Source organism: Pseudomonas sp. NPDC090592 (assembly GCF_044769185.1).
In the GTDB taxonomy this organism is placed as follows: Bacteria; Pseudomonadota; Gammaproteobacteria; order Pseudomonadales; family Pseudomonadaceae; genus Aquipseudomonas.
In genome coordinates this window covers 1-42,623 of the sequence record NZ_JBIVXJ010000045.1, presented here as the reverse complement: position 1 = coordinate 42,623, position 42,623 = coordinate 1, and the positions used below count along the sequence as shown (strand labels likewise).

Annotated in this window: 37 protein-coding genes; 24 read left to right on the top strand and 13 right to left on the bottom strand. The window is 62.8% G+C overall.

The annotated features are described in order from the left end of the window. The first annotated feature begins 362 nt into the window (after window positions 1–362). The 3 genes from ACIQUI_RS26960 to ACIQUI_RS26950 are packed head-to-tail and all read left to right on the top strand — an operon-like array spanning window position 363 to window position 3,925. Window positions 363–1,022, top strand: coding sequence for a paraquat-inducible protein A (locus ACIQUI_RS26960; RefSeq protein WP_403203865.1), 660 nt, complete (start codon window positions 363–365; stop codon window positions 1,020–1,022). Continuing rightward, window positions 1,009–1,632, top strand: a complete 624-nt coding sequence (locus ACIQUI_RS26955) for a paraquat-inducible protein A (protein ID WP_403203867.1) — start codon at window positions 1,009–1,011, stop codon at window positions 1,630–1,632. The genes ACIQUI_RS26960 and ACIQUI_RS26955 overlap by 14 nt, the downstream gene beginning before the upstream one ends. Then, the gene (locus ACIQUI_RS26950; RefSeq protein ID WP_403203863.1) at window positions 1,625–3,925 is read left to right on the top strand and encodes an MlaD family protein; all 2,301 of its coding nucleotides are present in this window, start codon (window positions 1,625–1,627) and stop codon (window positions 3,923–3,925) included. The genes ACIQUI_RS26955 and ACIQUI_RS26950 overlap by 8 nt, the downstream gene beginning before the upstream one ends. Before the next feature lie 248 nt (window positions 3,926–4,173). Here ACIQUI_RS26950 and rpsT read toward each other — a convergent pair whose 3' ends face one another. Next, entirely contained in the window at window positions 4,174–4,452 is a 279-nt protein-coding gene (gene rpsT / locus ACIQUI_RS26945; protein WP_003247625.1) for a 30S ribosomal protein S20, read from the bottom strand. 250 nt (window positions 4,453–4,702) lie between these two features. Here rpsT and murJ point away from each other — a divergent pair, with 250 nt between their 5' ends. The 6 genes from murJ (at window position 4,703) to ispH (ending at window position 12,038) form a co-directional block, all read left to right on the top strand. After that, on the top strand, window positions 4,703–6,241 hold the full coding sequence (gene murJ, locus ACIQUI_RS26940) for a murein biosynthesis integral membrane protein MurJ (RefSeq protein ID WP_403203861.1): 1,539 nt from the start codon (window positions 4,703–4,705) through the stop codon (window positions 6,239–6,241). A gap of 118 nt (window positions 6,242–6,359) precedes the next feature. Next, window positions 6,360–7,310, top strand: a complete 951-nt coding sequence (gene ribF, locus ACIQUI_RS26935; protein WP_391132413.1) for a bifunctional riboflavin kinase/FAD synthetase — start codon at window positions 6,360–6,362, stop codon at window positions 7,308–7,310. Next, complete coding sequence (gene ileS / locus ACIQUI_RS26930) at window positions 7,307–10,138, top strand: isoleucine--tRNA ligase (RefSeq protein WP_403203859.1); 2,832 nt, start codon at window positions 7,307–7,309, stop codon at window positions 10,136–10,138. The genes ribF and ileS overlap by 4 nt, the downstream gene beginning before the upstream one ends. Further along, on the top strand, window positions 10,131–10,646 hold the full coding sequence (gene lspA / locus ACIQUI_RS26925; protein ID WP_119368747.1) for a signal peptidase II: 516 nt from the start codon (window positions 10,131–10,133) through the stop codon (window positions 10,644–10,646). The genes ileS and lspA overlap by 8 nt, the downstream gene beginning before the upstream one ends. After that, entirely contained in the window at window positions 10,639–11,076 is a 438-nt protein-coding gene (gene fkpB / locus ACIQUI_RS26920; RefSeq protein ID WP_012270371.1) for an FKBP-type peptidyl-prolyl cis-trans isomerase, read from the top strand. The genes lspA and fkpB overlap by 8 nt, the downstream gene beginning before the upstream one ends. 14 nt (window positions 11,077–11,090) lie before the next feature. Further along, complete coding sequence (gene ispH, locus ACIQUI_RS26915) at window positions 11,091–12,038, top strand: 4-hydroxy-3-methylbut-2-enyl diphosphate reductase (RefSeq protein WP_403203856.1); 948 nt, start codon at window positions 11,091–11,093, stop codon at window positions 12,036–12,038. A gap of 128 nt (window positions 12,039–12,166) precedes the next feature. Here the strand turns inward: ispH and ACIQUI_RS26910 are convergent, their stop codons facing one another. Next, window positions 12,167–12,655, bottom strand: coding sequence for a GspH/FimT family pseudopilin (locus ACIQUI_RS26910; protein ID WP_403203854.1), 489 nt, complete (start codon window positions 12,653–12,655; stop codon window positions 12,167–12,169). Between the two features lie 109 nt (window positions 12,656–12,764). On the opposite strand from ACIQUI_RS26910, the gene ACIQUI_RS26905 reads away from it, so the two are divergent. Genes ACIQUI_RS26905 through thiO form a run of 5 tightly spaced genes read left to right on the top strand, consistent with a single transcriptional unit; the run spans window position 12,765 to window position 15,589 of the window. Then, window positions 12,765–12,947 (top strand): prepilin-type N-terminal cleavage/methylation domain-containing protein, encoded by a 183-nt coding sequence (locus tag ACIQUI_RS26905; RefSeq protein WP_403203852.1) that lies wholly within the window; start codon window positions 12,765–12,767, stop codon window positions 12,945–12,947. After that, window positions 12,944–13,585, top strand: a complete 642-nt coding sequence (locus ACIQUI_RS26900) for a PilW family protein (RefSeq protein WP_403203850.1) — start codon at window positions 12,944–12,946, stop codon at window positions 13,583–13,585. The genes ACIQUI_RS26905 and ACIQUI_RS26900 overlap by 4 nt, the downstream gene beginning before the upstream one ends. Then, window positions 13,582–14,046: a hypothetical protein gene (locus ACIQUI_RS26895; RefSeq protein WP_403203848.1), complete on the top strand. Its 465-nt coding sequence runs from the start codon at window positions 13,582–13,584 to the stop codon at window positions 14,044–14,046. Before ACIQUI_RS26900 ends, ACIQUI_RS26895 begins: the two co-directional genes overlap by 4 nt. A 1-nt stretch (window position 14,047) precedes the next feature. Further along, window positions 14,048–14,437 carry a type IV pilin protein gene (locus ACIQUI_RS26890; protein ID WP_403203846.1) on the top strand — a complete coding sequence of 130 codons (390 nt, stop codon included), beginning with the start codon at window positions 14,048–14,050 and terminating at the stop codon, window positions 14,435–14,437. Between the two features lie 54 nt (window positions 14,438–14,491). Further along, entirely contained in the window at window positions 14,492–15,589 is a 1,098-nt protein-coding gene (gene thiO / locus ACIQUI_RS26885; protein ID WP_403203844.1) for a glycine oxidase ThiO, read from the top strand. Window positions 15,590–15,707: 118 nt separating this feature from the next. Here thiO and ACIQUI_RS26880 read toward each other — a convergent pair whose 3' ends face one another. The 11 genes from ACIQUI_RS26880 to ACIQUI_RS26830 all read right to left on the bottom strand — a co-directional run bounded on the left by ACIQUI_RS26880 (window position 15,708) and on the right by ACIQUI_RS26830 (window position 29,538). Further along, on the bottom strand, window positions 15,708–17,111 hold the full coding sequence (locus ACIQUI_RS26880; RefSeq protein WP_403203842.1) for an amidase: 1,404 nt from the start codon (window positions 17,109–17,111) through the stop codon (window positions 15,708–15,710). A gap of 1 nt (window position 17,112) precedes the next feature. Further along, the gene (locus tag ACIQUI_RS26875) at window positions 17,113–18,390 is read right to left on the bottom strand and encodes a Zn-dependent hydrolase (protein ID WP_403203840.1); all 1,278 of its coding nucleotides are present in this window, start codon (window positions 18,388–18,390) and stop codon (window positions 17,113–17,115) included. Between the two features lie 153 nt (window positions 18,391–18,543). Beyond that, window positions 18,544–19,239 carry an ABC transporter ATP-binding protein gene (locus ACIQUI_RS26870; protein ID WP_403203838.1) on the bottom strand — a complete coding sequence of 232 codons (696 nt, stop codon included), beginning with the start codon at window positions 19,237–19,239 and terminating at the stop codon, window positions 18,544–18,546. Further along, on the bottom strand, window positions 19,239–19,991 hold the full coding sequence (locus tag ACIQUI_RS26865; protein WP_403203836.1) for an ABC transporter ATP-binding protein: 753 nt from the start codon (window positions 19,989–19,991) through the stop codon (window positions 19,239–19,241). The genes ACIQUI_RS26870 and ACIQUI_RS26865 overlap by 1 nt, the downstream gene beginning before the upstream one ends. Further along, window positions 19,991–21,010 carry a branched-chain amino acid ABC transporter permease gene (locus tag ACIQUI_RS26860; protein WP_403203834.1) on the bottom strand — a complete coding sequence of 340 codons (1,020 nt, stop codon included), beginning with the start codon at window positions 21,008–21,010 and terminating at the stop codon, window positions 19,991–19,993. Before ACIQUI_RS26860 ends, ACIQUI_RS26865 begins: the two co-directional genes overlap by 1 nt. Before the next feature lies 1 nt (window position 21,011). Continuing rightward, complete coding sequence (locus ACIQUI_RS26855; protein ID WP_016713397.1) at window positions 21,012–21,872, bottom strand: branched-chain amino acid ABC transporter permease; 861 nt, start codon at window positions 21,870–21,872, stop codon at window positions 21,012–21,014. Window positions 21,873–21,937: 65 nt separating this feature from the next. Continuing rightward, window positions 21,938–23,140, bottom strand: coding sequence for an ABC transporter substrate-binding protein (locus tag ACIQUI_RS26850; RefSeq protein WP_403203831.1), 1,203 nt, complete (start codon window positions 23,138–23,140; stop codon window positions 21,938–21,940). A gap of 90 nt (window positions 23,141–23,230) precedes the next feature. Further along, window positions 23,231–23,995, bottom strand: a complete 765-nt coding sequence (locus tag ACIQUI_RS26845; protein WP_403203829.1) for a FadR/GntR family transcriptional regulator — start codon at window positions 23,993–23,995, stop codon at window positions 23,231–23,233. Between the two features lie 302 nt (window positions 23,996–24,297). Continuing rightward, on the bottom strand, window positions 24,298–24,528 hold the full coding sequence (locus tag ACIQUI_RS26840) for a PP0621 family protein (protein ID WP_300026203.1): 231 nt from the start codon (window positions 24,526–24,528) through the stop codon (window positions 24,298–24,300). A gap of 775 nt (window positions 24,529–25,303) precedes the next feature. After that, complete coding sequence (locus tag ACIQUI_RS26835; protein ID WP_403203827.1) at window positions 25,304–28,600, bottom strand: PAS domain S-box protein; 3,297 nt, start codon at window positions 28,598–28,600, stop codon at window positions 25,304–25,306. 62 nt (window positions 28,601–28,662) lie between these two features. After that, window positions 28,663–29,538 carry a LysR family transcriptional regulator gene (locus tag ACIQUI_RS26830; protein ID WP_403203825.1) on the bottom strand — a complete coding sequence of 292 codons (876 nt, stop codon included), beginning with the start codon at window positions 29,536–29,538 and terminating at the stop codon, window positions 28,663–28,665. A 130-nt stretch (window positions 29,539–29,668) separates the two neighbouring features. On the opposite strand from ACIQUI_RS26830, the gene leuC reads away from it, so the two are divergent. From leuC to ACIQUI_RS26780, 10 genes are all read left to right on the top strand, one after another. After that, the gene (gene leuC / locus ACIQUI_RS26825) at window positions 29,669–31,102 is read left to right on the top strand and encodes a 3-isopropylmalate dehydratase large subunit (protein WP_403203822.1); all 1,434 of its coding nucleotides are present in this window, start codon (window positions 29,669–29,671) and stop codon (window positions 31,100–31,102) included. Continuing rightward, window positions 31,099–31,743: a 3-isopropylmalate dehydratase small subunit gene (leuD, locus tag ACIQUI_RS26820; protein WP_391137519.1), complete on the top strand. Its 645-nt coding sequence runs from the start codon at window positions 31,099–31,101 to the stop codon at window positions 31,741–31,743. Before leuC ends, leuD begins: the two co-directional genes overlap by 4 nt. A 129-nt stretch (window positions 31,744–31,872) precedes the next feature. Then, complete coding sequence (locus tag ACIQUI_RS26815) at window positions 31,873–32,637, top strand: class I SAM-dependent methyltransferase (RefSeq protein ID WP_403203820.1); 765 nt, start codon at window positions 31,873–31,875, stop codon at window positions 32,635–32,637. Window positions 32,638–32,691: 54 nt separating this feature from the next. Continuing rightward, window positions 32,692–33,774, top strand: a complete 1,083-nt coding sequence (gene leuB, locus ACIQUI_RS26810) for a 3-isopropylmalate dehydrogenase (RefSeq protein ID WP_391137513.1) — start codon at window positions 32,692–32,694, stop codon at window positions 33,772–33,774. Between the two features lie 63 nt (window positions 33,775–33,837). After that, window positions 33,838–34,950 (top strand): aspartate-semialdehyde dehydrogenase, encoded by a 1,113-nt coding sequence (gene asd, locus ACIQUI_RS26805; protein ID WP_403203818.1) that lies wholly within the window; start codon window positions 33,838–33,840, stop codon window positions 34,948–34,950. Window positions 34,951–35,282: 332 nt separating this feature from the next. Beyond that, window positions 35,283–35,774 (top strand): RNA polymerase sigma factor, encoded by a 492-nt coding sequence (locus tag ACIQUI_RS26800; protein WP_012271193.1) that lies wholly within the window; start codon window positions 35,283–35,285, stop codon window positions 35,772–35,774. Window positions 35,775–35,840: 66 nt separating this feature from the next. Then, entirely contained in the window at window positions 35,841–36,839 is a 999-nt protein-coding gene (locus ACIQUI_RS26795; RefSeq protein ID WP_403203815.1) for a FecR family protein, read from the top strand. A 109-nt stretch (window positions 36,840–36,948) separates the two neighbouring features. Next, a complete protein-coding gene (locus ACIQUI_RS26790; RefSeq protein WP_403203813.1) occupies window positions 36,949–40,083 on the top strand; it encodes a TonB-dependent receptor domain-containing protein in 3,135 nt (1,044 codons plus the stop codon). A gap of 87 nt (window positions 40,084–40,170) precedes the next feature. Then, a complete protein-coding gene (locus ACIQUI_RS26785; protein ID WP_403203811.1) occupies window positions 40,171–40,929 on the top strand; it encodes a Slam-dependent surface lipoprotein in 759 nt (252 codons plus the stop codon). Between the two features lie 91 nt (window positions 40,930–41,020). After that, window positions 41,021–42,493: a surface lipoprotein assembly modifier gene (locus ACIQUI_RS26780; RefSeq protein WP_403203809.1), complete on the top strand. Its 1,473-nt coding sequence runs from the start codon at window positions 41,021–41,023 to the stop codon at window positions 42,491–42,493. The last annotated feature ends 130 nt before the right edge of the window (window positions 42,494–42,623 follow it).

Sequence of the window (42,623 nt, the reverse complement as noted above, 5' to 3'; positions counted from 1 at the left end):
GTGGGGTTTCCCCATGTGAGAGTAGGTCATCGTCAAGATTCATTTCGCAAAACCCCTATCTGCGCATGCAGGTAGGGGTTTTGTCTTTGTGCTCCCCAAAATCCCCTGCCTTATGCGATCCCCTGTAGGAGCGGCCTTGCGTCGCGATCGGGCGCGCAGCGGCCGCCAAACCTGCATCCCCGACCTTCCAGATAAACCGCGTCGCCTGGATTGCGGCCGCTGCGCGCCCGATCGCGACACAAGGCCGCTCCTACAGGGATCGCGCGCCAGGACAGACATCGCGTGAGCCTGGAAGGCGATGTCCTCCCACAATTCGAGCCATAACACTAGAATAGGCCCACGCACCTATTCAGAAGCGCCCTATGTCCAATCCTGTCGAACCTGAATCACTGGCCCAGTTGCCACTGGACGAGCTTGTCGCTTGCCACGAATGTGACCTGCTGCTGCGCAAGCCTGTGCTTCAGCATGATGAAAAGGCCCAATGCCCGCGCTGTGGCTACGAGCTTTATGCCCACCGGCACAATGTGGTCAACCGCAGCCTGGCCCTGGTACTGACCGCCTTGTTACTGTTTGTGCCGGCCAACTTCCTGCCTATCATGCAGCTGCACCTGCTTGGCCAGAGCTCTGACGACACTGTCTGGAGTGGCGTGCTGGGCCTGTACAACTCGGAAATGCGCGGCGTGGCCGTGGTGGTGTTCTTGTGCAGCATGGCCATCCCCCTGGCAAAACTGCTCTGCCAGCTGGTGGTACTGTTGAGTATCCGCATGAACGTGGGGCGCAGTTTTGGCCTGCTGTTCTATCGCATCTATCACCACCTGCGTGACTGGGGCATGCTCGAGGTCTACTTCATGGGCGTGCTGGTTGCTATCGTCAAGCTGGTGGACCTGGCAGAGCTCACCGTAGGGCTCGGGCTGTTCTGCTTTATCAGCTTGTTATTGGTTCAGGTATGGCTTGAGGTGGTGATGTCACCGCACCAGATCTGGAGTGCGCTTTCCGGGGAGGACCTGCATGCGGGCGATTGATGCAGGCATTCTTGTCTGCAATGAATGTCATGAACTGAACCGGCAAGTGCCAGGCAGCACTTCGCAAACCTGCACACGCTGCGGCGCCATTGTGCATGCTCGCCGGCCGAACAGTATCGTGCGTACCTGGGCGCTGTTGATTACGGCGTCGATCCTGTACATCCCGGCCAATATCTTGCCGATCATGACCGTGAGCACCTTGGGCCAAGGCAGCCCTGACACGATCATGTCCGGGGTAATCACCCTGCTTAAACACGGCATGGTGCCCATTGCTGCCGTGGTGTTCATTGCCAGCATCCTGGTGCCCACGTTCAAGCTGGTGGGAATTGGCTTGCTGTTGTACTCCGTTCAGCGGCACCAGCCGCTTTCGGCGCGGCAACGGATATTGATGTACCGCTTCATCGAATTCATTGGGCGCTGGTCCATGCTGGACATCTTTGTCATCGCCATCCTGGTGGCGGTGGTGAATTTCGGCCGAATAGCCAGTGTCGAAGCCAATCTTGGCGCTGTAGCCTTTGCAACTGTGGTGATCCTGACGATGCTTGCCGCTTTAACTTTCGATCCCCGACTGATTTGGGATAACACGGAGTCGGATGACGACCATGAGTGACCTGCCAACGGCTAAAACCCGCCCCGCCTCGAACTGGTCGGCAATCTGGATCCTGCCTTTGATCGCGCTGATGATCGGTGGCTGGCTTGCATGGCAAGCCTACCGTGATGCCGGTGTGGAGATCGAGGTCCGCTTCGAGTCGGGCGAGGGTATCGTCGCGAACAAGACCGAGGTCATCTACAAAGGCATGCCGGTCGGCAAGGTGAAAAGCTTGGTGCTCGACGCCAAGGGCGACAACCAGGGCGTGATCGCCACGATCGAGATGAACAAGGCTGCAGAGCCGCACCTGACCAAGGGCACACGCTTCTGGCTGGTGAAGCCGAGTGTGAGCCTTGCAGGTATTTCCGGCCTGGAAACACTGGTGTCGGGTAACTACATCGCCGTCAGCCCGGGGGAGGGCGAGCGCACCAAGCGCTTTACCGCCTTGAAGGTGGCGCCACCGCTCTCGGATAGCGAGCCAGGCCTGCACCTTACCCTCAAGGCCGACAGGCTGGGCTCGCTCAACCGTGACAGCCCGGTGTTCTACAAGCAGATCCAGGTTGGCCGGGTAAAAAGCTACCGGTTGTCCGAGGACCAGAGCACTGTAGAGGTCAAGGTGTTCATCGAGCCGGCCTACGCCAGCCTGGTGCGTAAACATACGCGTTTCTGGAATGCCAGCGGCGTCAGCATCGATGCTTCGCTATCAGGCGTGAAAGTGCGTAGCGAGTCGCTGTCGAGCATCGTTGCCGGTGGTATCGCCTTTGCTACGCCGGAGTACCGCAAAGACAGCCCGCCCACCGACCCGAGCCTGCCGTTCCGCCTGTACGAAGACTTCGATGCAGCCCAGGCGGGTATCCGGGTCAAAGTGAAGCTGAGCGATTACGAAGGCCTGCAGGCGGGTCGCACGCCGGTCATGTACAAGGGCATCCAGGTGGGTTCGCTGAAAACCCTGAAGATGGAAGACAACCTGTCCAGCGCATCCGCCGAGCTGACACTGGACCCTCTGACCGAGGACTACCTGGTCGAAGGTACGCAGTTCTGGGTGGTCAAGCCATCGATTTCCCTGGCGGGCATCACCGGCCTGGAAGCGCTGGTCAAAGGTAACTACATCGCTATCCGCCCGGGCGAGAAGGGCGCGCGGCCTGAGCGTGAGTTCGAGGCGCGGGCCAAGGCACCGCCGCTCGACCTCAAGGCGCCGGGGCTGCACATGGTGTTGTTCGCCGATACCCTGGGTTCGCTGGAAATCGGCAGCCCGGTGATGTATCGCCAGGTAAAGGTAGGCAGCGTGCAGAGCTACCAGTTTGCCCGCAACAGCAACCGGATCCTGATTGGCGTGCACATCGAGAAGGAGTACGAAAAGCTGGTCAACGGCTCGTCGCGCTTCTGGAACGTCAGTGGTATTACCCTGACCGGCGGCTTGTCGGGGATCAAGATCAAGAGTGAGTCACTGCAAACGCTGATGGCGGGTGGTATCGCCTTCGATACACCCCGCCCCGACGTAGCGCTCAAGCGCCACATTCCGCGCTTCCGTCTGCATGACAGCCAGGAAGCGGTAAACCGCGCGGGTACGTTGATCACCATCCGTGTCGACCGTGCAGATGGGCTGAAGCCGGGCACTGCAATCCGCTTCCGTGGCCTGGATGTGGGCAGTATCGAAAGCGTCGACCTGACTGACGACCTGCAAGCAGTGCTGCTGCGGGCGCGCATTACCGAGGCAGCGGACCGTATCGCCCGTGCCGGTACCCAGTTCTGGGTAGTCAAACCAGCCCTGGGCCTGGTGCGTACCGAGAACCTCGACACCCTGATTGGCGGGCAGTACCTGGAAGTGCAGCCGGCAGCCAAGGACCGTGGTCCGCAGCGTGATTTCATCGCTTTGGCTGATGCGCCGCAGGTGGCGGGGCCGGAGGTGGGCTTGCCATTGACGCTCAGTGCCCCGCGCCGTGGGTCGATCAAGCCGGGTGTGCCGGTGACTTATCGTGAAGTTGCGGTCGGCAAGGTGACGGGCTTCGAGCTGGGCCAGAGTGCTGACCGCGTGCTGATCCATATCCTCATCGAGCCGCGCTATGCCGCCCTGGTGCGCAGTGGCAGCCGCTTCTGGAACAGCAGTGGCTTCGGCTTTGACTGGGGGCTGTTCAAGGGGGCTACGGTGCGCACTGAGTCGGTGGAGACCCTGATCGATGGCGGCATTGCCTTTGCAACGCCGGACGGGGAGCAAATGGGTAACCCGGCACGGCCGCAGCAGACCTTCGCCTTGTTCGACAAGGCCGAGGATGAATGGCTGCAGTGGGCGCCGAAGATCCAGATCGCGAAGTAATGTAAAAGTAGGGCCGCCAAGCGCGGCCCTGTTTTGTTTGTGGGAGCGGCCTTGCGTCGCGAAAGGGGCGCGTAGCGGCCCCTCGGTCTCAGCGCATGAACTGAGATTGAAGGGGCTGCTCCGCAGCCCTTTCGCGACGCAAGGCCGCTCCCACAGAGATCGAGTCCCACATGGGGCCGTGCCCGCATGCACAAATCGCAGACAACAAAAAGCCGACCCTAGGGTCGGCTTTTCGACTTGCACGTCGCTTAGGCAGCTGCAGCTTCTTTCAGCGCCTTGATGTGGCCATTCAGACGGCCTTTGTGACGAGCAGCCTTGTTCTTGTGGATGATACCCTTGTCGGCCATACGGTCGATTACAGGTACAGCCAGAACGTAAGCGGCTTGCGCTTTTTCGGCGTCTTTTGCGTCGATGGCTTTAACTACATTCTTGATGTAGGTACGGACCATGGAACGCAGGCTGGCGTTGTGGCTGCGACGCTTCTCAGCCTGTTTTGCACGTTTCTTGGCGGAAGGTGTGTTGGCCACCGTCGAGCTCCTCGAAAGACTTTAGGTAAATAGCAAACAAAATAGGCCGCGAATCATGCCGATCAGTAGACCGGTTGTCAAGGCCACCTGCAAGGTTCCGCCGAGCGGTGCGCCAACAAGAGGGAAAGATTCCTTTCTGCTGCGCGACCTGTACACTCGGGAATTTTTGGCTCCCCTGCGAAGGCGCGGGAGTATCGCACATTCGGACGCTGTCTGGCAGCGTCCTCTGTCATTGGCGTGAATCTTTTCGATGAACCTGCTCAAATCCCTGGCTGCAGTAAGCTCGATCACCATGATTTCACGGGTGCTGGGCTTCGTTCGTGACACCATCCTGGCCCGCATCTTTGGTGCCGGCGTTGCCACCGACGCCTTCTTTATCGCGTTCAAGCTGCCCAACCTGCTGCGACGCATCTTTGCCGAAGGCGCGTTCTCCCAGGCGTTCGTGCCGATTCTGGCCGAATACAAGACCCAGCAGGGCGAAGAAGCGACGCGCACCTTCATCGCCTATGTCAGCGGCCTGCTGACCCTGGTCCTGGCCCTGGTGACCGCCATTGGCATCCTGGCGGCGCCGTGGGTGGTGTGGGCGACGGCGCCCGGTTTTGTCGACAACGCTGAAAAGTACGAACTGACTACCGCCCTGTTGCGGGTGACCTTTCCTTATATATTGCTGATCTCGCTGTCTTCCCTGGCCGGGGCGATCCTCAATACCTGGAACCGCTTTTCGGTGCCGGCCTTCACGCCGACCCTATTGAACGTGGCAATGATCGCCTTTGCCGCGCTGCTGACGCCGTACTTCAACCCGCCGATCATGGCCCTGGCCTGGGGCGTGCTGGCCGGTGGCCTGGCGCAGTTGCTGTACCAGCTGCCAGCGCTGAAGAAGATAGGCATGCTCGTGCTGCCGCGCCTGAACCTCAAGGACGCTGGCGTGTGGCGCGTACTGAAGCAGATGCTGCCGGCAATCCTGGGCGTATCGGTGAGCCAGATTTCGTTGATCATCAACACCATCTTTGCCTCCTTCCTGGTGGCCGGTTCGGTGTCGTGGATGTATTACGCCGACCGCCTCATGGAGCTGCCCTCTGGCGTGCTGGGCGTGGCGCTGGGCACCATCCTGCTGCCAACCCTGGCCAAGACCTACGCCAACAAGGACCGCGAGGAGTACTCGCGGATTCTCGACTGGGGCCTGCGCCTTTGCTTCCTGCTGGTGCTGCCCTGCACGCTGGCGCTGGCCATTCTTGCCGAGCCGCTGACCGTTGCGCTCTTTCAATATGGCAAGTTCAGCGCGTTTGATGCGGCCATGACCCAGCGAGCACTGATGGCGTATTCCGTAGGCTTGCTGGCGATCATTCTGGTCAAGGTACTGGCACCCGGCTTCTATGCGCAGCAGAATATCCGCACGCCGGTGAAGATCGCGATTTTCACCCTGGTCTGTACCCAGTTGTTCAACCTTGCCCTGGTCGGCCCGCTTGCGCATGCCGGCCTGGCATTGGCGATCAGCCTTGGTGCCTGCCTGAATGCCGGCTTGCTGTTCTGGAAGCTGCGCAGTCAGCAGTTGTTCCAGCCGCAGCCAGGCTGGGCAGTGTTCCTGCTCAAGCTGGTTTTGGCTGTGGCGCTGATGTCGGGAGTGCTGTTGGCGGGCATGCACTACATGCCGGCCTGGGAGCAGGGCGTCATGCTCGAGCGCTTCGTGCGCCTGGGCGCGTTGATCCTGGCGGGCGTCGTGACCTATTTCGGCTGCCTGTACCTGTGCGGCTTCCGGCCCCGGCATTTCGCCCGCAAGGCCCTGCACTAAGGCTTCGGGCGGGTCAGGCGTCGGTTTTTCGCATTCCACGCCGCCCTTGGGCGCTGCTGCCTGTCACCAGCGCCCGGGTGTGGTTATAATCGGCCACTTTATGAGCAAGAAGCGCGTTATGCAGCTGGTTCGAGGTCTTCACAACCTGCGCCCCGAGCACCGGGGCTGTGTCGCCACCATTGGCAACTTCGACGGGGTTCACCGCGGCCACCAGGCAATCCTGGCGCGCCTGCGCGAGCGCGGTCAGGCCTTGGGCCTGCCGACCTGCGTGGTGATCTTCGAACCGCAACCACGCGAGTACTTCGCCCCCGAAACCGCACCGGCGCGCCTGGCCCGCCTGCGCGACAAGGTCGAGCTGCTGGCCGCCGAAGGCATCGACCGGGTGCTGTGCCTGGCGTTCAACCAGCGCCTGAGCAAGCTCAGCGCCGACGCCTTCGTCAAGGCCATCCTGGTCGATGGCCTGGGTGTGCGCCACCTCGAAGTGGGCGATGACTTCCGCTTTGGCTGTGACCGGGCCGGCGATTTCGCCTTCCTGGTCGAAGCCGGCAAGCAGTACGGTTTTACCGTCGAGGCTGCCAATACAGTGATCCAGGACGGCCTGCGGGTCAGCAGCACCGAAGTGCGCAAGGCCCTGTCCGAAGGCAACTTCGAACTGGCCGAACACTTGCTGGGCCGCCCGTACAGCATCACCGGCCGCGTGCTGCATGGCCAGAAGCTGGCCCGCCAGCTCGGCACACCTACCGCCAACATCCAGCTCAAGCGCCGCCGCGTGCCGCTGTCCGGGGTCTACCTGGCCAGCATCGAGATCGACGGCAAGGCCTGGCCGGGTGTCGGCAACATCGGCGTGCGCCCCACCGTTGCTGGTGATGGGCGCCCGCACCTGGAAATTCATCTTCTGGATTATGCCGGCGACCTGTATGGCCGGCGCCTGACGGTGGAGTTCCACCACAAGCTGCGTGAAGAGCAGCGATTCGCCTCCCTGGAGGCGCTGAAGTCGGCGATCGATGCGGATATCGCCGCCGCACGTGCACATTGGCACGCTCAACCGCTAACGAAGAGCCTGAAATGACCGACTACAAAGCCACGCTTAACCTTCCGGACACCGCCTTCCCCATGAAGGCCGGCCTGCCTCAGCGCGAACCGCAGATCCTGCAGCGCTGGGACAGCATTGGCCTGTACCAGAAGCTGCGCGAAATTGGCAAGGATCGTCCCAAGTTCGTCCTGCACGACGGCCCGCCCTATGCCAACGGCAAGATTCACATCGGTCATGCGCTGAACAAGATCCTCAAGGACATGATCGTCCGTTCCAAGACCCTGGCCGGCTTCGACGCGCCGTATGTACCGGGCTGGGACTGCCATGGCCTGCCGATCGAGCACAAGGTCGAGGTCACCCACGGCAAGCACCTGTCTGCCGACCGCACCCGCGAGCTGTGCCGCGAGTATGCCGCCGAGCAGATCGAAGGGCAGAAGACCGAGTTCATCCGCCTGGGCGTGCTGGGTGACTGGGACAACCCGTACAAGACCATGAACTTTGCCAACGAGGCCGGTGAAATCCGCGCCCTGGCCGAAATGGTCAAGCAAGGCTTCGTGTTCAAGGGCCTCAAGCCTGTGAACTGGTGCTTCGATTGCGGTTCGGCCCTGGCTGAAGCCGAAGTCGAATACGCCGACAAGAAATCGCAGACCATCGACGTGGCCTTCCCGGTTGCCGACGAGGCCAAGCTGGCTGCCGCCTTCGGCCTGGATGCACTGGCCAAACCTGCCGCCATCGTGATCTGGACCACCACCCCGTGGACCATCCCGGCCAACCAGGCGCTGAACATCCACCCGGAGTTCAAGTACGCCCTGGTCGACACTGGCGAACGCCTGCTGGTACTGGCCGAAGAGCTGGTCGAGTCGTGCCTCAAGCGCTACAACCTGGAAGGCTCGGTGATCGCCACCGCCCAGGGTTCGGCGCTGGAACTGATCAATTTCCGCCACCCGTTCTACGATCGCCTGTCGCCGCTCTACCTGGCCGACTACGTCGAACTGGGCGCCGGTACCGGCGTGGTGCACTCGGCGCCTGCCTACGGTGAAGACGACTTCGTTACCTGCAAGCGCTATGGCATGGTCAACGACGACATCCTTACCCCGGTGCAGAGCAACGGCGTGTATGTCGAGTCGCTGGAGTTCTTCGGCGGCCAGTTCATCTGGAAGGCCAACCCGGCCATCGTCGAGAAGCTGAGCGAAGTCGGTGCGCTGATGCACACCGAAACCATCAGCCACAGCTACATGCACTGCTGGCGCCACAAGACCCCGCTGATCTACCGCGCCACTGCGCAGTGGTTCGTGGGCATGGACAAGCAGCCTTCCACCGGCGAGCCGCTGCGTGAGCGCGCGCTTAAAGCCATCGAAGAGACCAAGTTCGTGCCGGCCTGGGGCCAGGCCCGCCTGCATTCGATGATCGCCAACCGCCCGGACTGGTGCATCTCGCGTCAGCGCAACTGGGGCGTGCCGATTCCGTTCTTCCTGCACAAGCAGACCGGCGAGCTGCACCCGCGCACCGTCGAGTTGATGGAAGCGGTGGCCAAGCGCGTCGAACAGGAAGGCATCGAAGCCTGGTTCAAGCTGGACGCCGCCGAGCTGCTGGGCGCTGAAGCCGACCAGTACGACAAGATCGCCGACACCCTCGACGTGTGGTTCGACTCGGGTACCACCCACTGGCATGTCCTGCGCGGCTCGCACGATATCGGCCACGCCACCGGCCCACGCGCCGACCTGTACCTGGAAGGCTCCGACCAGCACCGCGGCTGGTTCCACTCTTCCTTGCTGACCGGTTGCGCCATCGACAACCATGCGCCTTACCGCGAGCTGCTGACCCACGGCTTCACCGTGGACGAAAACGGCCGCAAGATGTCCAAGTCGCTGGGTAACACCATCGAGCCGGAGAAGGTCAACAACACCCTGGGTGCCGACATCCTGCGCCTGTGGGTTTCCGCTACCGACTATTCCGGTGAAATGGCGGTTTCCGAGCAGATCCTGCAGCGCAGCGCCGACGCCTACCGCCGTATCCGCAATACCGCACGCTTCCTGCTGTCCAACCTGTCCGGTTTCGACCCGGCCCGCGACCTGCTGGCCCCGGAAGATATGCTGGCACTGGACCGCTGGGCCGTGGACCGCACCTTGCTGCTGCAACGCGAGCTGGAAGAGCACTACAGCGAGTACCGGTTCTGGAACGTCTACTCCAAGGTGCACAACTTCTGCGTGCAGGAGCTGGGCGGCTTCTACCTCGACATCATCAAGGACCGCCAGTACACCACCGGCGCCAACAGTGTCGCCCGGCGTTCCTGCCAGACCGCGCTGTACCACATCAGCGAGGCGCTGGTGCGCTGGATCGCGCCGATCCTGGCGTTCACTGCCGATGAAATCTGGCAGTACCTGCCGGGCGAGCGCAACGAGTCGGTGATGCTCAATGGCTGGTACCAAGGCCTGAGCGAGCTGCCGGAAGGCACCGAGCTGGACCGCGCCTACTGGGACCGCGTGATGGCCGTGAAGGCATCGGTCAACAAGGAGCTGGAAAACCAGCGTACTGCCAAGGTCATCGGCGGCAACCTGCAGGCCGAAGTTACCCTGTACGCCGACGAAGGCCTGAGCGCCGACCTGGGCAAGCTGGGCGACGAGCTGCGCTTCGTGCTGATCACCTCGGCCGCCAGCGTGGTGCCGTTCGTACAGGCGCCGGCTGATGCCGTGGCCACCGAAGTCGAAGGCCTCAAGCTGAAAGTGGTCAAGTCCGGCCACGCCAAGTGCGGCCGTTGCTGGCACTTCCGCGCCGACGTTGGCAGCCACCCGGAGCACCCGGAAATCTGCAGCCGTTGCGTCGACAACCTGACCGGCTCGGGCGAGGTGCGTCACTATGCCTAACCCGGCAGTGGGGCGCTTCGGGCGCCTTGCATGGCTTTGGCTGAGCTTGCTGGTCCTGGTCGTCGACCAGGCCACCAAGCTGTATTTCAACAACGCCCTGACCATGTACCAGCAGATTGTCGTCATCCCCGACTACTTCAGCTGGACCTTGGCCTACAACACCGGCGCAGCCTTCAGCTTCCTGGCTGATGGTGCCGGCTGGCAGCGCTGGTTGTTTGCCCTGATTGCCGTGGTGGTCAGTGCCGTACTGGTGGTGTGGCTCAAGCGCCTGGGGCGCAACGAGACCTGGCTGGCCGTGGCGCTGGCGCTGGTGCTGGGTGGCGCCATTGGCAACCTGTACGATCGCATCGTGCTGGGCCATGTGGTCGACTTCATCCTGGTGCACTGGCAGAACCGCCATTATTTCCCGGCCTTCAACGTGGCCGACAGCGCCATCACCGTTGGTGCGGTGATGCTGGCGCTGGATATGTTCAAGAGCAAGAAGTCCGAGGATCCGGTCCATGACTGACACCCGTATCGGCCAGAACACCGAAGTCACCCTGCACTTCGCGCTGCACCTGGAAAACGGCGACACCGTCGACAGCACGTTCGACAAGGCCCCGGCCACCTTCAAGGTGGGCGACGGCAACCTGCTGCCAGGCTTTGAAAGCGCGTTGTTCGGCTTCAAGGCCGGTGACAAGCGCACTGTGGTGGTGGCCCCGGAGAACGCCTTCGGCCAGCCCAACCCGCAGAATGTGCAAGTCATGCCGCGGTCCAATTTCGAAGGCATGGAGCTGTCCGAAGGGCTGCTGATCATCTTCAACGACGCCGCCAACACCGAGCTGCCGGGTGTGGTCAAAGCGTTCGATGACGACCAGGTGACCATCGACTTCAATCACCCACTGGCTGGCAAGACCCTTACCTTCGAGGTGGAGATCCTCGAGGTGAAGGCCCTGTAAGCCTGGAGCCGAGCATGCAAATCAAACTCGCCAACCCTCGCGGCTTCTGCGCGGGGGTCGACCGGGCGATCGAGATCGTCAACCGCGCGCTGGAAGTCTTCGGCCCGCCGATCTATGTGCGTCACGAAGTGGTGCACAACAAGTTCGTGGTGGAAGACCTGCGCAACCGCGGTGCCATCTTCGTCGAAGAGCTGGACCAGGTGCCGGACGACGTCATCGTCATCTTCAGCGCCCACGGTGTTTCCCAGGCCGTGCGCCAGGAAGCCGCTGGCCGTGGCCTGAAAGTGTTCGATGCCACCTGCCCGTTGGTGACCAAGGTGCATATCGAGGTAGCCAAGTACAGCCGCGACGGCCGTGAGTGCATTCTCATTGGCCACGAAGGGCACCCGGAAGTCGAAGGCACCATGGGCCAGTACGACGCCAGCAACGGCGGTGCCATCTACCTCGTCGAAGACGAAGAGGATGTTGCCAAGCTGCAGGTGCGCGACCCGGACCACCTGGCTTTCGTGACCCAGACCACGCTGTCGATGGACGACACCAGCCGCGTCATCGATGCCCTGCGCGCACGCTTCCCGAACATCGGCGGCCCGCGCAAGGACGACATCTGCTACGCCACCCAGAACCGCCAGGACGCCGTGAAGCAACTGGCCGGTGAATGTGACGTTGTGTTGGTGGTGGGCAGCCCGAACAGCTCCAACTCCAACCGCCTGCGCGAGCTGGCCGAGCGCATGGGCACCCCGGCCTACCTGATCGACGGTGCCGAGGACCTGCAACAGGGCTGGTTCGAGCAGGCCGCGCGTATTGGCATCACCGCTGGCGCTTCGGCCCCCGAAGTGCTGGTGCGTGGTGTGATCGAGCAGCTCAAGGCCTGGGGCGCCACCGGCGCTGAAGAGCTGGACGGGCGTGAAGAGAACATCACCTTCTCGATGCCCAAAGAGCTGCGGGTTCGCTCGCTGATCTGATGTAAGCCTGTATTGGCCTCATCGCCGGCAAGCCAGCTCCCACAGGAATAACACTGCCTTCAAGGCTTGTGTTTACCTGTGGGAGCTGGCTTGCCGGCGATAGGGCCAGCAAAGCCGACTCAAGGCTATCAGGATGCACACCGAGTATTGTTGCGATCCTCTGCAAGCACGTTGACTCGTCCCGTCGATGCCATTACCACTTGATAACGGCTGGTGGCAGAAGACCGCTCGCACACTTCCAGCGTAAACGAGAACCAACCGCTAGCCAGGTTCATCGGCACCCCCTGCGCACTGAACCTGAATTGCTCGCCTTTACTGCTGGTGATGTTCAAAGGCCGCGCCAGCCGCTGCTCACGCAACACTTGCCGGTTATGCTCCAACTCCACCCGCCAACCATTCCCCCAGTTACCGTCCAGCGCCAGCACCAGCACCGGCTGCCCCTGCAACAGCGCATGGCTACGCGCACTGCGCAGCGCCTGCGCCAGGTCACGGGCTGCCGCTGCCCGGTGTAGGTCGTCGCTCATCCTCGCGTAGGCCGGCACGCCGAGCTGTGTCAGCAAGACGGCCACTGCCAAGGCCGACAACATTTGTATCAGTGTTACGCCGCGTTGCTTCACCGTGCATTCCTCCCTGGAAGTGCTTGGCTATAGCTTCACGTTCGCTGGCCAAACGGTCTAGTCGGCCACGTTCAAGGCTATTGCGGGAAAAGTCGCAGGGGGTGCAAGGATGCACGCGAGGCAACGGGGCATGACGCTGCTGGAGGTTTTATTGGCTGTAGTGGTCGTGGCTGCGGGTATGTTTGCAGCGGCGGGGCTGCAACTACAGGCATTGCAGGCCACGGACAGCGCGCGCCGTGATGGGCAGGCGGCAATGGCTGCGCACAGTGGGCTTGAACGGGGGCGCCGATGAGGCGCGTCCAAAGTGGTTTTGGCTTGCTGGAGTTGATGCTGGCGCTAGCTATCGGGTTGATGCTGCTGGCGGCGGCCAGCCAGCTGTTCACGTCGGCTCACCATACCTGGCGCCTGCAAAGCACTTCGGTGCGCATGCAGGATGAGGCACGGCAAGCGTTACTGCGCATGGCTCAGGATATACGCATGGCCGGGATGTTCGGTTGCTTGCAGATCAAACCTGGCGACTTCGAGGACCCGGCCGCGCGGCAGGCTTTCGCCCGCCCCTTGGAGATTGAGGCCACTACCCTCAGCATGGTGGTGTCGGAGTTGCCCGGACAGGCTGGCAAGAGTGACTGGGTTTTGCAGACAGACTGCAACGAAAAAGTGCGTGTGGATGAAAAGCCAGTAGAGGGCTACCCACTGACGTTCCCCATCGGCAAGTACATCTATCAGTTCCATGACAACAGGCTGAGCTTCAAGCGAGGCAAAAGCTTCCAGCCGCTGGTCGAGAACGTACGAGAGGCGCGCTTCGAGCGTGTGCAAACGCCACAGGGGGAGAGGGTAGACATCACCCTGACGTTGTACGAGCCCACGCTCAAACTCGAACAGCGCCATGAACTGAGTGTTGCGCTGCGCAACCCGGTACCGAGGCCATGAAGCGTCAACGCGGTGTAGTGCTGCTGTTGGCGTTGGTACTGAGCTTGCTCATTGGCTTGTTGGCGGCTTCGGCCCTGCGTGATGCCTTGGTGGAAACGCGAATGGCCGGCTATATGCGCGATGGTCTGTTGGCGTTTGAAGAAGCTGAGGCCGCGTTGCAAGCAGGGGAGGGAGAGCTCAAGCGGGCACCCCCTGATCGCTGTACCGCGTGCATGCCGCCAGCCCGACCGCACGAGCTGGCCGGGCAGTGGCAGGGCACGCAGAGTGGTTACTTCCATATACAGAACCTGGGCACGAGCACCCGCGCTGCGCACATGCCGGACAAGCAGCTTGTCACCCTGTTCCGCATAACGGCCGTCAGCAAGCAAACCCGGTCACGGCATGTTCTGGAAGCCGTCTACGCCGTGGCCGGCGACACAACCCGGCGCATTGCCTGGCGGCAAAGATTGCGAGGAGACTGACATGCAGCAAGGCTTGAGCCTGATCGAGTTGTTGATTGTGCTGGCCGTGACCGGCATTCTGGCAGCCATTGCCTACCCCAGTTACAGCGACCAGCTTCGGCGAGCCGCACGCAGCGAAGTGGTTGGCCTGCTGCATGATGCCGCCCTGCGCCTGGAGCGCCACCGCGTGCGCACCGGCCAATACGCCGAGGGCGACCCGGCCTTGCCCGACGGTACCCGCTATTACAGCCTGCAGGCCCAACGCGACAGCGACACCTTCACGCTGCGCGCACGGCGGCTGCCGCATGGGCTGATGGCGCAGGATGGCTGTGGCGACTTCCAGCTCGACCAGGCCGGTGTGCGCAGCAATCCCGGTGCCGTTGGTGGTAGCGGACATTGCTGGGGAAGCTGAAGGTTGAATGATGCCCGGTGCATCGCGGTTTTACTTCAGGTGTTGGATCGACAGATGAGCAAGCAAGTAGTGGTGGTCGGTGGCGGGGTGATCGGCCTGCTGACGGCGTTCAACCTGGCGGCGAAGGTCGGGCAGGTGGTGGTGTGTGACCAGGGTGAAGTCGGCCGTGAGTCGTCGTGGGCTGGTGGTGGCATTGTTTCGCCGCTGTACCCGTGGCGCTACAGCCCGGCAGTGACCGCCCTGGCGCACTGGTCGCAAGACTTTTATCCACAGCTGGGCGAGCGCTTGTTCGCCAGCACCGGCATCGACCCCGAAGTGCACACCACCGGCCTGTATTGGCTCGACCTGGATGACGAGGCCCAAGCGCTGGCCTGGGCCGAGCGTGAGCAGCGGCCACTGAGTGCCGTGGATATCTCGGCGGCCTACGACGCCGTGCCGGTGCTGGGCCCTGGCTTCAAGCGCGCGATCTACATGGCTGGCGTGGCCAACGTGCGCAACCCGCGCCTGGTGAAATCGCTGAAGGCGGCGCTGCTGGCACTGCCAAACGTGACCTTGCGTGAATACTGCCAGATCACCGGCTTCGTTCAGCAGGGTGGGCGCGTGACCGGTGTGCAGACAGCCGATGGCGTGCTGGCGGCGGATGAGGTGGTGCTCAGTGCGGGCGCCTGGAGTGGCGACCTGCTGCGTACCCTTGGCCTTGAGCTGCCGGTAGAGCCGGTAAAGGGCCAGATGATCCTGTTCAAATGCGCCGAGGATTTTTTGCCGAGCATGGTGCTGGCCAAGGGGCGTTATGCGATCCCGCGGCGTGATGGGCACATTCTGGTGGGCAGCACGCTGGAGCATGCCGGGTATGACAAGACCCCGACCGGCGATGCGCTGGAAAGCCTGAAGGCATCGGCGGTGGAGTTGTTGCCAGGGCTTGAAGGGGCCACGGTGGTGGGGCACTGGGCCGGGCTGCGGCCCGGGTCGCCGGAGGGTATTCCGTATATCGGGCCGGTGCCGGGGCATCAGGGGCTGTGGCTGAACTGCGGGCATTACCGCAACGGCCTTGTGCTGGCGCCGGCTTCGTGCCAGTTGTTTACCGACCTGTTGACCGGGGCAGAGCCAATCATCGACCCGGCGCCCTATGCCCCAGCGGGGCGTTTGGGCTGAGAATGCCGGGGCCGCTTTGCGGCCCTATCGCGACACAAGGCCGCTCCTACAAAGAATACGCGCTCCCCTGTAGGAGCGGCCTTGTGTCGCGATAGGGCTGCAAAGCAGCCCCAGAATGTCAACGCGGTGCCTGCAAGTGCCGGCTTGGGTAATGCTGTTCATACACCTTGCACACCCGCAGCACCTGCTGATCGGCAAAGCTCCCGGCCACCACTTGCAGCCCCACCGGCAACCCTTCACGGGTAAACCCGCATGGCACCGAAGCTGCCGGCTGCTGGGTGAGATTGAACGGGTAGCTGAACGGCGTCCACTCCATCCATTGCGCCATCCCCGACCCCGGCGGCACGTTGTGCCCAGCCTCGAACGCCACCAGCGGCAACATCGGCGACACCAGCACGTCATACCGCTGATGGAAGGCATTCATCTTCGCGATCAGATCCGCCCGAGCCTCCAGCGCCTGGGTGTATTCGCTCAGGCTGATCTGTGCACCCTGCTCCGCAATCCAGCGCAACCCAGGGTCCAGCAACGACAGCTGTTCATCGCTCAACGCACTGGCCAGCCGCGCCGCGCCCGCAAACCACAGGGTATTGAAGGTTTCCAGCGGGTCGCCGAAGCCGGGGTCGACTTCCTCAACCTGCGCGCCCAGCCGCTCCAGGCGCTGCACTGCCTGGGCCACCAGCGCCTGGACCTGCGGGTCGACTTGGACGTAACCGAAGTTGGCGCTGTAGGCGATCCGCAGGTCGCTCAGGTCTTGCTCCTGACCCAGCCACGGCGCTTGCCGTGGCGCCCCGGCCAGGCCGTCTCGTGCGTCGGGCCGGGCCACGCAGTCGAGCATCAGCACCGAGTCGTCCACGGTGCGCGTCATCGGCCCCAGATGCGACAACACCGTCATGGCGCTGGCTGGCCATTGCGGTACGTAACCGAAGGTTGGTTTGATCCCGAAGGTGCCGGTAAAGGCACAGGGGATGCGGATCGAGCCACCCGCATCGCTGCCCTGGTGCAGTACGCCCAGGTTCAGTGCGGCGGCGGCGGCCGCGCCACCCGACGAACCGCCTGCGGTCAGGCGGGTATCCCAGGGGTTGCGGGTAATGCCATACAGCGGGTTGTCCGTCACGCCTTTCCAGCCGAACTCCGGTGTGGTGGTCTTGCCCACCAGCACCGCGCCGGCTTCGCGCATGAAGGCGCTGAAGGGCGCATCGACTTCCCATGGGCCAGAGCCCGAGGTCGTACGCGAGCCTTTGCGGGTAGGCATGCCGCGGGTCAGGGTCAGGTCCTTGATCGAGGCGGGTACGCCGTCCAGCCGGCTACAGGGCTCGCCACGCTGCCAGCGCTGTTCGCTGGCGCGGGCGGCGGCGCGGGCACCTTCGCCGTCGACATGGCAGTAGGCGTTGACTGCAGGGTTGTGCAGGTCGATACGCGCCAGCACATCGTCTACTACCTCGACTGGTGACAACTGGCGACGCTGGTACAGCTCAAGCAGCTCGACGGCGGTGAACTCGCCAATCGCGGTTTTCTGGGTCATCTCAACGGGCTCCCGGGTTGGCGGCCTGGAACATTGCGCGCAGCAGCACGTCGCAGCCATCGGCCAGGTCTTGCGGCGCGGCATTCTCGATTTCGTTGTGGCTGATGCCACCTTCGCACGGCACAAAGATCATCCCGGCCGGGCCCAGTTCGGCGAGGAAGATTGCATCGTGGCCGGCACCGCTGACGATATCCATGTGGCTCAAGCCCAGCGCGCGCGCCCCCTGGCGCACGGCGTCAACGCACTGCTCGGCGAAGTACAGTGGCGGGAAGTCGGCAGTGGGCGTCAGTTGATAGCTCAGCCCGTGCTTGGCGCTGGCGGACTCGATGGCCGCGCGTACTTCGCTGACCATCGCCGCGAGGTGTTCGGGGTCGAGGTGGCGCAGGTCGAGGGTCATCTGCACCTGGCCGGGGATGACGTTGCGCGAGCCCGGGTGCAGGGTCAGGCAGCCGACCGTGCCGCAGGCGTGTGGCTGATGGGCGTGGGCCACGCGGTTGACCGCCGCCACCACTTCCGCCGCGCCGACCAGGGCGTCCTTGCGCAGGTGCATGGGGGTAGGGCCGGCATGCGCTTCCACGCCCGTCAGTACCAGGTCGAACCATTTCTGCCCAAGGCAGCCCTGGACCACACCGATGGTGGTGCGTTGGTCTTCCAGCACCGGGCCTTGCTCGATGTGCGCTTCAAAGTAGGCGCCGACGGCATGGCCGGTGGGCACACGCGGCCCGGCGTAGCCGATGCGTTGCAGCTCGGCGCCGACCGACAGGCCCTGGTCGTCGACCTTGTCCAGGGTTTCCTGCAGGCCGAACTTACCGGCGAACACGCCCGAACCCATCATGCAGGGCGGGAAGCGCGAGCCTTCTTCGTTGGTCCACACCACCACTTCCAGCGGGGCTTCGGTGGCCAGGCCGAGATCGTTGAGAGTGCGCATGACTTCAAGGCCGGCCATGACGCCGTAGCAACCATCGAACTTGCCACCGGTGGGCTGGGTGTCGATGTGGCTGCCGGTCATTACCGGCGGCAGGGCAGGGTTGCGGCCAGGGCGGCGGGCGAAGATGTTGCCGATGGCGTCGATGCTGACGGTGCAGCCGGCTTCTTCGCACCAGCGCACGAACAGGTCGCGGGCCTGGCGGTCGAGGTCGGTCAGGGCAAGGCGGCACACGCCGCCCTTGGCGGTGGCGCCGAGACGGGCCAGGTCCATCAGCGATTGCCAGAGGCGTTCGCGGCTGACCAGAGGGCCTTGGCCGAGCAGATGTTGCGAGGGATCGATGCGGGTGTTCATGGTTCATCTCTCCTGAAGGTTTTGTGTTGCTTGTGCCGGCCTCTTCGCGGGCTTGCCCGCTCCCACAGGTACTGCGCAGTCCTGAGGGAATTGATGCCCCTGTGGGAGCGGGCGAGCCCGCGAAGAGGCCGGCACAGGTAAACAAGCTCGCTATCAGGCGCTAAGGGCCAGGTAACGGTTCTTGATACTCGGATCCTCACGGAACTGCGCCGCGCTGCCCTGATAGGCAACCCGACCCTGCTCCAGCACGTAATGGCGGTCCGCAAGGGCATCGCAGACCATCAGGTTCTGCTCCACCAGCAGGATCGACAGCCCCTCGTCCTTGATCCGCCGCAGAATCTTCACCAGTTCATCAACAATCACCGGTGCCAGGCCTTCAGTCGGTTCGTCGAGAATCAACAGCTTGGGCCCATTAAGCAGGGCGCGGGCGATGGCCAGCATCTGCTGCTCGCCGCCGGATAACGCGAAGCCACCGTTGCTGCGCCTTTCCTGAAGCCTTGGGAACATGGCGTACACATCCCCCAGCTGCCAGCGGCTACCCTTGCGCACGGCAATCTTCAGGTTTTCCTCGACGCTGAGCTGGCGGAAGATGCCGCGGTGCTCCGGCACCAAGGCGATGCCCAGCCGGGCGATATCGAATATTTCGCGGCCGACCAGTTGCTGGCCGTTGAAGCTGATCTGCCCCTGGCGAGGGCGGACAATGCCGAGGATGCTGCGCAGGGTGGTGGTCTTGCCGGCACCGTTACGCCCCAGCAGGGTTACCAGCTCGCCGCTTTCAACCTTCAGCGACACGCCTTCGAGCACGTGGCTTTTGTCGTAGTAGGAGTGGATCGAATCGACGTTGAGCATCAGGCGGCCTCTCCAAGGTAGGCGGTGCGTACGCGCTCGTCGTTGCGCACCTGTTCAGGGGTACCTTCGACCAGGATCTGGCCGTGGCTCATCACGGTGATGCGCTGGCTGATCGACATGACGATGCTCATGTTGTGCTCGATCAGCAGCACGGTATGGTCGCGACCGAGGTCGCTGATCAGGTCGGTCATCACCGGGATGTCGTCGATGCCCATGCCCGAGGTGGGCTCGTCGAGCATCAGCAAGGTGGGTTTGGCGCAGATCGACATGCCCACTTCCAGCACCCGTTGCTGGCCGTGCGACAGTTCGCCGGCCAGGGTTTCGGCGCGGCCGGTCAGCTTCAGGCGCTCCAGCACCTGGTCGGCGGTGTTCCAGTGGCTGCGCTTGTGCTCGACGCTGCGCCAGAAGTTCAGCGCGCCCAGGCCATCGCGCCCTTGGGCCGCCAGGCGCAGGTTCTCGCGCACCGACAGGTTCTGGAACAAGCTGGTGAGCTGGAACGAGCGCGCCATGCCCAGCGCCACACGCCCGTGGGACGGCTTGCGGATGATGTCCTGGCGGTTGAACAGGATCTTGCCCGCCGTGGCCTGGCGCTCACCGGTCAGGCAGTGGAACAGGCTGGTCTTGCCGGCACCGTTGGGGCCGATGATGGTGTGGATGGTGCCGGCGCGTACTTTCAGGTCCACGCCAGCGACCGCCTTGAACGGCCCGTAGGCCAGTTCCAGCTGGCGGGTTTCCAGGAGGTAGTCGCTCATCACAGGGTCTCCTTGGTCTTGGCCTGGGGTTTGTCATCGGCATTGCGGCTGGCCAGCAGGCGTTTGCCCAGGTCGGCCAGGCCGCCCCACAGGCCGCCACGCATGAACACCACCACCAGGATCAGGATCACCCCCAGCAGCATCAGCCAGCGTGGCCACAGCTCCGACAGCACATCGCCCAGCAGCACGATGGCACCGGCCCCCAGCAGCGAGCCGAACAGCGAGCCGGTGCCGCCGACGATGGTCATGATCAGGATGTTCTCGCTCATCATCAGGTCGATGTTCGACAGCGGCGCAAAATGCAGCAGCATGGCGTACAGCGCCCCGGCGATACCGGTGATGGCGCCCGACAGCATGAACACCAGGATCTTGAAGTGGCGGGTGTCGTAGCCGATGGCGGCGGCGCGGGTCTCGTTTTCGCGAATGGCCAGCAGGGTGCTGCCGAACGGCGAGCGGATCACCCGCAGGGCGCCGGCGAAGATCAGCAGGAACAGCACGGCGACAAACACGTAGAAGTGCCGCGGATCGGCCAGGTCGACCAGCACGTGGCCGGCGATTTCGATATTTGGCCGCGGTACGTCGAGCAGGCCGTTGTCACCGCCGGTCCAGCCGCTGAGGGTGTAGGCCAGGAAGTAGGCCATCTGGCTGAAGGCCAGGGTCAGCATGACGAAGTAGATGCCCGTGCGGCGGATCGCCAGCGCGCCCACCAGCAGCGCCAGGAAGGCGCCGAACACCGCGGCACCCAGCAGTGCGGCGAACATGCCCCACTGCAGGTGGATCATCAACAGCGCTGCGCCATAGGCGCCTACGCCAAAGAAGATACCCTGGCCGAACGACAGCAGGCCGGTGTAGCCGAGCAGCAGGTTGCAGGCCAGCGCGGCCAGGGCAAAGATCAGGATCTCGGTGGCCAGGGTGGCCGAAGGCAGCAGCAGCGGCAGCGCCACCAGGCTGGCGACCACCAGCAACAGCAGCGCCGGGGCGCGCCCCTTGGCGACTGGCAATGGGTTCTTTTCGCTCATTTCAGGCTCTCCCGAACAGGCCATAGGGGCGGACCAGAATCACCGCAGCCATGGCGCCGTAGATCATCAGGCTGGCGCCTTGCGGCCAGAGGCTGGTCATCATGCTTTGCACCACACCCACCAGCAGGCCGCCAACCAGTGCGCCGCCGAACGAGCCCATGCCGCCGATCACCACCACCACGAAGGCGATGCCGAGGATTTCCGGGCCGACGAACGGCTGGGCACCGCGCAGTGGCGCGAACAGCACACCGGCCACGCCGGCCAGGCCAACGCCCAGGGCGAAGGTCAGGGAGAACAGGCGGAAGATGTTGGTGCCCAGCAGCGAAACGGTTTCGGTGCTTTCGCTGCCGGCCCGCACCAGTGCGCCAAAGCGGGTGCGCTCCAGCAGCAGCCACAGGCCGAGGCCGATCAGCGCAGCGAAGCCGATCAGGAACAGGCGGTAGTAGGGGTAGATGAAGTCACCGAGGATCAGCACCCCGCGCAGCTCCGGCGGTACGGCGATGTTCTTGCCCACCGGGCCCCAGATCAGCACCGAGGCTTCCTGGATGATCAACGCTATCCCGAGGGTGACGAGGATCTGGAAGGTGTGCGGCAGGTGGTAGATGCGCTTGATCAGCAGGCGCTCCACCGCCCAGGCCAGTGCAGCCACCACCAGCGGCGCAATCAGCAGTGCCAGCCAGAAGTTGCCGGTAATGGCCACGGCGGTGTAGCACAGGTAGGCGCCCAGCAAGAAGAACGCGCCGTGGGCGAAGTTGACAAAGTTGAGCAGGCCGAAAATGATCGTCAGGCCCACGGCGATGAGGAAGTAGATCATCCCCAGGCCCAGGCCGTTGAGCAGTTGGAACAGGTACAAATCGAGCATGAGCGTGCCCTCGACAGCGCGCGGCGCGGCTGCCTGTACGAGTGTGTGTGACTAACGCCGCGGCTTCAGGCCAGGGCGCAACCGGTGTGGTCGACCTCGACGAACGAGCGGCCCGAGCTGATGATTTCGGCCAGGTCGTCCTCGTCGCGCATCTGCCCCTGAGGCTTGCCGCGCAGCAGGTAGTAATCCTTGAGCACCTGGTGGTCGCCCGGGCGGATCAGCTCTTCGCCGGTCGGGCCCTGGAAGCGCATGCCCTGCAATGCCGCAGACACGGCGGCGCCGTCCAGGCTGCCGGCCTTGACGATGGCTTCGAGCATGACCTTGGTGCCGATGTAGTCGGCGGCCAGCGGGTAGTTGGGGTTGATGCCATAGGCTTTGCGGGTGGCGGCAACCAGTTGCTTGTTCAGCGGGGTATCGACCTGGTGCCAGTACTGCGCGCCCAGGTAGACGCCTTCGAGCACGTCGCTGCCCAGCTCCTGGAACTGGTCGAGCCCGGCCGACCACACCATCAGCACTTTCATGCGGTCCTTGATGCCGAAATTGACCGCCTGGCGCAGGGCGTTGGAGGCCTGGCTGCCGAAGTTGAGCAGTACCAGCACGTCCGGTTTGGCGGCGATGGCGTTGGTCAGGTAGCCGGAAAACTCCTGCTCCTGCAGCGAGTGGTAGCTGTTGCCGATGTGTTCCACGCCCAGATCGGCGAACACATTGCGCGCGTTGTCCAGAAGGGCATCGCCGAACACGTATTGCGGGGTGATGGTGTACCAGCGTTTGGCCTGCGGCAGCTGGCGGATCATCGGCACCAGGGTTTCGCGGATGGCGCCATAAGTGGGAACCGACCAGCGGAAGGTCGAGGCGTTGCAGTCCTTGCCGGTGATCTCGTCGGCGCCGACCGGGGTCATGAACACGCCGCCGGCCTTGTGGATTTCCTTCGACACCGCCAGTGCCGAGGACGACAGGGTGCAGCCCTGGAAGAAGCGCGCGCCATCCTGGCCGATGGCTTCCTGCACCTTGCGCACGGCCTTGCCGGCGTTGCCTTCGGTGTCTATGACTTTGTACTTGAGTGGCTGGCCAAGCAGCTGCGGGTACTCGGCGATGGCCAGGCGCGAGCCCATGTCGGCGTACTTGCCATAGCTGGCGAAGGCGCCCGACATGGACTTGAGGCCATAGAAGGTCAGCGGTTGGTCGGCGAATGCCCGGTGCGCTCCCAACGGGAGGCTACCTAAGGCACCCAGGGCAAGGCCTGCCTTGAGCAGGGTACGTCTTTGCATGAGTAACTCCTTGGTTGTGGTTATTAGGCAGGAGTGGCAATGACAAAGCGGGTACGGCCGGGCCTGTGTGCAGGCCTCTTTCCAGGCGCATCAGTGGTGGTGGTTGAACTCCAGCAGGAAGTTACGGGCAACCTCGCCTTCCAGCGCGGTCATGTGGTGTTCGGCGTCGCACATGTGCTCGTGCATCAGCCGGCGTACGGCGGGTTCGTCGCTGGCGCGCAAGGCCGTCAGCAGTTGCTTGTGGTAGTCGATGTTGGCTGCGGCGAACTGCTGGCGCTTGGGCAGGTAGGCTTTTTTCAGCACCACCAGGTCGCGCAGCAGGTCGTTGAGGAACACCGCCATGAAGCGCAGCAACGGGTTGGGGCACCGGTCGGCCAGCAGGGTGTGGAACTCCAGTTCGGCCAGGCGCTGCTCGCGCTGGCCTTCTTCGCTGTCTTCCGGCGCGCTGCAGAAGTCGATATTGGCTTGCAGCGCGGCATAGTCGGCTTCGCTCAGCTTGCCCATGACCGATACTGCCAGTTCGACCTCGATGACCTTGCGCAGCTGGTAAACCTGCTCGCCATCCAGATGCTGGAAGTGCAGGTAGTTGCGCAGGGCGCGGCTGGCCGGCTCGGTGCCCACTTCATTGAGATAGGCGCCGCCGGTCGGCCCGGTGCGTGTGCTGACCAGGCCCTCGACTTCAAGCGCCTTGAGCGCTTCGCGGGCAGTGCCCTTGGAGCATTCGAAGTGCTCCATCAGTTCGCGTTCGGTGGGCAGGCGGTCGCCAGGGTGCAGCGCCTCGGTGACGATCGAGCGCTTGACCGATTCGACGATTACATCGGACAGCTTCTGGCGCTTGCGTTTGGGCTTGAGCATTTCGCTATTTTTCATATTTATGCGGATAAATAGGATTTAGCGAATTTTGGTGGGGTGGGTCAATGCTGGAGGAGGGGGAGGGGTCGTAATTGGTGTGAAAGGGTCGGGGAGGGATAAGTAGGCAGGTACATCTGTGGGAGCAACTGTCTTATTCAAAATCTTCAAGCTCGCGCAATCTCTGTGGGAGCGGGCGAGTCGAGGCGTCGAACCGCCGCGAACACCGGCAAAGCCGGTGCCATCCACTGCGTTGCCTGTTTCGCGGGCGCGCCCGCTCCCACAGAGACCGTATCGCTCTTACAAGTTCAGTTTTGGCGGCCGGGGCCTTGCTGCAAATGTGCCTGGCTGCAATACCACTCATTACCCTGCTGCAGCGCCCGGTCGTTGGGCAGGTGCACGCCGCAATGAGCGCAGCGCACCATCTGTAGCGGTGCATCCAGCTTCGCCTCGGGGTGTGACTGTTGGCTGACTTTGAACTTGCGCCACAGCCAGAACGCGGCGGCGATCAGGGCGATCCAGAAAAGTAGGCGAACCATGGTGTCCAGCTTGTCGGTTGAATAAACCGACAGTCTAGGGCGCGGCCAATAAAAAAGGGAGGCCCAAGGCCTAATACCAGTCAGTTAAGCAGTTTGGGGCCGCGTTGCGGCCCATCGCAGGCAAGCCAGCTCCCACAGGTACGGCGCATGGCTTGAGTTCAGTGCAATCGGTGTGGGGGCTTCTATGGTGTCTGGCAAGGGCATCAGGGTTGCCGGGTGCTCGCCACGGCATCTTCAGCGCCTGTGAGATCGAGCGCCGCCCGCGCGGCGCATCGCGAGCAAGCTCGCTCCTACATTTGTTTCGGGCCAGTTACGCCTGTGCCATGCGCGCGCGACCGCCTTGTTCGTTCGACGCGATATCGAGCCATGCGCCAAAGCGTTCGCGCGCAAATCCCATAGGAATGATTGGCCCGAAACAGATGTAGGAGCGAGCTTGCTCGCGATGCGCCGCGCGGGCGGCGCTCGGTCTCACAGGCGCTGCATATCTTGTGGCAAACACCTGTCAGCCCTGATGCGATCCCTGTGGGAGCTGGCTTGCCTGCGATGGGCTGCGCAGCAGCCCCGGCAGTCTTAACTGACTGGCATTACCCCCAGGGGTGCCCTTTTTTGTGCCTGACAGTGGCTTTTACAGAGATCTGTTGTGGGAGCGGCCTTGCGTCGCGAAAGGGGCGCGCAGCGGCCCCAGGGTCTCTGTCCCGGCACAAATCGCCGGGGCTGCTACGCAGCCCTTTCGCGACGCAAGGCCGCTCCCACAAGGATCGTGTGCGGGTCAGTATCAATAATCCGCAGGCGCCTCCAGCAGCATCTTGCGAAATTCTGGCAACGGCAACGGCCGGCTGTGCAGGTAGCCCTGGTACAAGTGGCAGCCCAGCCGTTCGAGAAACTCCAACTGCTCGGTCAACTCTACCCCCTCGGCAATCACCGCCAGATCCAGGCTGCGGGCCATGGCGACGATGGCACGGACAATTTCCGCATCATTAGGGTCGATCGGCGCGTCACGCACGAAGGTCTGGTCGATTTTCAGCGCATCCACCGGCAGGCGCTTGAGGTAGGTCAGTGAGGAATAGCCGGTGCCGAAGTCATCCATGGCAAAACTCACCCCGTAGCGCTTCAGTTCACGCATCTTGCTGATGGTGTCTTCCAGGTTCTGGATGACGATGCCTTCGGTAATCTCCAGCTTCAGCATGTGCCGCGGCAGGCGATAGTCGTCCAGGCTGCGCAGCACCCGCCCGACAAAGTCGTTCTGGCGGAATTGCCGTGGGCTGATGTTCACGCACAGGCTGAAATCGTCCGCGTCGATCAACCCGTCGGCCAGCATGCGGGCGCAAGCATCACAGGCTTCATCGAGGATCCAGCTGCCAACTTCCAGGATCAGGCCGCTTTCTTCCAATACCTGGATGAACTGCCCGGGTGGCTGCTGGCCCAGTTGCGGGTGGTGCCAGCGCAGCAATACCTCCGCGCCGACGATGCGATTGTCGCGGGCATCCACCTGCGGCTGGAAGTGCAGCGCCAGTTCGCCGCGGGCCAGGGCCAGGCGCAGGTCGTTTTCCATGCGCAGCCGCTCGCTGGCGGCCTTCTGCATGGTGGTGTGGAACAGCTGGGTGGTGTTGCGCCCGGAGTCCTTGGCGCGGTACAGGGCAATATCGGCACGCTTGAGCAGGTCGGCCGGGGTGGCGCCATGGTCGGGGATCAGCGCCACGCCGATGCTGGGCGTTACCTGCAGGCGCTGGCCATCCAGCGACATGGGTTCGGCCAGCAGTTCGCGCAAGGTGTCGGCCAGTTCGCGTACTTTCTCCTCTACCAGTTCACGGCTGCCTTCCAGGCCGCTGAGCAGTACCACGAACTCGTCGCCACCCAGCCTGGCCACGGTGTCTTCCAGGCGCACGCTGGCTTCCAGGCGGGCGGTGATGATCTTCAGCACCGTGTCGCCCACCGGGTGGCCCAGCGAGTCGTTGATATGCTTGAAGTGGTCGAGGTCGAGGAACAACAGGGCGCCGCGCAGGTTGTGGCGTTTGAGCAGGGCAATCTGCTGGCTCAGGCGGTCCATCAGCAGGGCGCGGTTGGGCAGGTTGGTGAGCGGGTCATGGTAGGCCAGGTGGCGTATCTGCGCCTGGGCATTTTTCAACTGGCTGACGTCGCGGGCGTTCAGCAACAGGCAGTCCACTTCGTTGAGGGTGATCGGTTCTACCGACACCTCCACGGTAAGGATATCGCCACGCTTGTTGCGCCCCAGCATCTCCCGGTGGTGCACCCGGCCGCGGTCTCGTAGCTCGGCCAGCAGCGCGCTGCGTTGCTTGTCATCGGCCCAGATGCCGATTTCGTAGACGGTATGGCCGACCACCTCGGCGGCGCTGTAGCCGGTCAGGCGGCAGAAACCGTCGTTGATTTCCAGGTAACGGCCGCTGTGGCGCTCGGTGATGGTGATGGCGTCAGGGCTGGAGTGGAAGGCCTTGGCGAATTTCTCTTCGCTGGACTTCAGCGCGGCCTCGGCGCGTTGCTGCTGGGTAATGTCGCGCAGGGTGGTGACGCTGCAGGGCTGGTCGTCAACGGTGATCAGGCGGCTGGAGATCACGCAGGTCAACGGCGCGCCGTTGCGGTGGTTGACCACCACGGCAACGTTGCTCAGGGCCTGTTCGCGTATGACCCGCTCGATACGTTGGGCGCGCTCGATGGACTCGGCCCACAAGCCGATTTCCTCGGCGGTGCGGCCGATCACCTGGTTGCTGTCCCAGCCAAAGGTCTGGCTGAACGCCGGGTTGATCTCGATGAACTGGCCAGTGTCCTGGCGCGTGACGCAGATCGGGTCGGGGCTGACCTGGAACAGGCTGGCAAACTTCTCTTCCGAAGCGCTCAGGCGCTGCTCGCGCTCAACCTGGTCGGTGATGTCGAGCAGGGTGCCGGCCATGCGCAGCGGGTTGCCCTGTTCGTCGCGGTACAGCCGGGCGCGGCTTTCGATATAGCGCGAAATGCCGTTTTCCAGCTGTACCCGGTAGGTGATCTGGTAGTTGCCGGCAGGCCCTTCGCGCAGACTGCGGTAGGCTTGGCGCATCGAATTGCGTTCCTGCTCTGGCACACCCTCGAAAAACGCATCGAACGATTCGTGAAAAGGGATCGGCGGCAGGCCGTGCAGTTGTGCGGCGCGCGCCGAGCCATAGAGCATGCCGCTGGGAATGTGCCAGTCCCAGGTGCCCAGTTGTGCGGAATCCAGGGCCAGGTCCAGGCGTTCCTGGCTGTCTTTCAGGGCCTGCTCGGCGCGCTTGCGCTCGGTGGTGTCGACGAAGGTGCTGATCAGGAAGGTGACGCCTTCCAGCTCGATACCCTGGGTGCAGAGGATGCCGTCATGCACCTTGCCGCTGGTCGCGCGGAACTGCACCTCCATGATCAGCGGGCCGCCGTTGGCGCGGGTCGACTCCATCACCTGGTGGCGCTGCTCGGGGTTGACCCACAGCCCCAGTTCCAGGCTGGTCTTGCCGATCACCTGGCTGCCGGGCCAGCCGAACATGTCTTCGAAGTGCTGGTTGACCTCGAAGATCATGCCGTCGTGGCGGCGGGTCAGCAAAATGGCATTGGGGCTGAGATGGAACAGGGTGGCAAAGCGCTTTTCCGAATTGATCAGGGCGGTTTCCCGCTCACGCTGGCGGGTGATTTCGCGGATCACGCCGATCATCTGTGGCCGGCCATGTGAGTCGTGGGTCAGGCTGCCGTTGATCTCCAGCCAGTGCAGGCTGCCGTCCGGCCAGCGGATGCGGTGGCGCATGGACTGCTCCACCGGTTCGCCGTTGAATACCGCCTGGAACACCTGGCGCGTGCGTGCGCGGTCTTCCTCGGGCAGCAGGTCGAGGTAGTCGACATCGGCCGGCAGCGGGCGCTGCGGGTCGAAGCCGAACAGGGCCTGGGTGCCCCGTGACCAGCTGACCCGGCCGCTTTCGATATCCCATAGCCAGGCCCCCAGGCGTGCGCCGTTGAGGGCCGCCAGCAGTTGCGGGGCGTTTTGCCAGGCCTGTTCGGATTCCTGGGGGTCGGCCGCAGGTATTCGCGGCAGGCGCAAAAAGCGGTTTGCTGATTTGGGCATCGGTACCAGACCTTTGGCGTATGACGCGTCCTTGGATTCGGAATTACCTGGCTGACGGCCGGTCAGGCGGGCCCCGCGTGGCTGTCGAGCAGGGCCATGAATGCCCTGGCCGCGTTCGACAGCGTACGCTCCGTGTGCAAAATGTAGCCTAGCTGGCGCGACAGCTGTATGCCGGGTAAAGCGATAGGTGCAACCTGTTCGTCGAGCATGGTGCGCGGCAGTACGCTCCAGGCCAGGCCGATCGACACCATCATCTTGATGGTTTCCAGGTAGTTGGTGCTCATGGCGATGTTCGGCGTAAGGCCCTGGCTTTCGAACAGGCGCTGGACAATGTGGTGGGTGAACGTGTTGCCGCCGGGGAAAACCGCCGGGTGGCGGGCCACATCGGCCAGGCCCACTGCATTGTTGGCCAGCGGGTGCTCGGGGGCGGCGACAAAGTCCAGGGCGTCGTCCCACACCGGCACGGCCTTGACCAGGTGATGCGGCTCGGGTGCCAGGGTGATCACGGCTATTTCTGCGCGGCCATGCAGAATCTCGTCGTAGGCCTGTTCCGAATCCATGAACTGAATATCCAGCGCCACCGCCGGGTACGCGCGGGTGAACGCCCGCAACAGCGGCGGCAGGCGGTGCAGGCCGATGTGGTGGCTGGTGGCCAGGGTCAGGCGACCGCTCACCGCCCCGTTCAGGTTGGTCAGTGCCCGGCGGGTATCATCCAGGACATTGAGGATCTGGTAGGCCCGTGGCAGCAGGGCGCGCCCGGCCTCGGTCAGGGTCACCTCGCGGCCCAGGCGGTCGAACAGGCGCACGTCCAGTTGCTGCTCAAGGCCCGCGATGCGTTTGCTGATGGCCGGCTGGGTCAGGAACAGGCGTTCGGCCGCCCCCGAGAAGCTGCCGGTTTCGGCGATGGCGATAAAGGCGCTGAGGTTGGCCAGGTCCATGGTTTGTATTCCTTTGGGTTATCCAAAGCATAAAAATTATGAATTTGAGTTATTCAATCTAACCCCATAGCATCGTCCATACAAGCCAAGGGGTTTTTGGCATAGAAAGACGCTGATGAGGAACAGTCTGATGGCTGGCAAAACGCTCTACGACAAACTCTGGGAAGCCCATGAGGTCAAGCGCCGTGATGACGGCTCGTCCTTGATCTACATCGACCGCCACATCATCCACGAAGTGACGTCGCCCCAGGCCTTCGAAGGCCTGCGCCTGGCCAACCGCAAACCCTGGCGCATCGACGCCAACATCGCCACGCCCGACCACAACGTGCCAACCACGCCAGAGCGCAAGGGCGGTATCGGGGCCATCGTCGACCAGGTGTCGCGCCTTCAGGTGCAGACCCTCGACGAGAACTGTGACGAATACGGCATCACCGAATTCAAGATGAATGACGAGCGCCAGGGCATCGTCCACGTCATCAGCCCGGAGCAAGGTGCCACCTTGCCGGGCATGACCGTGGTCTGCGGTGACTCGCACACCTCCACCCACGGCGCCTTCGGTGCCTTGGCCCATGGCATCGGCACCTCCGAGGTCGAGCACGTGCTCGCCACCCAGTGCCTGGTCGCCAAGAAGATGAAGAACATGCTGGTGCGTGTGGACGGCCAATTGCCGGCCGGTGTTACCGCCAAAGACATCGTGCTGGCCGTGATCGGCAAGATCGGTACCGCCGGTGGCAACGGCCATGCCATGGAATTCGCCGGCAGCGCCATTCGCGACTTGTCGATGGAAGGCCGCATGACCATCTGCAACATGTCGATCGAAGCCGGTGCCCGTGTGGGCCTGGTTGCCACCGACGCCACCACCGTTGCCTACGTCGAAGGCCGCCCTTACGCGCCAAAAGGCGAGCAATGGGAGCAAGCGGTCGAGTCGTGGAAAGATCTGGTGTCGGATGACGACGCCGTGTTTGACACCGTGGTCGAACTGGACGCAGCGCAAATCAAGCCGCAAGTCAGCTGGGGCACCTCGCCCGAGATGGTCCTGGCTGTTGACCAGCGTGTACCAGACCCGGCTGCCGAAGCCGACCTGGTCAAGCGTGGCTCTATCGAACGCGCCCTCAAGTACATGGGGCTGACCGCCAACCAGGCAATTACCGATATCCAGTTGGACCGCGTATTCATCGGCTCGTGCACCAACTCGCGTATCGAAGACCTGCGTGCTGCGGCTGAAATTGCCAAGGGCCGCAAGGTAGCCGCTACTGTCAAGCAGGCTATCGTCGTGCCGGGTTCGGGCCTGGTCAAGGCCCAGGCCGAGCGTGAAGGCCTGGACAAGATCTTCGTGGAAGCCGGTTTCGAATGGCGTGAGCCAGGCTGCTCGATGTGCCTGGCAATGAACCCGGACCGCCTGGAGAGCGGCGAGCACTGCGCGTCCACCTCCAACCGCAACTTCGAAGGCCGTCAGGGCGCCGGTGGTCGTACCCACCTGGTCAGCCCGGCCATGGCCGCCGCTGCCGCGGTAACCGGCCACTTCATCGATGTCCGCGAGTTGATCCAAGGGAGCGCAGCATGAAAGCCTTTACCCAGCACACTGGCCTCGTCGCGCCGTTGGACCGTGCCAACGTCGACACCGACCAGATCATCCCCAAGCAATTCTTGAAGTCGATCAAGCGCACCGGCTTTGGCCCCAACCTGTTCGACGAATGGCGCTACCTGGATGTGGGCCAGCCGTACCAGGACAACAGCAAGCGCCCGGTGAACCAGGAGTTCGTGCTCAACCACGACCGCTACCAGGGTGCCAGCGTGTTGCTGGCGCGGGAGAACTTCGGTTGCGGCTCCAGCCGTGAGCACGCCCCTTGGGCGCTGGACGAGTACGGTTTCCGCAGCATCATTGCGCCGAGCTTTGCCGACATCTTCTTCAACAACAGCTTCAAGAACGGCCTGCTGCCGATCATCCTCAGCGATGAAGAAGTGGACGAGCTGTTCAAGCAGGTCGAAGCCAACCCGGGCTACCAGCTGACCATCGACCTGCAGGCGCAGGCGGTGACCCGCCCGGATGGCAAGGTGCTGCATTTCGAGATTGATGCGTTCCGCAAGCACTGCCTGCTCAACGGCCTGGACGATATCGGCCTGACCTTGCAGGACAGCGACGCGATCAAGGCCTTCGAAGGCAAGCACCGCGCCGGGCAGCCTTGGCTGTTCCGCGATGCCTGAAGTTTGTAGGTAGCAGCACTGGCCTCTTCGCGGGCTCGCCCGCTCCCACAAGGGTTACGCGATCGATGTGGGAGCGGGCGAGCCCGCGAAAGGGCCGGTACAGGCAACAAAAATCTAAAGGATTCAGACATGACCAGCACCCAGCACACCGATGTGGTCCAACGCCAGTTCGGCGAACAGGCCAGTGCCTACCTCAGCAGCGCCGTGCACGCCCAGGGCAGCGAATTCGCCCTGCTGCAGGCCGAGCTGGCGGGGCAGGGTGCTGCCCGCGTGCTGGACCTTGGCTGCGGTGCCGGTCATGTCAGTTTCCACGTCGCCCGGCTGGTTGCTGAAGTGGTCGCCTACGACCTGTCGCAATCCATGCTCGACGTGGTCGCCAGCGCCGCCGCCGAGCGCGGCCTGGCCAATATCACTACCGAGCGCGGCGCCGCCGAACGCCTGCCGTTCGTCGATGCCTCGTTCGAATTCGTCTTCAGCCGCTACTCGGCCCACCACTGGAGCGACCTGGGCCTGGCCCTGCGCGAGGTACGCCGGGTGCTCAAGCCAGGTGGCGTGGCGGCGTTCATCGACGTGATGTCGCCGGGCAGCCCGCTGCTCGACACCTACCTGCAAACGGTCGAGGTGCTGCGCGACACCAGCCATGTGCGCGACTACTCCGCCGCCGAATGGCAGCGCCAGGTCAGCGAAGCCGGCCTGCATGTGCGTAGCCACACGCGCCAGCCACTGCGCCTGGAGTTCACCAGCTGGGTCGAACGCATGCGTACGCCCGAGCCGATGCGCGTGGCCATCCGCCAATTGCAGCAAGCCATGGGCGAAGAAGTACGGCAGTATTACCAGATCGAGGCCGATGGCTCGTTCAGCACTGATGTGCTGGTGTTGTGGGCCGAGCGTTAAGCACTTTTCGGTGGGGCCCGTTTGGCCGCACCGCGTGAATGGATAGAGGAAAGCATGAGCAAGCAGATTCTGATTCTCCCAGGTGACGGTATCGGCCCGGAAATCATGGCCGAAGCGGTCAAGGTGCTGGAGCTGGCCAACGACAAGTTCCAGCTCGGTTTCAGCCTGGAGCACGACGTGATCGGTGGCGCCGCCATCGACAAACACGGCGTGCCGCTGGCCGACGAAACCCTGGCGCGTGCGCGCAAGGCCGATGCCGTGCTGCTGGGCGCCGTGGGCGGGCCGAAGTGGGACAAGATCGAGCGTGACATCCGCCCTGAGCGCGGCCTGCTGAAGATCCGTTCGCAGCTGGGCCTGTTCGCCAACCTGCGCCCGGCCATCCTCTACCCGCAACTGGCCGATGCCTCGTCGCTTAAGCCAGAGATCGTCTCCGGCCTGGACATCCTCATCGTCCGTGAGCTGACCGGCGGTATCTACTTCGGTGCCCCGCGCGGCCAGCGCGAGCTGGAAGGTGGCGAGCGCCAGGCCTACGACACCCTGCCGTACAGCGAAAGCGAAGTACGCCGCATTGCCCGTGTCGGCTTCGACATGGCCCGCGTGCGCGGCAAGAAGCTGTGCTCGGTCGACAAGGCCAACGTCCTGGCTTCCAGCCAGCTGTGGCGTGAAGTGGTCGAAGACGTGGCCAAGGACTACCCGGATGTGGAACTGAGCCACATGTACGTCGACAACGCCGCCATGCAGCTGGTGCGTGCACCCAAGCAGTTCGACGTGATGGTGACCGACAACATGTTCGGTGACATTCTGTCGGATGAAGCTTCCATGCTCACCGGTTCCATCGGCATGCTGCCTTCGGCGTCGCTGGATGCCGACAACAAGGGCATGTACGAGCCGTGTCACGGCTCGGCACCGGACATTGCCGGCCTTGGTATCGCCAACCCGCTGGCGACCATCCTGTCGGTGTCGATGATGCTGCGTTACAGCTTCAATCAGTCGGCTGCCGCCGAGGCGATCGAGAAGGCCGTGAGCCTGGTTCTGGACCAGGGTTTGCGTACCGGCGACATCTTCTCGGAAGGCTGCCGTAAAGTGGGTACGCAGGAAATGGGCGACGCAGTAGTCGCGGCGCTGCGGAATCTGTAATCTCTCTGGCCCGCCACCCCAAATTCCCGGTGGCGGCCCACTTTTAGCGAAGGTGTAGTTGCGATGAAACGTGTAGGTCTGATCGGTTGGCGCGGTATGGTCGGTTCCGTGCTCATGCAGCGGATGCTGGAGGAGCAGGATTTCGACCTTATCGAGCCGGTGTTCTTTACCACCTCCAATGTTGGCGGCCAGGGCCCGAACGTGGGCAAGGATACAGCGCCACTCAAGGACGCTTATTCGATTGAAGAACTCAAGACCCTCGACGTGATCCTGACCTGTCAGGGCGGCGACTACACCAACGAGGTCTTCCCCAAGCTGCGTGAAGCCGGCTGGCAGGGTTACTGGATCGACGCCGCTTCGTCCCTGCGCATGCAGGATGACGCGGTGATCATCCTCGACCCGGTCAACCGCAAGGTCATCGACCAGCAGCTGGATGCCGGTACCAAGAACTACATCGGCGGCAACTGCACCGTCAGCCTGATGCTGATGGGCCTGGGCGGCCTGTTCGAAGCCGGCCTGGTCGAGTGGATGAGCGCCATGACCTACCAGGCGGCCTCGGGTGCCGGCGCGCAGAACATGCGCGAGCTGATCAAGCAGATGGGTGCCACCCACGCCGCCGTGGCCGATGACCTGGCCAACCCGGCCAGCGCCATCCTCGACATCGACCGCAAGGTTGCCGAGGCCATGCGCAGCGACGCCTACCCGACCGAGAACTTCGGTGTGCCACTGGCAGGCAGCCTGATCCCGTGGATCGACAAGGAACTGCCGAACGGCCAGAGCCGCGAAGAGTGGAAGGCCCAGGCCGAGACCAACAAGATCCTCGGCCGCTTCAAGAGCCCGATCCCGGTGGACGGCATCTGCGTGCGCATCGGCGCCATGCGTTGCCACAGCCAGGCGTTGACCATCAAGCTGAACAAGGACGTGCCGCTGGCCGACATCGAAGGCATGATCAGCCAGCACAACCCATGGGTGAAGCTGGTGCCGAACCAGCGTGAAATCAGCATGCAGGAGCTGTCCCCGACCAAGGTCACCGGCACCCTGAACATCCCGGTTGGCCGCCTGCGCAAGCTGAACATGGGTTCGCAGTACCTGGGCGCGTTCACCGTGGGCGACCAGTTGCTGTGGGGCGCTGCCGAACCGCTGCGCCGCATGCTGCGGATTCTGCTGGAGCGTTGATCGTTCTGCTGTAACCGAAAACCCGTGCTGGCGACAGCGCGGGTTTTTTTATGCCCGTGAACATTCATCGGCATTCGCGCAAGCCCCTGTAGGAGCGGCCTTGTGTCGCGACGGGCTGCGCAGCAGCCCCGGCAATCTGTGCTGGGGCCGAGATTTCGGGGCCGCTGCGCGCCCCATCGCGACACAAGGCCGCTCCTACAGGGACCGCGTTCAGCTCGGAATTTTTGTTTTGTAACAGCACCCCCGCACAGTGGCAAAATGCCTAGATTAACGAGAAATATTCTCATTATAATCGGCCTCCCCAGTTTGCCTGAGCATAGGAAAGTGCTGACGTGCTGGAACAACTCTTCAACGAACACGCCACCGCCTTGCACCGCTACCTGCTGCGCAAGAACTGCACGCCAAGCCTGGCTGCGGACATCGTCCAGGAAACCTTCCTGCGGCTGGCCCAGATGGACGGGGTAGAGCGGTTGCTCGCCACCCCGGCCTACCTGTTCCGCGTTGCCCACAACCTGATGATCGACCATCATCGGCGTTACGGCAGCAAGCGCTACGAAGCGGAGCCTGCGAGTATTTTCGATGGCCTGATCGATGAAGCCAGTTCGCCGGAGGACCAGGCGCTGGGTGCGTTGGAACTTGAGCGCCTGCACGCGACCCTGGAACTGCTGCCCGAGCGCACCCGAAATGTGTTCCTGCTGTGCCGGGTCGAGGGCATGACGCACAAAGAAGCCGCCGAGTATTTACGGATTTCCACCAGCTCTGTACAAAAACACCTGGCCAGTGCGCTGGCCAGGATTGGCCGAGGGCTTGAGCCTGACCATTAGGGCAGGCGCTGGCGCTGACCTGGCCGGGTTAACAGAAAAACACCAACAGGCAGCAAACACCGTACCGTGAACCCCACAGAACCTGTTGACCCGATCGAGCGCAAGGCCGCCGATTGGGTCATGAAACACCGTCAAGGTCGCCTCGGCCCCGCCGAGCAAGCGGCCTATCGGCGTTGGCTGGAGGCCGACCCCCGCCACGCGGCTGTCGCCCAGCGCCTCGACCGTGCCTGGCAGGCCAGTGCGGCGCTGCGCCAAGGGTATGTGCGGCCCCCGCGGCCGGCCCGCGCCACCGGGCCGTTGGGCTGGTTGCAGGCCGCATGGCAGCGACCGTGGGCCAGCGGTGGCGCACTCAGCGGGCTGGCGATGGCTTGCTGGTTATGGGCGGTTCCGCCGTTCTGGGTGCAAGGCTTGGGTGCCGACTACCAGACCGGTTACGGCGAGGTGCGCCACGTGACCCTGGATGACGGCAGCCAGCTTGAGCTCGGCAGCCGCAGCATTCTCAGCGTTGCCTACGACGGCCAGCGCCGCACGGTGCGCCTGAAGCGCGGCGAAGCAATCTTCAGCCCGGCGCCAATGGGCGAAACCGAGCCGCGTCCCTTTACGGTCAGTACGCCGGGGGCAAGCATTACCGCGCGCGGTACCCGCTACCTGGTCGGCGTCGATAAGGATGACCGTTCCGGTTGGGTGGGCGTGCTGCAACACACGGTCGAAATCAACCTGGTCTCCCACGGTCTGGACGATGCATCCGCCTCCGCTGTGCTGCAAGAAGGCGACAGCTTGCGCTTTGGTCCCCACACCGGCCTAAAACCGCTGGAGGTATCCCCCGAAGAGCTGGCCAGCTGGCAACAGGGCAGGGTGGTGCTGCGTCAGCAGACCTTGGCCCAGGCAGTCGAGCAGCTGGGCCGCTATCGTGCCGGGCTGACGCTGGTGCGCGGCGATGCGCTGCGGCGCCTTCCGGTGAATGCCGTGGCACGGGTCGATCACGTCGATGACGCGCTCAAGCAGCTGGCCAGGCAAGCGCACGCCCGGGTATTGGAACTCCCGGGCGTCTTGCTGATTTATTGATCTAAAAAATTCTATACATAGAACAATTCGCTCTACTGCGTTTTCAGGCTTCGCACGTTACTGAATGCAAATAACTCTTATTTGTCTTTAGCTAGGGTGCTTGGAAACAATGTCAAAGGGAGCTTCTGGGCGTTTCGCCCCACAACGCGGCAAGCTGAGCCTGGGAATTCAGCTGGCCCTGTTGACCTGCTGCGGCGCTGCGTCGGTACTGCCGGCCATGGCCGCCACCGACCCGGCTGCTGCCACCAGCAGCCAGGCCGGCCAGTACCACCAGTTCGATGTGAAGGGCGGGGCACTGGAAGATGCCATGTTGCAGCTGGCGCGCCAGGCGGGCGCCGAGCTCTATCTGACCGGTGATGCCTTCGCCGGCCTGTACGCCAACCCGGTGCAGGGCCGCTACTCGCTGGACGGCGCATTGCGCCAACTGCTCAGCGGCCTGCCGGTCAGCTTCAGCCTCAGCGGCGGCACCGACCGCCCGGTAATCCACCTGCAATCGGCCACCAGCGCCGGTACCGATGACCTGCACCCGACCTACGTGTACAGCCAGCGCGACGGCCGCTCGCGGGACGAGAAGGGTTACAGCGACATCTACGACCAGGACATTTCCACCGTCTACGCCGGCAAGGAGCAGATCGAGCGTTACAAGGGCGCAGCCCCTGCCGACGTGTTCAAGGGCATGCTCAACGTCTACAGCGGCGACGCCCGCAACAGTGGCGCGCTGGACCCGAACGTGCGTGGCATCCAGGGCCCTGGCCGGGTGCCGCTGACCATCGACGGCACCGAGCAGGCGCTGACGGTTTACCGCGGCTACATGGGCGCCAACAACCGCAACTACATCGACCCCAACCTGATCGGTTCGATCAAGGTGATCAAGGGGCCGAACCTGGAGCGCAACGTCTACAGCGGCGTCGGCGGTGCCGTGGTGGCCAACACCCTGAGCGTCGATGACATTCTCAAGGAAGGCGAGGAATTCGGCGGTGAGTTCAAGATCGAGGGCAGCAACAATTCGGTGTCGCCGAAGCTGCCCACCCTGCTCACCGGGCAGATGCCCAGCGCCGATTACCAGTACATCCCGATCAACTCCTACTACGACCCGTCGTTGTACAAGCACCCGCGCACCAGTAGCAGTAACGACCTGTTGTCGAGCGACGACAAGGCCTATCGACTGGCACTGGGTACCCGCCAGGAGCACTTTGACCTGATGGGCGCTTATGCGTACCGGGAAAAAGGCAACCACTACGCAGGCAAGAAAAAGAGCAGTTACTACGCCAGTGGTGAGTTGGTGGATGGCAAGTGGGACTATGTGCCGAACCTTGCCCGCATCTACAAACCCGGCGACGAAGTGCCCAACAGCTCCAGCAAGATGGAGTCGTGGCTGGCCAAGGCCACCTGGAAGATCGACGAAGGCCAGAGCCTGGAGTTTGGCTACCGTGCCACCGACTCGTTGTATGGCGAAATTCTGCCTTCGCGTATTTCATTCTTCACGCCGGGTAGTAACTATGATGCCGCTACCTATGGCGTGCCGCAGTGGCCGCTGAGCCATGTGGACAGCAAGGCCTATAACGTCGAGTACAAGCTCAACCCTGAAGATAACCGCTGGGTCGACTTCTATTCGAACCTGTGGATGACCCGAACCGTCAGCGATACCTACAGCGCTGGCGGTGTGCCTAACGAAACTACCTCGCAGAACCCTGAGTTTCGCAACACCGCCGTTGCCAATGCCAAGCACGATCGCGCCGGCCTGACCGTCAGCAACAAGTTGAAGTTGCTGGATAGCCTTGATCTGACGCTGGGTGGCAGCTACCAGCATGAAAAACTCAGTTCGGGTGACAGTGTGCACGACCTGGCCAACGGGGCGACGCGACTGTTCCCAAGGGCCGGGCGGCGCGAGGAGCAGGAGTACAACTTCAATTTCGATTGGCAGCCGGTTTCGTTTGCGCGCTTCACTGCCGGTGGCCGTTACTCCTCGTATTGGTCTTACGATGATTTTCTCAAAGGCCAGCAAGGTGACACGGGGGTGACTACCCAGAATGTCCAGAGTGGCAAGAAAGTTGGCTACAGTACCCGTAAGACATTGTCGCAGGTGGAGTGGCGTGCACTGGTCGATGAAAAAATTCAGTCCCAGCAGCTCTTTTGGGATGTTTTTGGCTACACCGAAGCTGAGCGGCAGGCCGACATAAATTTGATTGAAAGTGAGACGTCTTACATACAGGATACAGAGCATACACAACACTGGGCGCATGACGGCAAAGGAAAGTATCAGCGTAGTAATAACCCGTGCATTGCTGCAGCGGCGGCGGGCGAGAATGTGGTCCAGTGCTATCACACTACCTATGATGGCTCAGCGGGTGCCGTTGACAGTGACGGTAATCTGGTAAATCAGACAGTTGATACTTCGGCAAAGCATCGCAGGGACCAAGGCTGGGTGCCTAACCTTTCCGCAACGTTCTATACCTCGGAAAATGGCCGCTTCTACCTGCGTTACAGTGAGGCCATTCGCTACCCAAGCATGTTTGAAAGCACCGTTGGCTTCTCCGCGTCACTGACGCCATGGGACCTGGAGCCCGAGCATGCCCATAACTACGAAGTGGCTTATATTCATAATTTAAGTGGCGTGTTGGGCAGCGAACAGGCAGACGTCAAACTGACCTATTATCACAATACGACCGATAACGTTATCGAGCGAAGCCCGCAGTTGGTATTTTCCAATGTCGAAAAACAGACAACATCGGGTATCGAGTTACAAGGCCGGTACGACAGTGGCCGCTTCTTCACTGACGTGAGCGTCGCCCACGTCTTGAAAAATAAGGTGTGCGACGAGAACTCGGCAATGCAACTGGACCCGAGCGGGAGCACGCCCGACTGCGTCGATGACGGATTCCTCGGCGGTTACCTGGTGGGCATGGCCATGCCTGAGTGGTCGGCCAACCTGGGCATCGGGGCACGTTTCCTGGACCGTCGCCTTGAAGTTGGCGGACGGGTTATCTACTACAAGGGCCATGACAGCAAGTTCCACAGTAACTACGCCGGTAATCCCATGGTGTCGTACTACCTCAATACACCGTTGTCCTGGGATGACATTGTTACCTATGACGCTTATGTCAATTACAAGCTGACTGACGATGTGAATGTCGAGTTAGTTGGCACCAACCTGGGCAACCTCTATTACCTGGATCCCCTGACGCGCTCGGCAATGCCAGCGCCGGGGCGAACCTTGAAAATCGGTCTGACTGCAAACTTCTGAGGTGGATTGACTATGGGTGGATGAAGACTGCCAGTGTTCGGATGTGTACGTGTGTTGGAAACTATTAACTTATCAAAGGATCATGAAATGAAAGCGTTCAAAGTTTCTGTAGTTGCCGTTGCTCTGCTGGGTCTTGCCGGTGTCGCGCAGGCCGATAGTGCTTCCGGGCAAAGCTATACCGGTACCATTGTGGTATCGGGTGCGAGCGGAAACACCCCGAATCACGGCAGCCAGGCAGGTGCGCCTGCTGTGGGCGTACTGGCATTCTATGGTGGCGCTAAAGTGGGCTTCAGCGGCCTGAAGGGCATGGTGCCCACCGACACCAATGGTGTGACCACGATCACGCCGGCAATGATGCCAGCTTCCCACTCCGCGCTTGGCAACTTCGATTTCAAGCAGGTTTCCACTCAGCAGGTGTACTTCGGCGAGTGGTCGCAGAACGGCACCAACAATGATCCGACCCGTGTCGTCTACTACTCCGGTGATACCACCGGACGCGTACTGCCAACCACCAATGTCAGCTATGCGGTCCAGGGTATCAGCAACTACTCCGGTGCCAACCTGCTGTCGGGTGATCTGACCGCTACCTTTGGCGCTGCGGCTCCAACCCTCACGGGTGACTTGGCTAACGGTGCTCTGAAAGTCCGGCTGGCGGCCAACATCGACAAGTCGACGGCAGCCTTCTCGGGCGCCGCTCGCGCCCTCAATCCGACCACCAATGCGCAGCTTGCGACCGGTACTACCCAAGGTAGCTTCTTCGGTGCTGGCGCTACTGCTTCGCTGGCCGGTATCGCCAAGTTCGATAACCGCAACTACGACACCGCATTCGGTGGCGTGAAGAACTAAGCCGACCCGCTTGATGCTGGTCAGTTAAGTGCATCAGGGCCGCTTTGCGGCCCTGATTGCTGCTATTTCAAGGCACCCCGAGAGCCGAGCAATGCCCCAGCCTTCACGCCTGCATTACCTGCTGCTGCTTTATCTCCCGCTTTCTTTCCCCTCCATCGCCCAGGCCGATCAGGACACCAACCTACGCCTGAACCAGAGCATCGAGTACCGCGCCAACCGCCAGGAGCGCGAGCTGCTCAAGGACGAAATTGCCGGCACCACGCTGGTCATCGATGGCCAGACCTACCGGGTAGAAAACAACCTCGACGATCTGGGCCGCGCCCTCTATGTTTCAGTGCAGCGCCAGCAATGGGCCGACGTGACTGCCTTCCGCGCCCGCTACGTCGCGCTGCCAGGCCACGACCCCATGCTGCTGGCCTACGCCGATGGCGCACTGGCCCGCTCGCGCGGCGACCTGGAGCAAGCCGAGGCGCACTACCGCCAGTTGCTGGCATTGCAGGGCGACTTTCTGCCCGGCCAGCTGGAACTGGCCCGGGTACTGTTCGAAAACCGCAAGGACCGCGAATCCACCGACGCCTTCCGCCAGATCAGCCAGAGCCTGGGGCCGGCGGATGCGCGCAACCAGGGCCTGGCCAACACCGTCGACAGCTTCATCGAGGCGCTGGACCACCGCGAAAGCTGGCAAGGCTCGCTGGCCGTCGGCCCGACCTGGAACGACAACCTCAACCAGACCTCGGAAAGCACCACCCACTACCGCCTGGAAACCAGTGACGGGGTTTACCTGGTCGAGCGCAAGATGCCCAAGGCGGTGTCGGCGCAGGGCATCGACTACGAAGCCACCTTGAACAAGCGCGTTGCGCTGTCTGGCCACCATGGCGTGTTTGGCCGGGCGCTGGCCTACGGGCAGGCCTACGACAAACAAAGCAAGTACAACGAAGACACCTTCATCGGCAACGCCGGCTACAGCTACCAGGACGGGCGCAACCAGTACAGCCTGGGCCCGCAGTTCGAATACAACCGCATCGGCAGCGACCCCATGTACTCGGCCTGGGGCCTGCGCGGTGAGTGGATGCACAACCTGTCGGCCACGCGCATGCTCAAGCTGGAAGGCGAATACAAGGATATGGCTTACCGCCGCCAGGCTGCCGATACCTATGACGGCAGCGCCGCCTCGGTGTACGCCACCCTGTGGCAGGCGCTGCCGCAGCAGTGGGTGCTGTTCGGCGGTTTCGACCTTACCGACCGCAACACCCGCGACGCCACCGAGGCCTACTTCCAGCGGGGCCTGCGCCTGGGTGTGGCCAAGGACTTCGACATCGGCCTGAGCACCGTGCTGTTCGCCTCCTGGCGTACCCGCCAGTACGACGCCTATAGCGCCTTGCTCGACGACCGGCGCCATGAAGAAGAGCAGGGCTATACCTTTATCGTCAGGGCCCCGGCGCTGGCCTTCCACGACCTGGTGCCCAGCCTGACCTTCAAGTACAACAAGGTGAACAGCAACGTCGACTGGCTGTACAGCTGGGAGCGCAACAGTGTCAGCCTGAAGCTGGAAAAACAGTTTTGATGCGGGTGTTCGCCATGACATGTTTATCGCCTGTTAGATCGAGCGCCGCCCGCGCGGCGCTTCGCGGGGCAAGCCCGCTCCCACATTTGTTGCAACGTGCCACACCTGTCAGGCCATGGTTGCCAGCCTT

Excerpts from the sequence above, each read along its gene's own strand:
- ACIQUI_RS26960 (WP_403203865.1), top strand. The coding sequence starts at position 363 with ATGTCCAATCCTGTCGAACCTGAATCACTGGCCCAGTTGCCACTGGAC.
- ACIQUI_RS26955 (WP_403203867.1), top strand. The coding sequence starts at position 1,009 with ATGCGGGCGATTGATGCAGGCATTCTTGTCTGCAATGAATGTCATGAA.
- ACIQUI_RS26950 (WP_403203863.1), top strand. The coding sequence starts at position 1,625 with ATGAGTGACCTGCCAACGGCTAAAACCCGCCCCGCCTCGAACTGGTCG.
- murJ (WP_403203861.1), top strand. The coding sequence starts at position 4,703 with ATGAACCTGCTCAAATCCCTGGCTGCAGTAAGCTCGATCACCATGATT.
- ribF (WP_391132413.1), top strand. The coding sequence starts at position 6,360 with ATGCAGCTGGTTCGAGGTCTTCACAACCTGCGCCCCGAGCACCGGGGC.
- ileS (WP_403203859.1), top strand. The coding sequence starts at position 7,307 with ATGACCGACTACAAAGCCACGCTTAACCTTCCGGACACCGCCTTCCCC.
- lspA (WP_119368747.1), top strand. The coding sequence starts at position 10,131 with ATGCCTAACCCGGCAGTGGGGCGCTTCGGGCGCCTTGCATGGCTTTGG.
- fkpB (WP_012270371.1), top strand. The coding sequence starts at position 10,639 with ATGACTGACACCCGTATCGGCCAGAACACCGAAGTCACCCTGCACTTC.
- ispH (WP_403203856.1), top strand. The coding sequence starts at position 11,091 with ATGCAAATCAAACTCGCCAACCCTCGCGGCTTCTGCGCGGGGGTCGAC.
- ACIQUI_RS26905 (WP_403203852.1), top strand. The coding sequence starts at position 12,765 with ATGCACGCGAGGCAACGGGGCATGACGCTGCTGGAGGTTTTATTGGCT.
- ACIQUI_RS26900 (WP_403203850.1), top strand. The coding sequence starts at position 12,944 with ATGAGGCGCGTCCAAAGTGGTTTTGGCTTGCTGGAGTTGATGCTGGCG.
- ACIQUI_RS26895 (WP_403203848.1), top strand. The coding sequence starts at position 13,582 with ATGAAGCGTCAACGCGGTGTAGTGCTGCTGTTGGCGTTGGTACTGAGC.
- ACIQUI_RS26890 (WP_403203846.1), top strand. The coding sequence starts at position 14,048 with ATGCAGCAAGGCTTGAGCCTGATCGAGTTGTTGATTGTGCTGGCCGTG.
- thiO (WP_403203844.1), top strand. The coding sequence starts at position 14,492 with ATGAGCAAGCAAGTAGTGGTGGTCGGTGGCGGGGTGATCGGCCTGCTG.
- ACIQUI_RS26880 (WP_403203842.1), bottom strand. The coding sequence starts at position 17,111 with ATGACCCAGAAAACCGCGATTGGCGAGTTCACCGCCGTCGAGCTGCTT.
- ACIQUI_RS26875 (WP_403203840.1), bottom strand. The coding sequence starts at position 18,390 with ATGAACACCCGCATCGATCCCTCGCAACATCTGCTCGGCCAAGGCCCT.
- ACIQUI_RS26870 (WP_403203838.1), bottom strand. The coding sequence starts at position 19,239 with ATGCTCAACGTCGATTCGATCCACTCCTACTACGACAAAAGCCACGTG.
- ACIQUI_RS26865 (WP_403203836.1), bottom strand. The coding sequence starts at position 19,991 with ATGAGCGACTACCTCCTGGAAACCCGCCAGCTGGAACTGGCCTACGGG.
- ACIQUI_RS26860 (WP_403203834.1), bottom strand. The coding sequence starts at position 21,010 with ATGAGCGAAAAGAACCCATTGCCAGTCGCCAAGGGGCGCGCCCCGGCG.
- ACIQUI_RS26855 (WP_016713397.1), bottom strand. The coding sequence starts at position 21,872 with ATGCTCGATTTGTACCTGTTCCAACTGCTCAACGGCCTGGGCCTGGGG.
- ACIQUI_RS26850 (WP_403203831.1), bottom strand. The coding sequence starts at position 23,140 with ATGCAAAGACGTACCCTGCTCAAGGCAGGCCTTGCCCTGGGTGCCTTA.
- ACIQUI_RS26845 (WP_403203829.1), bottom strand. The coding sequence starts at position 23,995 with ATGCTCAAGCCCAAACGCAAGCGCCAGAAGCTGTCCGATGTAATCGTC.
- ACIQUI_RS26840 (WP_300026203.1), bottom strand. The coding sequence starts at position 24,528 with ATGGTTCGCCTACTTTTCTGGATCGCCCTGATCGCCGCCGCGTTCTGG.
- ACIQUI_RS26835 (WP_403203827.1), bottom strand. The coding sequence starts at position 28,600 with ATGCCCAAATCAGCAAACCGCTTTTTGCGCCTGCCGCGAATACCTGCG.
- ACIQUI_RS26830 (WP_403203825.1), bottom strand. The coding sequence starts at position 29,538 with ATGGACCTGGCCAACCTCAGCGCCTTTATCGCCATCGCCGAAACCGGC.
- leuC (WP_403203822.1), top strand. The coding sequence starts at position 29,669 with ATGGCTGGCAAAACGCTCTACGACAAACTCTGGGAAGCCCATGAGGTC.
- leuD (WP_391137519.1), top strand. The coding sequence starts at position 31,099 with ATGAAAGCCTTTACCCAGCACACTGGCCTCGTCGCGCCGTTGGACCGT.
- ACIQUI_RS26815 (WP_403203820.1), top strand. The coding sequence starts at position 31,873 with ATGACCAGCACCCAGCACACCGATGTGGTCCAACGCCAGTTCGGCGAA.
- leuB (WP_391137513.1), top strand. The coding sequence starts at position 32,692 with ATGAGCAAGCAGATTCTGATTCTCCCAGGTGACGGTATCGGCCCGGAA.
- asd (WP_403203818.1), top strand. The coding sequence starts at position 33,838 with ATGAAACGTGTAGGTCTGATCGGTTGGCGCGGTATGGTCGGTTCCGTG.
- ACIQUI_RS26790 (WP_403203813.1), top strand. The coding sequence starts at position 36,949 with ATGTCAAAGGGAGCTTCTGGGCGTTTCGCCCCACAACGCGGCAAGCTG.
- ACIQUI_RS26785 (WP_403203811.1), top strand. The coding sequence starts at position 40,171 with ATGAAAGCGTTCAAAGTTTCTGTAGTTGCCGTTGCTCTGCTGGGTCTT.
- ACIQUI_RS26780 (WP_403203809.1), top strand. The coding sequence starts at position 41,021 with ATGCCCCAGCCTTCACGCCTGCATTACCTGCTGCTGCTTTATCTCCCG.